General features: G+C 64.2%; 41 protein-coding genes and 6 pseudogenes (1 of these 47 running past the window's edge). 16 read left to right on the top strand and 31 right to left on the bottom strand.

The features are described 5' to 3' along the window. Positions 1-1,434, bottom strand: the 5' portion of a protein-coding gene (locus tag HHL14_RS09345; protein WP_169497320.1) for an ABC transporter ATP-binding protein. It extends 165 nt beyond the left edge of the window; only the first 1,434 of its 1,599 coding nucleotides appear in the window; it begins with the start codon at positions 1,432-1,434; the stop codon falls past the left edge of the window. 342 nt (positions 1,435-1,776) lie between these two features. Between HHL14_RS09345 and HHL14_RS09340 the strand changes: the two genes are divergently transcribed. Next, positions 1,777-2,709 carry a LysR substrate-binding domain-containing protein gene (locus tag HHL14_RS09340; RefSeq protein ID WP_169497319.1) on the top strand — a complete coding sequence of 311 codons (933 nt, stop codon included), beginning with the start codon at positions 1,777-1,779 and terminating at the stop codon, positions 2,707-2,709. Between the two features lie 113 nt (positions 2,710-2,822). Here HHL14_RS09340 and HHL14_RS09335 read toward each other — a convergent pair whose 3' ends face one another. Next, positions 2,823-4,169, bottom strand: coding sequence for an 8-oxoguanine deaminase (locus tag HHL14_RS09335; protein WP_407945273.1), 1,347 nt, complete (start codon positions 4,167-4,169; stop codon positions 2,823-2,825). A gap of 716 nt (positions 4,170-4,885) precedes the next feature. Between HHL14_RS09335 and uraH the strand changes: the two genes are divergently transcribed. From uraH to HHL14_RS09315, 4 genes are all read left to right on the top strand, one after another. Continuing rightward, positions 4,886-5,239, top strand: a complete 354-nt coding sequence (gene uraH, locus HHL14_RS09330) for a hydroxyisourate hydrolase (RefSeq protein WP_169497317.1) — start codon at positions 4,886-4,888, stop codon at positions 5,237-5,239. Positions 5,240-5,563: 324 nt separating this feature from the next. Further along, on the top strand, positions 5,564-6,757 hold the full coding sequence (locus tag HHL14_RS09325) for a urate hydroxylase PuuD (RefSeq protein WP_169497316.1): 1,194 nt from the start codon (positions 5,564-5,566) through the stop codon (positions 6,755-6,757). A gap of 269 nt (positions 6,758-7,026) precedes the next feature. Next, the gene (locus HHL14_RS09320) at positions 7,027-7,293 is read left to right on the top strand and encodes a helix-turn-helix domain-containing protein (RefSeq protein ID WP_169497315.1); all 267 of its coding nucleotides are present in this window, start codon (positions 7,027-7,029) and stop codon (positions 7,291-7,293) included. Further along, positions 7,290-8,636: a type II toxin-antitoxin system HipA family toxin gene (locus HHL14_RS09315; RefSeq protein WP_169497314.1), complete on the top strand. Its 1,347-nt coding sequence runs from the start codon at positions 7,290-7,292 to the stop codon at positions 8,634-8,636. The genes HHL14_RS09320 and HHL14_RS09315 overlap by 4 nt, the downstream gene beginning before the upstream one ends. A gap of 188 nt (positions 8,637-8,824) precedes the next feature. Here the strand turns inward: HHL14_RS09315 and HHL14_RS09310 are convergent, their stop codons facing one another. The 22 genes and pseudogenes from HHL14_RS09310 to HHL14_RS09215 form a co-directional block, all read right to left on the bottom strand. Further along, on the bottom strand, positions 8,825-9,337 hold the full coding sequence (locus HHL14_RS09310) for an ureidoglycolate lyase (RefSeq protein WP_169497313.1): 513 nt from the start codon (positions 9,335-9,337) through the stop codon (positions 8,825-8,827). Continuing rightward, positions 9,334-10,344 (bottom strand): allantoicase, encoded by a 1,011-nt coding sequence (alc, locus tag HHL14_RS09305; protein WP_169497312.1) that lies wholly within the window; start codon positions 10,342-10,344, stop codon positions 9,334-9,336. Before alc ends, HHL14_RS09310 begins: the two co-directional genes overlap by 4 nt. An 83-nt stretch (positions 10,345-10,427) precedes the next feature. Beyond that, the gene (gene uraD, locus HHL14_RS09300) at positions 10,428-10,949 is read right to left on the bottom strand and encodes a 2-oxo-4-hydroxy-4-carboxy-5-ureidoimidazoline decarboxylase (protein ID WP_169497311.1); all 522 of its coding nucleotides are present in this window, start codon (positions 10,947-10,949) and stop codon (positions 10,428-10,430) included. Beyond that, positions 10,946-11,896, bottom strand: a complete 951-nt coding sequence (puuE, locus tag HHL14_RS09295) for an allantoinase PuuE (protein ID WP_169497310.1) — start codon at positions 11,894-11,896, stop codon at positions 10,946-10,948. Before puuE ends, uraD begins: the two co-directional genes overlap by 4 nt. A gap of 415 nt (positions 11,897-12,311) precedes the next feature. Beyond that, a complete protein-coding gene (locus HHL14_RS09290) occupies positions 12,312-13,100 on the bottom strand; it encodes an aspartate/glutamate racemase family protein (RefSeq protein WP_169497309.1) in 789 nt (262 codons plus the stop codon). A gap of 79 nt (positions 13,101-13,179) precedes the next feature. Continuing rightward, positions 13,180-14,679 (bottom strand): NCS1 family nucleobase:cation symporter-1, encoded by a 1,500-nt coding sequence (locus tag HHL14_RS09285; RefSeq protein ID WP_169497308.1) that lies wholly within the window; start codon positions 14,677-14,679, stop codon positions 13,180-13,182. 411 nt (positions 14,680-15,090) lie between these two features. Continuing rightward, complete coding sequence (locus tag HHL14_RS09280; protein WP_169497307.1) at positions 15,091-15,792, bottom strand: GntR family transcriptional regulator; 702 nt, start codon at positions 15,790-15,792, stop codon at positions 15,091-15,093. A gap of 325 nt (positions 15,793-16,117) precedes the next feature. Continuing rightward, positions 16,118-17,044 (bottom strand): muramoyltetrapeptide carboxypeptidase, encoded by a 927-nt coding sequence (gene ldcA / locus HHL14_RS09275; RefSeq protein WP_169497306.1) that lies wholly within the window; start codon positions 17,042-17,044, stop codon positions 16,118-16,120. A gap of 224 nt (positions 17,045-17,268) precedes the next feature. Beyond that, positions 17,269-17,748, bottom strand: a pseudogene (gene tadA / locus HHL14_RS09270) (tRNA adenosine(34) deaminase TadA); the annotation flags it as partial. A 359-nt stretch (positions 17,749-18,107) separates the two neighbouring features. Beyond that, a complete protein-coding gene (locus tag HHL14_RS09265; RefSeq protein ID WP_169497305.1) occupies positions 18,108-18,518 on the bottom strand; it encodes a DnaJ family domain-containing protein in 411 nt (136 codons plus the stop codon). A 580-nt stretch (positions 18,519-19,098) separates the two neighbouring features. After that, positions 19,099-19,686: a 2'-5' RNA ligase family protein gene (locus HHL14_RS09260; protein WP_169497604.1), complete on the bottom strand. Its 588-nt coding sequence runs from the start codon at positions 19,684-19,686 to the stop codon at positions 19,099-19,101. Between the two features lie 207 nt (positions 19,687-19,893). Beyond that, the gene (locus tag HHL14_RS09255; RefSeq protein ID WP_169497304.1) at positions 19,894-21,234 is read right to left on the bottom strand and encodes a glycosyltransferase family protein; all 1,341 of its coding nucleotides are present in this window, start codon (positions 21,232-21,234) and stop codon (positions 19,894-19,896) included. Positions 21,235-21,325: 91 nt separating this feature from the next. Next, entirely contained in the window at positions 21,326-22,453 is a 1,128-nt protein-coding gene (locus HHL14_RS09250; protein ID WP_169497303.1) for a DUF2827 domain-containing protein, read from the bottom strand. A gap of 79 nt (positions 22,454-22,532) precedes the next feature. Beyond that, the gene (locus HHL14_RS09245; RefSeq protein WP_169497302.1) at positions 22,533-23,111 is read right to left on the bottom strand and encodes a hypothetical protein; all 579 of its coding nucleotides are present in this window, start codon (positions 23,109-23,111) and stop codon (positions 22,533-22,535) included. Positions 23,112-23,161: 50 nt separating this feature from the next. Continuing rightward, positions 23,162-24,316: a DUF2827 domain-containing protein gene (locus HHL14_RS09240; RefSeq protein WP_169497301.1), complete on the bottom strand. Its 1,155-nt coding sequence runs from the start codon at positions 24,314-24,316 to the stop codon at positions 23,162-23,164. Continuing rightward, complete coding sequence (locus tag HHL14_RS09235) at positions 24,313-25,479, bottom strand: DUF2827 domain-containing protein (protein ID WP_169497300.1); 1,167 nt, start codon at positions 25,477-25,479, stop codon at positions 24,313-24,315. The genes HHL14_RS09240 and HHL14_RS09235 overlap by 4 nt, the downstream gene beginning before the upstream one ends. Positions 25,480-25,585: 106 nt before the next feature. Continuing rightward, positions 25,586-27,256, bottom strand: coding sequence for a YadA family autotransporter adhesin (locus tag HHL14_RS34100; protein WP_456238713.1), 1,671 nt, complete (start codon positions 27,254-27,256; stop codon positions 25,586-25,588). Positions 27,257-28,234: 978 nt separating this feature from the next. After that, positions 28,235-33,544: pseudogene (locus HHL14_RS34095) on the bottom strand (beta strand repeat-containing protein); the annotation flags it as partial. A gap of 474 nt (positions 33,545-34,018) precedes the next feature. After that, positions 34,019-34,720: pseudogene (locus tag HHL14_RS34090) on the bottom strand (ESPR domain-containing protein); the annotation flags it as partial. A 961-nt stretch (positions 34,721-35,681) separates the two neighbouring features. Then, on the bottom strand, positions 35,682-37,469 hold the full coding sequence (locus tag HHL14_RS09225) for a tetratricopeptide repeat protein (protein ID WP_169497298.1): 1,788 nt from the start codon (positions 37,467-37,469) through the stop codon (positions 35,682-35,684). Positions 37,470-38,082: 613 nt separating this feature from the next. Beyond that, positions 38,083-38,337: a hypothetical protein gene (locus HHL14_RS09220; protein ID WP_206002263.1), complete on the bottom strand. Its 255-nt coding sequence runs from the start codon at positions 38,335-38,337 to the stop codon at positions 38,083-38,085. A gap of 275 nt (positions 38,338-38,612) precedes the next feature. Further along, a complete protein-coding gene (locus tag HHL14_RS09215) occupies positions 38,613-38,792 on the bottom strand; it encodes a hypothetical protein (protein WP_169497297.1) in 180 nt (59 codons plus the stop codon). 405 nt (positions 38,793-39,197) lie between these two features. Between HHL14_RS09215 and HHL14_RS09210 the strand changes: the two genes are divergently transcribed. The 8 genes from HHL14_RS09210 to HHL14_RS09175 all read left to right on the top strand — a co-directional run bounded on the left by HHL14_RS09210 (position 39,198) and on the right by HHL14_RS09175 (position 47,666). Continuing rightward, positions 39,198-39,569 (top strand): YciI family protein, encoded by a 372-nt coding sequence (locus HHL14_RS09210; RefSeq protein ID WP_169497296.1) that lies wholly within the window; start codon positions 39,198-39,200, stop codon positions 39,567-39,569. A gap of 38 nt (positions 39,570-39,607) precedes the next feature. Further along, positions 39,608-40,903: an RNA polymerase sigma factor gene (locus HHL14_RS09205; RefSeq protein ID WP_169497295.1), complete on the top strand. Its 1,296-nt coding sequence runs from the start codon at positions 39,608-39,610 to the stop codon at positions 40,901-40,903. Positions 40,904-41,008: 105 nt separating this feature from the next. Further along, positions 41,009-41,971, top strand: coding sequence for a Gfo/Idh/MocA family oxidoreductase (locus HHL14_RS09200; RefSeq protein WP_169497294.1), 963 nt, complete (start codon positions 41,009-41,011; stop codon positions 41,969-41,971). 1,010 nt (positions 41,972-42,981) lie between these two features. Further along, entirely contained in the window at positions 42,982-44,157 is a 1,176-nt protein-coding gene (locus HHL14_RS09195; RefSeq protein ID WP_169497293.1) for an ABC transporter substrate-binding protein, read from the top strand. A gap of 177 nt (positions 44,158-44,334) precedes the next feature. Continuing rightward, positions 44,335-45,195 carry a branched-chain amino acid ABC transporter permease gene (locus tag HHL14_RS09190; RefSeq protein WP_169497292.1) on the top strand — a complete coding sequence of 287 codons (861 nt, stop codon included), beginning with the start codon at positions 44,335-44,337 and terminating at the stop codon, positions 45,193-45,195. Beyond that, positions 45,192-46,205 carry a branched-chain amino acid ABC transporter permease gene (locus HHL14_RS09185; protein ID WP_169497291.1) on the top strand — a complete coding sequence of 338 codons (1,014 nt, stop codon included), beginning with the start codon at positions 45,192-45,194 and terminating at the stop codon, positions 46,203-46,205. Before HHL14_RS09190 ends, HHL14_RS09185 begins: the two co-directional genes overlap by 4 nt. After that, on the top strand, positions 46,202-46,966 hold the full coding sequence (locus tag HHL14_RS09180; protein WP_169497290.1) for an ABC transporter ATP-binding protein: 765 nt from the start codon (positions 46,202-46,204) through the stop codon (positions 46,964-46,966). Before HHL14_RS09185 ends, HHL14_RS09180 begins: the two co-directional genes overlap by 4 nt. Further along, the gene (locus HHL14_RS09175; protein ID WP_169497289.1) at positions 46,959-47,666 is read left to right on the top strand and encodes an ABC transporter ATP-binding protein; all 708 of its coding nucleotides are present in this window, start codon (positions 46,959-46,961) and stop codon (positions 47,664-47,666) included. The genes HHL14_RS09180 and HHL14_RS09175 overlap by 8 nt, the downstream gene beginning before the upstream one ends. 23 nt (positions 47,667-47,689) lie before the next feature. Here the strand turns inward: HHL14_RS09175 and HHL14_RS09170 are convergent. The 3 genes and pseudogenes from HHL14_RS09170 to HHL14_RS09160 form a co-directional block, all read right to left on the bottom strand. Next, positions 47,690-47,935, bottom strand: a pseudogene (locus tag HHL14_RS09170) (aldehyde dehydrogenase family protein); the annotation flags it as partial. 53 nt (positions 47,936-47,988) lie between these two features. Continuing rightward, positions 47,989-49,374 carry an MFS transporter gene (locus tag HHL14_RS09165; RefSeq protein ID WP_169497287.1) on the bottom strand — a complete coding sequence of 462 codons (1,386 nt, stop codon included), beginning with the start codon at positions 49,372-49,374 and terminating at the stop codon, positions 47,989-47,991. A 124-nt stretch (positions 49,375-49,498) separates the two neighbouring features. After that, the gene (locus tag HHL14_RS09160; RefSeq protein ID WP_169497286.1) at positions 49,499-50,458 is read right to left on the bottom strand and encodes an MBL fold metallo-hydrolase; all 960 of its coding nucleotides are present in this window, start codon (positions 50,456-50,458) and stop codon (positions 49,499-49,501) included. 158 nt (positions 50,459-50,616) lie between these two features. Here HHL14_RS09160 and HHL14_RS33125 point away from each other — a divergent pair. Continuing rightward, positions 50,617-52,324, top strand: a pseudogene (locus HHL14_RS33125) (IclR family transcriptional regulator). Between the two features lie 107 nt (positions 52,325-52,431). Here HHL14_RS33125 and HHL14_RS09145 read toward each other — a convergent pair. From HHL14_RS09145 to HHL14_RS09130, 4 genes and pseudogenes are all read right to left on the bottom strand, one after another. Beyond that, complete coding sequence (locus tag HHL14_RS09145) at positions 52,432-52,692, bottom strand: DUF2783 domain-containing protein (RefSeq protein ID WP_169497283.1); 261 nt, start codon at positions 52,690-52,692, stop codon at positions 52,432-52,434. An 11-nt stretch (positions 52,693-52,703) separates the two neighbouring features. Next, positions 52,704-54,410: an FAD-dependent oxidoreductase gene (locus tag HHL14_RS09140; RefSeq protein WP_169497282.1), complete on the bottom strand. Its 1,707-nt coding sequence runs from the start codon at positions 54,408-54,410 to the stop codon at positions 52,704-52,706. A gap of 611 nt (positions 54,411-55,021) precedes the next feature. Beyond that, positions 55,022-55,492: a cyanase gene (gene cynS / locus HHL14_RS09135; protein ID WP_169497281.1), complete on the bottom strand. Its 471-nt coding sequence runs from the start codon at positions 55,490-55,492 to the stop codon at positions 55,022-55,024. A gap of 42 nt (positions 55,493-55,534) precedes the next feature. Beyond that, positions 55,535-56,194 (bottom strand): annotated as a pseudogene (locus HHL14_RS09130) (carbonic anhydrase). A gap of 122 nt (positions 56,195-56,316) precedes the next feature. On the opposite strand from HHL14_RS09130, the gene cynR reads away from it, so the two are divergent. Further along, positions 56,317-57,228: a transcriptional regulator CynR gene (cynR, locus tag HHL14_RS09125; RefSeq protein ID WP_169497280.1), complete on the top strand. Its 912-nt coding sequence runs from the start codon at positions 56,317-56,319 to the stop codon at positions 57,226-57,228. 191 nt (positions 57,229-57,419) lie between these two features. After that, positions 57,420-57,650: a hypothetical protein gene (locus HHL14_RS09120; protein WP_169497279.1), complete on the top strand. Its 231-nt coding sequence runs from the start codon at positions 57,420-57,422 to the stop codon at positions 57,648-57,650. Positions 57,651-57,671: the final 21 nt, after the last annotated feature.

The raw sequence follows: 57,671 nt of genomic DNA, 5'->3' as shown, positions 1-57,671 counted from the left end.
CTCTTCCAGCTCCTCCGAGATCACCAGAATCGCGACGCCGCGTGCCGACAGATCGAGCAACTGCTGGCGGATGAACGCGGCCGCGCCGACGTCGACGCCCCACGTGGGCTGCGCGACCACCAGCACCTTCGGCGCCTGCAGGATCTCGCGGCCCATGATGTATTTCTGCAGATTGCCGCCCGACAAACTCTGCGCGAGCGCGTCGGAGCCGCCGCAGCGCACGTCGAATGCGTCGATGCAGCGCTTCGCGAACGCGCGCATCGCGCCCGCCCTGATCCAGCCCGAGCTCACCATGCCCTGCCGATGCGCGGTCAACAGCGCGTTGTCGGCGAGGCTCATCGCCGGCACCGCGCCACGGCCGAGCCGCTCTTCGGGCACGAAGCCGAAACCGAGCGCGCGCCGCGCGCCCGCGCTCAGACGCGCGGCCGGCTTGCCACAGATCGTGATCGCATCGGCGGGCACGCTGCGTTTTTCGGTGCGCTTTTCGCCGGACAACGCAGCCAGCAGTTCCGCCTGGCCGTTGCCCGATACGCCGGCTATGCCGAAGATCTCGCCCGCATGCACGCTGAACGACACGTCGCGCAACGAGGTGCCGAAGGGATCATCGCTCGCCACCGACAACTGCTTCACGTCGAGCAGCACCGCCCCCGGCTTATGCTCGCGGCGCGTGTAGTCGGGCAGCGAATGGCCGACCATCAGTTGCGCGAGCGATGCCTGCGTCTCGTTCTTCGGGCTCACGTGACCGGTCACGCGACCACCGCGCATCACCGTCGCGGTGTCGCACAGTTCCTGGATTTCGTCGAGTTTGTGGCTGATGTAGAGGATGCTGCAGCCTTCGGCCGCGAGCCGGCGCAGCGTCGTGAAGAGCTTGCGCACCGCCTGCGGCGTCAGCACCGAGGTCGGCTCGTCCATGATCAGGAGACGCGGATTCTGCAGCAGGCAGCGCACGATTTCGACGCGTTGCCGCTCGCCGACCGTCAGGCTGTGCACGTGACGTTGCGGGTCGATGTCGAGGCCGTAGTCGGCGGAGACTTCGCGAATGCGTTTGCCGAGCGTCTTCAGATCGAACGGTTCGTCGAGCGCGAGCGCGATGTTTTCGCCGACCGTCAGCGTCTCGAACAGCGAGAAGTGCTGGAACACCATGCCGACGCCGAGCTTGCGCGCGGCCGCCGGACTCGCGATCTCGACCGTCTCGCCCTCCCAGCGGATCTCGCCGGCGTCGGGGCGCACCGCGCCGTAGATGATCTTCATCAGCGTGCTCTTGCCCGCGCCGTTCTCGCCGAGCACCGCGCGGATTTCGCCGGGCGCGACGACCAGCGTGACATCGTCGTTGGCGCGCACGGCCGGGTATTGCTTGGTGATGCCGGTGAGCACGAGCCGGGGCACCGCCTCGCCGGCGATACGCGCGCCGTCGCTATGTGGAGAGTCGCTCATGAGATTCCGTAGTGCGTTCGTGACGCCGCTTGCGGACCGATCATCGCGTGATCGCCGCGTAGTAATTGCCATGCAATGGCCACGTCATGACCGCATGATGGCCACGCAATAGCCGCCGGATGGTTCACCGCTATCGATCCGCCGCCCCGGCGGACGATCCGTCACCACAACCGGATGACGATACCTAATTCGACCCACTCAGTCGAGCCGACAAAATTTCGCAAACCCGCGCCACAGCAAGCGCTGCGGGTATGCCTGGCTTGACGTCGTTTTTCGTCCATATTAAAACCCATATACCCCCACGTTCGTTCGATCAGCCAGCACATATATTTCGGAGAGTCCATGAGCCAGCAACGCGAGGCGATCGACACGTACCTGCTGCGCGTGTTGCACACGCTATTGATGGAGCGCAGCGTCACACGCGCGGCCGTCAAACTGAACCAGTCCCAACCCGCGATCAGCGCGGCGCTGCGCCGTCTGCGCGACATCACCGGCGACCCGCTGCTCGTGCGCGGCAAGTCCGGCATGGTGCCGACCGAGTACGGTCTGCGCCTGCTCGAACCGGTGCAGAACGCGCTGCGTGAAATCGAGCGCATCAAGTTCCAGCAGCACAACTTCGATCCCGCCACGTCGATCCGCTGCTACCGGATCGGCTGTCCCGACTATCTGAACGTGCTGTTCGTGCCGACGGTCGTCGAACGCTTCCGCCAGGCCGCGCCGAACGCGACGCTCGAATTCCATTCGCTCGGTCCCGCGTTCGACTACGAACTCGCGCTCGAGGACGGCAAGCTCGACATCGTCGTCGGCAACTGGCCGGAGCCGCCCGAGCAGTTGCATCTGTCGAACCTGTTCGTCGATCAGATCGTCTGCCTGATGAGCAACACGCATCCGTTCGCCAGGCGCGGCGGGCTCACGCTCGACCAGTACCTGAACGCCCCGCATCTCGCGCCGACGCCGTACTCGGTCGGCCAGCGCGGCGCGATCGACGTGCACCTCGCGCGCGAACGCCTGAAGCGTCAGGTGGTCGTCACGCTGCCGTACTTCAATCTCGCGCCGTACGTGCTGATCAAATCCGATCTGATCTTCACGACGACGCGCCTTTTTGCCGACTACTACGCGAAGTTCCTGCCGCTGACCGTGGTGCCCGCGCCGCTCGATTTTCCGCCGATGCAGTACTACCAGCTGTGGCACGAGCGTGTGCATTACTCCGACGAAGTGCGCTGGCTGCGCGGGCTGGTCGCCGAGGCGACCCGGACGCTGATCGACAAGCCGTAGGGCCACATGCGCGCCGGATGACGGCGCGTGGACCACGCGGTCCGCATGGTTCGCGTGGTCCGCATAGCCCGTTAGTTGCGCCCCTCGCCGCAGCCCAACCTACGCCTCCCGCCCTACGCCGCCTGATAAAGCTCGTGCGCGAGCCGGTTATGCCGCTCGATCACTGGCCCGAGTTCGAGCGTCGCCAGTTGCCCGTCCTTCACGACCACCTTGCCGTCGATCACGCTATAGCTCACCTGCGAAGGCGCGCAGAATACCAGAGCCGCCACCGGATCGTGCAACGCGCCGGCAAAATGCGGCGCGCGCAGATCGAACGCGACGAAATCCGCCGCCATGCCGGGGGCCAGCGCGCCGATGTCGTCGCGATTGAGCACGCGCGCGCCGCCGAGCGTGGCGATTTCGAGCGCGTCACGCGCGGTCATCGCATCGGGGCCGAAACCGACGCGCTGCAACAGCAGCGCCTGACGCACTTCGGCAACCATCTGCGCGCCGTCGTTCGAGGCCGAACCGTCGACGCCCAGCCCGACCGGCACGCCCGCGAGCCGCATGCGTCTGACCGGCGCGATGCCCGACGCGAGCCGCATGTTCGAGCACGGGCAATGCGCGACGCCGGTGCCGGTGCGCGCGAACAGTGCGATGCCCGCGTCGTCGAGTTGCACGCAGTGCGCATGCCATACGTCGCGGCCGACCCAGCCGAGATCGTGCGCGTACTCGGCCGGCGTCATGCCGAACTTCTCGCGGCTGTACGCGACGTCGTTGAGATTCTCCGCCAGATGCGTATGCAGCGACACGCCGTACTGGCGCGCCAGCAGCGCCGATTCGCGCATCAGATCGCGGCTCACCGAAAACGGCGAACACGGTGCCACCACGACGCGCAGCATCGCGTAGCGGCCGTCGTCGTGATACGTCTCGATCAGACGCTGCGTGTCGGTCAGGATGTCCGCTTCGCGCTCGACCACCGAATCGGGCGGCAGCCCACCCTCCTTCTGGCCGACGCTCATGCTGCCGCGCGCCGCATGAAAACGCATGCCGATGCGCTGCGCGGCGGCGATGCTGTCGTCGAGGCGGCTGCCGTTCGGGTAGATATACAGATGGTCGCTCGAGGTCGTGCAGCCGGACAGCAGCAGTTCGGCCATCGCGGTCAGCGTCGAGACTTCGATCATTTCGGGCGTCAGGTTCGCCCACACCTTGTAGAGATTCGTCAGCCAGCCGAACAGCTCGGCGTTCTGCGCGGCGGGAATCGCGCGCGTCAGGCTCTGGTACATGTGGTGATGCGTATTGACGAGGCCCGGTATCACCAGGTGGCCGCGCAGGTCGAGCACCTCGTCGGCGCTGCCCGGCAGTTCGGCCGTCGGTCCGACCGCGACGATGCGGTTGTCCTCGATATACAGGCCGGCGTCGCGCAGTTCGCGGCGCGCGCCGTCCATCGTGACCAGCACGTCCGCGTGTTTGACCAGCATCGTTTTGCCGGGCTGTCGCGTTTGCGGTTTTTCCTGCGATTTTTCCTGCGGTCCTGCTTGCGGTTTTGTTTGCTGCGGTGCTCGCTGTTGCGCTGCTTCGTTCATCGTCATTCGTCTCTCCGCCTGATTGCGCTTACTGGTGCCCGCTGGTACCTGCCGGTACCTTGCTGGCGTGCATGCAAAGCCGTTCGAACGCGATGCGGCGGCACGCACCGTGCCGTCGCGTCCGGTCGAACGCCCCAGGCCCGGTTACCCAGCGTGATTGCGCCGTCTTCGGGAATGCGCCGCATCCGGTTTCGCACGAAGCCGAAGCGAACCGCTTCGGCTTCGGCTTCCATTCCGGCCGCGGCGCACAGCCGTCACCTTCGGTTGCCAAAATCCCGCTGACAACTCGCGCGGCTGCGATACCCGGCTTCACGCCGTCGATATAGTGGCGCTTTTTTGGCGCCGGTACGATCGGCCGATGAGCCGGCGTGCCGCGTCTTGCGCCCGCCAGTCGCGCCGCGCGGCTTTCGATCGGCTGTCCATCATGCGCGAACCCTTATCTTTCCTATCGCTCGCGCGCTGGATGGGCCATCCTTTTTACAATGGCTGCCACGGCGCTCGCTTCAGTTCGCCGACGGGTATGTAGCCACTGACGTGGAGCCTCGATCCGCCGCCAACATCATGGATCGGGCCGCCACCGACACCTCGCATTCACACAAGGACAATTGCGAATGGGCAAGCTCACTACCCACGTGCTCGACACCGCGAACGGCCGTCCCGGCGCGGGCATCAAGGTCGAACTCTTCGCGCTCGCAGGCGACACGCGCCGCACGCTCAAAACCACCACCACCAACCACGACGGCCGCTGCGACGAGCCGCTGCTCGAAGGCGACGCGCTCGTCGCGGGCGAATACGAACTTGTGTTCGGCGCGGGCGACTACTTCGCGTCGATCGGCACCAAAGTGCCCGAGCCGCGTTTCGTCGATCGCGTGGTGCTGCGTTTCGGCATCGCGGATGCCGGCGCGCACTATCACGTGCCGCTGCTGGTGTCGCCGTGGTCGTACAGCACGTATCGGGGCAGCTAACTCATTCGCCGGATACGGAAACGGGTCGCGCGAATGGTGTGGATCGTGTGGAGGCTCGCCGGTCATGCGGAGGAGACAACGGCCACGACCGGCGAACCCGTGCGAAACGCGCTGGATGCTGAATGACGCGGCCTTAAACAGCGCGGAATCGGACACCGACCCGAGATACAAACCGAGACGCCAACCCGAAGCACAAACCCGGCCCCAGGGCCCCGCGATACCGATAAAAACCCGCGCGCTGCGTCCTTTACCCCGCAGTCGACGCGATGACCGGCAAGCTCGAACGTCATCGCGTGCGCAATGAATCAGAAGTGGAGGAGTTTCATGGAAGGCTTTATCACCGACTGGCTGAACCTCGCGATTCGCTGGTTCCACGTCATCGCCGCGATTGCATGGATCGGCGAATCGTTCTATTTCGTCGCGCTCGACAACAGCCTGAAACCACCGACCGATCCGAACCAGCGTCGCCGCGGCGTGTTCGGCGAACTGTGGCACGTGCACGGCGGCGGCTTCTACAACATGCAGAAGTACACGGTCGCACCGCCCGAGATGCCCGACGATCTGCACTGGTCGAAGTGGCCGTCGTACACGACGTGGCTGTCGGGCTTCGGTCTCTTCACCGTGCTGTATCTGTTCTCGCCGAGCACCTATCTGATCGATAAAAACGTGCTCGACATGGGGCCGGTGGTCGCCGTCGCATCGGCGATCGGCTTTCTCGCGGCCGGCTGGATCGTCTACGACTCGCTGTGCCGCATTCTCGGCACCCGCGACAAACTGCTCGGCATCTGCGTCGGCATTTATGTGCTGATCGCCGCGTATCTCGTGTGCCATATCTTCGCGGGCCGCGCCGCGTACCTGATCATGGGCGCGATGCTGGCGACGATCATGTCGGCCAACGTGTTCTTCGTGATCATCCCCGGCCAACGCAAGATGGTCGATGCGATGTTGAAGGGCGACACGCCGAACCCGATCTACGGCAAGCGCGGCAAGCAGCGCTCGGTGCACAACACCTATTTCACCCTACCGGTCGTGTTCGCGATGCTGTCGAATCACTACGCGATGACCTACACGCATCCGTACAACTGGGCGGTGCTGGTCGTCATCATGCTGGCCGGCGCGCTGATCCGGCAGTTCTTCGTGATGCGTCATCGCGGCCAGGTGCTGTGGTATCTGCCGCTCGTCGGCGTCGCACTGATGTGCACCGCGCTCGTGTGGACCATGCCGCGTCCGGTGGTGGCGCAGGCGCAGGCCGCCAACGCGCCGACGCTGAAAGTCGCCGACATCGCGCCGGTGTTGCAGCAACGCTGCGCGGCCTGCCACTCCGCGCATCCGACGATGATGGGCAGCGCGCCCGCCGGCGTGCTGATGGATACGCCCGATGAAATCTCGCAGAACGCTCAGCGTATTTACCAGCAGGCGGTCACGCTGAAGGCGATGCCGCTCGGCAACGTCACGCATATGACCGACGACGAGCGCATGAAGATCGCCGCGTGGTTCGAAGGAGGCGCGGCGAAGTAAGAGCGTAGATGTATGGCACCGGCGCCGAAGGCCGGTGCCGCGATAGCGTGATGAGACGGGCTTGGCGCTTTCGCGCCAAGCCCGTTGTCGTTTGGGATGGCGAGGCGGGAGTTTGGACGGGATTTATGATTTTTGTAGCCCATAAGCCACAAAATCACCAAAAAACCAGATTAATGTGTCCCTTGGGCGACAAAAACAAATAGTATTTTTGTACCTCAAGGGCTACAATTAATTTTAAATTTGCCGATTTTGATGCCCTGGGGCTACAAATGACCAATCTCGCCGACGTCTCGGACATGCTCAAAACTCTCCGGCGCGACAGCAAGCTATCGCAGGAAGAACTGGCGCGCCGCGCGGGCGTCGCCCGCACCACCGTCGCGCGAATGGAAACGCTCGCCAAAAACGATATGAGCGTGTCCGTGCTCGTGCGTCTGCTCGAAGCGGCCGGTTACGACCTCAAATTCGTCGCGCACGGACATGGCCGCACGCTCGAGGACATCCTCGCCGAACAGCGTAGCCCGGACGCGCAGTCATGAAGCTCGACGTTCAGGTCCTCGGCCGGAACGTCGCCACGCTGTTTCGCGAGCGCGACGACTACGTCCTCAAATACAACCGCGACGCGAGCGCGGCCGACTTCGTCAGTCTGACGATGCCGGTGCGCGAAGAGGCCTGGCGCTGGCCGCGCGACCTGCATCCGTTTTTCCGGCAGAACCTGCCCGAGGGCTATCTGCTGAACCTGATCCGCGAACAGTTCGGACCCCTGCTCGACGGCACGGATCTGTCGCTGCTCGCGGTCGTGGGCTCGATGGGGATCGGCCGGGTCACCGTCACGCCCGAAGGGGTCGCGCCGGGCACCGAACTCCAGGCGCTCGACGTCGAAAACATCCTGCACGGCGACAATTCCGCCGAACATTTCGCGCAACTCGTGCGCGAATACGCGCGCGCGGCAATTTCGGGCGTGGTGCCGAAGTTCATCGCACCGCAGGCGCAGGCCGCCGCGGCGCCGGCGCTGCAGCTCGGCAAGCCCACTCTTCGCACGAGCCGTCATATCGTCAAAGGTTCGGACGACAACACGCCGTTTCTCGGCTTCAACGAGTTCTATTCGATGCGCGTGCTGGAGCGGCTCGGCGTGGCGCCCGTCGCGCGCACGCAGATGTCGGACGACGGCCGCGCGCTGCTCGTCGAGCGTTTCGACGTCGACGCGCAAGGCCTGCCGGCATATGGCGTCGAAGATATGTGCGGCCTGCTGGGTTTGCCGCCGCACGAAAAATACAATGCCACGAGCGAGAAAATGCTCAACGCGGCCCGCGCGTATCTGCTCGATCGCGACACGATGCGCGCGCAACTCCAGCAGCTCGGCTGGCATCTGCTGACGAACTACGTCGTACGCAATGCGGACTGCCACACGAAGAACGTCGCGCTGTTCTATACGTCGGTCGACGATGTCTCGTTCACGCCGGTCTACGACATCGTGACGACGCAGGCTTATCCGCGCTTCGCCGCCAATCCGCCGGGGCTTGCCATCGACGGCCGCAAAACCTGGGCGGCGGGTAAAACGTTGGAGCGCTTTTTCAACACGCGCATGGGCATCGCGCCGCGACAATACGCGCAGATGGTCGAAGCGCTATGCGACTCGGCGGTTGCGGTGGGCGGCGAGATGATCGAAGCGGCGCGCAACGAGCCGCAGTGGCGCACGGTCGCGAAACAGATGCTGCATGCGTGGGACGACGGCATGACTTCGCTGCGCTCGCCGAAGAAAAGCCTGCCGTTCACGGGCCTCAAACCGGCGATCGAAGCAGCGGGCTTTTCGGCTGCCGAGCCGCCCGAGCGGACGCGGGAAGTGATCGGGCATTCGCCGCTGCTCGGCCGACGAAGTTAAGCGCGCAAGCGGCGCGGCGAGATCGCTGCGATAACTTTCCCGTGCGCACCACGTAAAAAAGCCCACGGCAGTCGTACTGTCGTGGGCTTTTGCTTTAATCGGAAAGCACTGCGCGGAAAGCACCGCGCGGGAATCACCGCGCGGAAAGCGCCGCCAGCACTACGTCGGCGGCAACAACCTCACACGTATCAAACCGCCACCGCGCTCAACGCATCTTCGGTGAGCCACAGCGACTCCGCCAGATCCAGCTCGTTCAGATTGAGCCCCTCCCCGCCGCGATCGACGACGATAAAGTCGCTCACCTCGCCCAACGCGATCAGCGGATGGTGCCACACGCCCTTCGCATAGTTGACGCCCTGCCAGCCGCTCGTCACGAACGCGCGGATCTTCGTCACGTCGAGCTCGCCCGCCGGCGCGACGACGACCAGATACGGCTTGTCGTTCAGCGGCACGAACGCCTGGCTACCGAGCGGATGACGCTCGAGCATCTTCACTTCGAACGGCAGCGTGCGCGGCTGGCCGCGAAACAGATTCACGAGCGTGCGGCCATCCTGATCGGCGACGTCCACTTTGGCGAGATCGTGATAGCGGATCGTGGTGCCGAGGTTGATCGGAATCTGCTTCGCGCCGTCGAGTTCGATCACGTCGCCGAAGGCGGCGAATGCCTGTTTCGTCAGCGGTTCGATCGCGAGCGTTTTCATTCGAGCGTACCCCACAGACGCAGACGCGACACGCCGCCGTCCGGATAGATGTTGAAGCGCACATGCGTAACGGGCCCGAGCGCCGCGATCTCGCTCTCGAAGAAATGCTGCTTGTCCATCTGCAGCTTCTGTTCGCCGAGCAGCACCGGCCAGAACATCGCCTGCGTGACGAGCGAGCTGTCGGTGCCGCCCTTCACGTACGCGGCCTGGATCGAGCAGCGGTCCGGATAATTGCCCTTGAAGTGCGCGGTATCGACTTCGATCTTGCGGATCACGCCGGGCTGCGCGAGCGCGACGATCGCCCAGTCGTTGCCCGGCTCGCGACGGCGCCGCGTTTCCCAGCCGTCGCCCATGTTCACGCCGCGGCCCGGCATCAGCAGTGTCGAGGCCGCGCCGAAATGCTGATTGTTCGCGCCGACCAGATACGCGCCGTTTTCCATCGCGGCCAGATCGAACTGCTCGGTACGGCTCGCGCCGGCCCAGTCGACCTGCGGCTGACCGTACACCCGCAGACGCGCGATACCGCCGTCCGGATAGATGTTCACGCGCAGATGCGTGTACGCGTTCGCGTCGCCGACTTCGAGGTAGTGATGGCTATTGCCCTGCAAGGTCGTGGACGGCACGATCTCGGTCCATTGGGTCGACTGGTTCGGTTGCCCATCGACGACGCGCGCCGCTTCCACCGATGCCGCCGGCGGGAAGTTGCCGGTGAAGTGGCTGGTGTCGAGGTCGAGCCCCTTGATCACGCCCGGCCGCGCGAGCTTGACGATGCACCAGTCGTAGCCGGTGATGCGCTTGCGGCGCGTTTCCCAGCCGTCCATCCACTTGCCGTTGTTGTCGTACTTGCCAGGAATAAAGACCGCCGGCTCCGGATTCAGCATGCGGTCCTTCGGCGCGAAGAATTCGTCGCTGGCCTCGAGCGCCTGCGCGCCCAGACGCGGGTCCGCCAGGTTCACGTAGCGGCGCGTGAATTCCGGTGCGTTGGGGTCGAGAATCGGAAGTGCCATCGTGGTCGTCCTTGATATCGGTTGGGGCGGATAAACCGCCGGAAAAACGTTGCGGGTCGAGTTCTGACGCTGGACGCTACGCGTCACGCGCCGATCAGATCGTCGAGCCGGAAACGTGCAATGCGATAGATCTGATCGAGGCTCGCGCGCATTTCGTCGGCGCGGCTATTGTTCACGCGCGCCTCGAAGTTCGCGATGATGCCGTGACGGTCGTAGCCGCGCACCGCGAGAATGAACGGAAAGCCGAATTTCTCGCGATACGCGTAGTTCAGCGCATGCAGCCGGTCGAACTCTTCCTGCGTGCATTGCGCGAGACCCGCGCCGCTTTGCTCGCGCGTCGATTCGGCGGTCAGCTCGCCGCGCACCGCGGCCTTGCCGGCCAGCTCCGGGTGCGCATTGATCAGCGCGAGCTGCTTCTCGTCTCCCGAGGTTTCGACGATCTGCGACATCCGGCGATGCAGCGCATCGATGCTCGCAAACGGCCGCTCGCGCGCCGCGATTTCCGCGACCCATGGCGAGTGCTCGAAGATGCCCGACAGCGCCGCGACGAAGGCGTCGGTGGAGATGTCGTTGAGTTGGTCCAGGGTGTATTGCATCGCCTTCATGCCGCAGCCTCGCGGTTGTCTGGTTGGTAAGGATGAGTGTCGTGCCAGTGTCTCGCGATGTCGACGCGCCGCGACACCCACACACGATCGTACTGCTCGATGTGATCGAGAAAACGCTGCAGCGCGCGAAAACGCCCCGGCCGCCCGAGCAGCCGGCAGTGCATGCCGATCGACAGCATCTTCGGTACCTCGTCGCCCTCTTCGTACAGCACGTCGAACGCGTCGCGCAGGTAGGTGAAGAAGTGGTCCGCGGTATTGAAGCCTTGCGGAGTGGCGAAGCGCATGTCGTTGGTGTCGAGCGTGTACGGCACGATCAGTTGCGGCACGCGCTTGCCGCCCGTTACCTCGACGTCCATCCAGAACGGCAGGTCGTCGCCGTAGTAATCGGAGTCGTACAGGAAGCCGCCGTATTCGGCGACGAGGCGATGCGTGTTCGGGCTGTCGCGGCCGGTGTACCAGCCGAGCGGCCGCACGCCGGTCACGCGCTCGATCGCCTCCATACCGAGACGCATATGCTCCGCCTCTTTCTCCGGCGTCATGTCCTGATAGTGAATCCAGCGATAGCCGTGGCACGCGATCTCATGTCCGAGTTCGACGAACGCCTGCGCGACTTCCGGATGCCGTTCGATCGCCATGCCGACGCCGAACACCGTCAGCGGCAGGTCACGCTTTTCGAATTCGCGCAGGATGCGCCACACGCCCGCGCGCGACCCGTATTCGTAGATCGACTCCATGCTCATATGACGCGCCGGATAGGCCGCCGCGCCGACGATCTCCGACAGAAACTGCTCCGAAGCAGGATCGCCGTGCAGCACGCAGTTTTCGCCGCCCTCTTCGTAGTTCAGGACGAATTGCACCGCGATGCGCGCTCGCCCGGGCCAGTTCGCCTGCACCGGGTGGCGGCCGTAGCCGATCAGATCGCGTGGGTAGTTCGGGTCGAATGGCATGGTTTGACGGATGCGTTATGGCAGAACCGGACAGAATCGGATGGGACCGGGAATTCATTTGAAGCTCGCGCGGTCCACGCGTTTTGCACGTTCGCGACGTGGACAGCCACGGCTTGAAACGCGCTGGCGATGGCCGGCGGATTTCGCGCCTGACATCGCCCGGACAGCGGCTTCGGCGCCCGCCGAAGCAACCCCGCCGAGTTGAGCCAGTGTAGCGAAAACACCCCGGTGCGCCCATACAGCGGTACAGATAGTGCGTGTTACGCGGAATGTATGTGCGTGGCCGCGGATTCCGTGTTTACCCGCAATATGGCAACGCCATCCCGCTCGAATGCCGCGCATGGTGTGTCCACGCACGGCGATCCGCGTCGGTTGTCAGGTTGTTGGGCAGTCACTCCGGCTCAGTACTCCCACCTCAGTACCCCTGTTCGGCAACCAGCCCGCCGAGCGGCTCCGCGACCGGCTCGGGGCCGCCGGGGCTGAACGACGCCAGCGCGCCGTCGTAGCGCTTCGCGAGCGGCCGCGCGTAGTCGCCGCGCTTGGCCGTCGCGAGCCGCAGCGCGACCAGCGCCTCGGTCCATTTCACCGCCGCGGTCACGCCCTCGATCACCGGTGCGCCGAGCGCGTCCTCGAGCTCCGCGCACAGTTCGACCATGCCCGCGCAGCCGAGCACGATCGCCTCCGCGCCGTCCTCGTCCAGCGCACGCCGACATTCGTCGAGGATAAGACGGCGCGCGGCCGAGCCCGGCTTGTCGAGTTCGAGCACGGCGACATCGGTTGCCCGCACGTTGCGGCAGAAACGCTTCATGCCGTAGCGCTCGGCCAGATGCCAGGCCATGCCACACGTGCGCGCAAGCGTCGTCACGACCGAGAAGCCCGGCGCGAGCACGCTCGCCGCATGCATCGCCGCCTCGGCGATGCCGATCACCGGACCGCGTGCCAGCTCGCGGGCGGCATACAGCCCCGGATCGCCGAAGCAGGCGATCACGTAGCCGTCGTAGCCGTCCCGCTCGCCCGCCGCGACTTCGGCGAGCAAACCCGGCGTCGCGAGCGCCTCGTCGTAATAGCCTTCGATCGACGGCGGCCCCATCGTCGGATTGACGGCGATCACTTCGGTGCCGGGCGCGGCGACTTCGCGCGCGCAGCGTCCCATCGCGTCGGTCATGCGACGCGTCGTGTTCGGATTGATGAGTTTGATACGCATGGCAACTCCTGTTCGACTGCCGATTGCTGCGGCCAAAGCCGGCAAAGACTGGCGCGCGCCAGCGATAACCCGGTACGACTCAGCGGACCAGCAGCCGATAGAACAACGCCGCAAGCCCCGCGCCGATGAACCACGAAAAGTTCGCGCAGCCGTCGAGCCCCGGCACCATCACGCAGATCACCGCGATCAGCGCGGCCGGCAGCAACGCGGCCACCGCACGATAGTTGACGCCGTTGCGATACCAGTACGTGCCGCTCGGTGCGACCGTGTACAGGTCATCGAGCACGATCTTCTGGCGCTTCACGAGATAAAAGTCGACGATCAGGACACCGTACAAAGGTCCGATGAAACTGCCGAGCACGTCGAGCGTGTAGTGAATCACGGCCGGATTGTTGAACAGGTTCCACGGCGTGATGAACACCGAAGCGACGGCCGCGAGCATGCCGCCCATGCGCCAGCTGATCAGGCGCGGCGCGACGTTCGAGAAATCGAATGCCGGCGACACGAAGTTTGCGACGATGTTGATGCCGATCGTCGCGATCGTGAAGGTCAGCGCGCCGAGAATCACGGCCATCGGATAGTCGATGCGCCCTACCGTTTCGACCGGATCGGTGATCAGTTCGCCGAATACCGGCAGCGTGGCCGCGGTCGTGATGACCGTGACGAGCGAGAACGCGAGGAAGTTGACCGGCAGTCCCCAGAAGTTGCCGCGCTTGACGCTGCGAAAACTCTTGCCGTAGCGCGAGAAGTCACCGAAATTCAGCATCGGTCCCGAGAAGTACGACACCACCAGCGAGATCGCCGTGATCATCACCGGCACCACTTCCATGCCGTGATATTTGACGCCGCCGAGATTGATGCCGATGTTGCGCCACCCCGCGCGATACACCATGTAGCCGGCGAGAATGAACATCACCACATAGACGGCGGGACCGGCGAAGTCGATGAACTTCTTGATCGTCTCCATGCCGTGCCAGAACACCAGCGCCTGCAGCACCCACAGCAGCATGAAGCCGGCCCAGCCGAGCGTCGACAGACCGAACAGTCCATGCCGATGCACGTCCGCATAGGGCAACAACTGCGGCACGAACTTCAGCACGACGATCACGAGCGCGCTCGACGCCAGATAGGTCTGAATGCCGTACCACGCGACCGCGATCAGGCCGCGAATCACCGCGGGAAGATTCGCGCCGAGCACACCGAAGGTCGCCCGGCAAGCGACCGGATACGGGACGCCGTTCAGTTGGCTCGGCTTCGCGATCAGGTTGCACAGCACGTTGACGATCGTGATGCCGACGAGCAGCGACACCAGCACCTGCCAGCTCGTCAGACCGAGCGCAAACAGGCTGCCCGCGAACACGTAGCCGCCGACGCTGTGCACGTCGGACATCCAGAACGCGAAGATGTTGTACGCGGTCCAGTTCTGCGCGCGTAGCGGCGCGAGGTCTTCGTTGTAGAGCCGTTCGCTGTAGCCGGCCGGCATCGACGCATCGGCTGGCGCGGATGGGTCCGGCTGCGCGGTACCGTCCGGATAGGTAGAGAGTGAGTGACTGCCTGACGCTGCACTGAACTGAGCCATGATTCCTCCTTTGGATGGGGACCGTCGATAAACATCGACGGACATTGCATCGGCCATGCCAGTCGCTCGCTTGCCGCCCTGCGTGCGGGCGAAGAAGTCGGCGCCATGCGTTTTGGCCGAGCCGCGGGTGTCTCCGTACTGAGGTACTTGTGCTTGTCGCATCGGCGGCCGCCGCGGACTTCCGGCGATGCGTCACTACTCTGTCACTGCGCGGTCACTGCGCGAAATCCACCGGCTGGCGACGAACGTGCGTGGTCGGGCCGGCTGCACTCGCGGGAGTGCGGCCTTGCCTTGCGTGATATGGTCAGTTCAATTCAGTGCGGCGCGCACCACGAACGGGCGCTCGCCGGCCACCTGCGTCGGCCCGGAGTGGAGCCACTCCGGCTGCCTGCGTGGACGTTTCGCGGGCGTTTATTTCGACGCCAATGCGCCGAATACTTCGTGCAGATCCGCTGCCCCGCGCGCGGGGCGCTCCAGCATCTTCAACTCGACGCTTTGCAGATGACGCGCCATCAGCGCCGTCGCCTCTTTCGCATCGCCAGCGTCGAGCGCGGCGAGAATCGCTTCGTGGTCCTCGAACGAGCACGGGCTGCGTCCGAGCGACTCGTACAACGCGGAAATCAACGTGGAGCGCGCCACCAGTCCATTCAGACAATCGCACAACACCATGTTGCCGGTCAGGCTCGCAAGCTCGGTGTGAAACTCGCCCGACAAGCGGATCCACGCCGGAAAATCCCGCGTTTCGAACGCCTTGCGTTCGCGGCCGATCATGCCGCCGATGTTCTTCAGACGCCGCATGCCGTGTCCGTTACAGATCTTCTCGACGACGGCCAGCTCGATGATGCGGCGCATTTCGAACACCTCGTGCACCTCCTGCAGCGATGGACTCGCGACGAACGCGCCGCGATTCGGCTCGAGATCGACGAGTCGTTCGCCCGCCAGTTGCGACAACGCCTGGCGGATCGGTCCACGCTTCACGCCAAATACTTCGCATAACTGAGCTTCGGTCAGCTTCGCTCCGGGGGCCAGCCGATGCTCGAGGATCGCGGCACGGATACGTTCGGCAATCGCTTCGGGTTTCGAACTGTTCGCGGCAGAATCGGTGTCGGACATGATGTGCGTCTCGGTATGTTGGTCATCATAGGATCGACACAAAAATTGTCAACAATTTTTGTGGAGATTTTTGACACTTTCGGTCTGATGGGTGGGTCAAGAAACTCGCAAATCCTTGCAGCACGGCCATCCGACAGGAATGTTACCTCGATTGAAACCTCTTCGGCCCTTTATTGCAGGCCGGTTTTTGTCAACAAAAACTGAAAACATCGATGGGGGTGTGAGGGAGGGACGGGAAAAGCAAGGGCCGTTAGTTGCGTTTTACAGGTCAAAAAGAAAGCGGGCGAACCGCCCGCTCCTACCCTACCCGTCTGTGCCACCCGAATCACGCCAGACACGGATAACCCGACAACGTCATCCTGAATCCATGTGCGTTGGCGACCAGATGCGCATCGGCGCCGACCGGCAGCGTCAGCATGTTATGGATGTGCCCGAACTGCAGTCCCGTAATGACCGGAATACCGATCAGCGCGCGCACCTGCTCGATCACCGAGTGCAGGTCATAGCCGTTGTCGTAGTCGTACTGTTTGCCGCCCGAGAAATCGCCGAGCACGAGCGCCTGCTGCTGCGCAAGAATGCCGGCCAGATGCAACTGATAGATCATCCGCTCGATCCGGAACGGCTGCTCGTTGACGTCTTCGAGAAACAGGATGCCGCCCTGCACCGGCGGCATATACGGCGTGCCAACCAGCGACGCCAGCACCGCCAGATTGCCGCCCCACAGCATGCCGGAAACGTCGACGCTCTGCGTCTGCGGCGTGTGGCCCGTCACCGTCATGGTCGGCTTCGTCAGCGCCGACCAGAAGTGATGCATCGTGAACTCGCTCGGCTCCTCGGCGCCGAAATCGCTCATCAGCATCGGACCGCCGAAGGTCTTCACGCCGGCGCGCGCGAGCAGCGCCATCTGGATCGCGGTGAAGTCGCTATGGCCGACCAGCGCGATCGGCTGATCGGCGAGGCGCCGCTGCAGTCCTTCGTAATCGAGACCGTGCAGGATCCGCACCGCGCCGTAGCCGCCGCGCACGGCGAGCACCACGTCGGGCAGATCGCGCGACGGATCGGCGAGCCGGTTCAGATCGGCCGCGCGCTCGCCGTCGGTGCCGGCGAAGCGTTGAAAGCGCCGCCACGCTGCCGCCTCGCCGTCGACGCGATGTCCTTGCGCCCGCAGCCGATGCAACGCGCGATGCAACACCTCGGGATCATGCGGATAACCGGACGGCGCGATCAGTTCGATGGTGCGATGAGCGGTCATGGCAGGACCCGTTGGAAGTGGTTGTTTTAGCGCGACGTGGCCGGAGGCGGTTCGTTACCGGGCTGCGCGGTGGGCTGGGTGGTGAAATCGGCGGCGGACTCCGCGGCTGATGTCGCAGCGGATTGCGCGGTATCGGCGGCTTCCGTCGTGGCGCCGGAAGTTGCAGCGGGAGGGGCATTGGAAGTTACGGCCGTCACGGTGCGCCCCGTTCCACGGTCTTCCTGCCCATCCGCCTGCGTCACGCCACGTGCCGCCGCGCGCGCTTCGCGGCTCGCACGTCGCCGCTCCGCAAAAAACGACTTCAGCGCGGCGCCGCATTCGGCTTCGCACACGCCGCCACTCACCGTCGTGTGATGGTTCAACAGCGGATTCGCGAATGCATCGACGACGCTGCCGCACGCGCCGGTCTTCGGATCGCGCGCGCCGAACACCACGCGGGCGATGCGCGCATGCATGATCGCGCCCGCGCACATCAGGCACGGCTCGAGCGTCACATAGAGTTCGCAGCCCGGCAGACGATAGTTGCCGAGCGACAGCGCCGCCGCGCGCAGCGCGACCATTTCCGCATGCGCGGAAGGATCGTGTGCACCGATCGGATGATTGAACCCCTTCGCGATGACCTCATCGCCGCGCACGAGCACCGCGCCGACCGGCACCTCGCCGGCCGCACGCGCTTCTTCGGCGGCGGCCTGAGCGAGCGCCATGAAGCGCAGATCGCGTTCGGAGACCGGGGACGGTTCGGGTAATGCGGGGGAGATGGCGGAGGTAGCCGAGGCCGCTTCGTTGGCATCACCGGTCACAGCAGCACCGGCCGCGCCGGTTACGTCTGCGTTGGACACGCCAGTGTTGGCGGATTCGGCATCGATGGGCGGCACAATCGGAGAACTCGGCACAGCGGCTTCGCCAACGCAAGCGCCAGCACGCCCGGCTTCACCTTGATTCGCCGCCCCAGACCCAGACGCCGATGCCGACACCTCGCCGACGCGAGTCGCCAGATTGGCCTGAGCGCCGTTTTCAGTCTGCGCCGACGCCGCCAACGCAGCGGCACGAACGAGCGGCTCGCTCACCGCGAACCCGCACCGGTTGCGTCGGCACTACCGACGCGCTCCGACACCCGCTCGGCAATCCGGCGGCAGTATTCACGCGGCAGCACCATCGGGCCGCCGCGCAGCGATTCGAGCGCCATATCGAGCGCGAGCATACGTGCCTGAAGCGCCTGGAGACGGCAACGGGTCGCCTGATCGCTCACGGCATTCAGCTCCGTTTGCAGGTCGCGCAAGGCGCGAAGCTGCTCGACAGCGGGCGGCACGAAGCCCGCGTTTTTAAGAATCCGGTTGGCGACGCGCACCTCTTCCGGCACCAGGGCATCATCGTCCAGAGTGAGCGGTGCGCCCGCTCCCGGCAAGTCCTCGAACTCTCCGCGCGCGGCGGCGGCGGCAATACGCTGTTCGACAAGCGCATCAAGCAATTTCATCTGCAATCCACTACGTTGCGGCCCGTGCATTCTATCAGGGAGCGCACGAGCGTTCAGCACCGCGCACCGCCCCGAAAGCGCCGCCCTACTGGCTTTTGCGCATTTGACGGCGTCCCGCCATGGACTAGAGTAAATCATCCGGTTGCGCAGCAAACCTGACGCTTTGCGCACGCCACGCCCGGCAACTTGCAGGCTGTTGTACCGTTACCGAATTTCCTCCATCACCACGCACCCTCATGTCATTCCCAACCAACGACCGATGCCGCGCCCCAAGCGCATCGAATCCTCGTCGGACTTTCGCCGGGCACGCGCTGCAACGACCCGGCTCGCGCGTGTTCGGCGCGGGTCTGCGTGCAACGCTGGCGGCCCTGGCGGCCGCAGCACTGCTCTCCGGCTGCGGGGTGTTCTGCGCCGGCGCGGGCGCAAGTGGCGGCGCCTTTGCCGCCGGCTGCGGAACCAGCGTGCGGTTCTAGCGGCCACGTACCGGTGAGGACACGCTCACCCGAGCACGCTCACCACAGTAACGGGCACACGCTGGCAACGGCAGGAAGGCCGGCGCGGATGCAACGCGGCCTCTCCGTCACGCCGTCCCCACCAAAGGCCAGCGCGCCAGCACGCTATGTTTGGTCCGCCCGACCAGACTATGGATCAGCGCAAACTCCCGCACGTTCCAGCACGCCGACTCGGCAGGCCGACGCTCGGCCCACGGCATCCCATAGGCGAGCGTGACGTGCGGCGTGAAACGCGCGTTAGGCGCAATACCGACGTCCTTTAGCGCCGCCTCCAATGCATCGTGAAGCGCATGCAAGCCGAGCACGCCGTCTTCTCCGACCATGACCGCGGGCCCAGGTCGGGGCTTTTTCGCAAAGCTCGTAACCGCGTCGAACTCAACCGTAAACGGCGCCATGCTGACCGCCGCGGCGGCCCGCGTCGCCGCAGCGACATAGTCTTCCGGCAGGCCGCCTGCAAAATTTCCCAGGTGGCGCAGCGTCACGTGCAAACGGTTTGCCGCAAGCGGCTTGCTGCGCACGCGCGCCTCGGCGCACAAGCGCTGCGCGAACTTCGCGATGCCGGCCGCCGTGTTGCTGTCGGGATAGACCGCGAAAAAGAGCCCGTCCGTAAGCGCAGGCGGCGCCTCGAGCCCGGGCAGCCACAGTTGTTCAGGCATCGTGCCTCGTTCCTTCGCTGGTTTTGCCGATCCGCACACCGCCGCGCGGTCAGCCCTTTCCAACGATGATACTGTATATTCATACAGTATAGAAGCGTATGCTGTAAAAAAGGGGCGCCATCCGGCGGACGGTTTGCCCATTGCGGACAATAAAGCCCGATCGATGCTTCGGCCGCCCGTGCGGCGAACCAACGCGCCGAACCGCCGCTAGGATTCGACTCCGCCCGCCTCATCGTGCGCCATCATTAGCGCGCGCATCTGCGTCCACATGCCGTAGTAATGCACGGCGAAGCTGTCCGGCCGCCGGAAATTCCATGGCGTATTGAGTGTGACCATGTCGAGCAACGCGTCGTGGTCGAGCAGCCCTGCGCGTTCGAGCGCGTGGATGAAATGCAGCTGGTCGCCATTGCTCGCATAGACGGACGACGTATCGTGCAGCTGCACGATCTCGTGCATCAGCTCATCCAGCAGCGCCGCGTTGCGCTCCGTGCGACGAAACCCCATCACGCCCGAATTGAACGACCATTGCCCGACATCGTGCGCGAGCAACGTGTCGCGGCCTGCCATCAGCGGTTCAAGTTTCTGCTGCATATTGCCGATCAGCACGTCCGCATCGAGCCACACGACCCAGTCGTGATGCTGCATATAGCCGTACAACAACCATGGCTTGAACCAGTTGCCGCTGGCATTCAGTCCGACCTCGTGCGGAATCTCGCGATACACGTACAGCGTGTAGCCGTGCAGTTCGCAATAGCGCCGGAAATTGCGCTCGGCGATGCCCGCATAGACACCGATATTCGGCGTGTAGAGCGTCATCAGCGCGATCGGATGGCCGGGGTTGTAAGTGCTGCGCCCGGCGGCAGCGTCGTCGCCCGGCGCGAGTGCCAGAATGCGGCTCGGCATGAAATCCGCAAACAGCGGCGCACCCGAGCGCTGGTGCCGGTTGAGGTGCTCGACCAGCGCGTTTGAGAAGCGCGGACACGCGGCCTTTTCGCGCACCTCGCCAGTCATATTGTCGATACTGACCGCGAACGTCGGCACGCGGGTCCACGCGGGATCGAAGTTGTAGCCGGTCTGCATGACCGGGCAGATGTCGTCGATCGTCTCGAGGAAGTGATGCGTGTCGAAGTCGGCGAACAGTCCGGCCTCCGCTTCGAGCGCCGTACCGCCGAGACGGCAGCGCTTCACCAGTTGCAGCACGCTGTCGCGAACGGCTCGCGTATTGCGCCAGATCTGCACGTCGGTTTGCGGCAGCGGATGCGCGGACGTCGTCACCAGCAGGTAGTCGCGGCCCTGCATCAACACGTCCAACGCGACCGGTTCGACGATCGCCGCATCCTCGCTGAGCAGCAGCACGAGTTCGTCGTCGCCCGCACGCCGCAACGTGCCGAGCAGGACCTCGTATTTGTACAGGCAGCGCAATTGCAGCTGGTCCGTCATCGCGGACGCGTCGATCCATTCGTGGCGATAGCCGCGCGACGTCGCGTAAAACCGATGATTCGCGAGGCTGGCGGGCGCCTCACGACAGAAGAGACTCAGTACGATCACGATGCAAGACCCTGGCAGACGGATGCGCGCGCAAACGCGCGCGCGAGCGGATCGGTCACTCGCGGTGGACTCCGCGACGCTCTCCCGGCGACTATCGCAACGGCCGCGCGATCAGATCGTCGAGCAACGCGGCATAGGTAGCGACCAGTTGGCGATCGTCCGGCAGATAACGGGCAATCGCGGCGCGTTGCTTCTCGCGATACCACGACGCATGCGCGTCATGACTTTCGATCGCCTCGACCACCTTGCGCGCGCCCTCTTCCACGTCGTTGCCCCGATAGTAGTAACCGAGGTCCGTGCACAGATGCGCGTTGTGCACGAGCGGATAGCCCTGCCAGCACACTTCGAGGTAGAAGTAATTGAGCGGGTTTTCGAGCTGATGGGAGATCACGATATCGGTGTTCTCCGCCAGAAACACCGGCGTTTCGTGCCGCCCGAGAAACACGGCCTTGTGATTGCGCACGATGTCGAGCTGGTTCATCAGCGCGATGAATTCCTTGCTTTCACGCGCAATGCCGTCCGCATTGGTGACCTGCAACAACGCGACGCTATCCGGCCGCTGCCGGTAGACGAGCTCCGCGATCAGCGCCGGATAGAGACAGAACTTCACCACGTTGATGTTCGGCTCCATCACGCTCAGACGCTTCGCACCGCTGCGCGGCTGGTAGACGCCCGCGTTCGCGAGGTGCTTCACGCGCTCGTCGAGAAACATCGGACTCCAGACGAACGGCACCGCCCGCGCGGTCTGCCGGCGCAGCACCTCGAAATACGAGCGGCTGATATGGTCGACCTGCGGGATCATCCAGATATCGTCATAGCGCTGGTTGACGAACAGGTTCTCGCCCCAGGTCGGCTTGCGAAACAGCACCGATTCCATCGCATGGATGTACTCGAAGCCGCAGCAATACGACACGAGCCGCACGCCGCGCTGCTTCAGATAGTCGGTTTGCACCGCGTTGACCTGACCGCCGAGTTCGATCAGCACGTCGAGCGCGTCTTTGGCGGCGTCGAACGTGATGGTCGGAAAGCGCGTCTGGTCCCACGGCAGCGCCGGCGTAATCGGCACCGCGGTCGTATTGACGAGCGCCACCGACGCCACGTTCGGACAATGACGCAATGCATCCGCGAGAAACGCCGCGTTCTGTTTGATGCCGTTATTCCAGAGCGTTTCGTTCGGCTGATGCAAGCCAATGGTGATGCCGATACGCAAGCCGTTCATGATCTGATTTTCCCCGCGATTGTTCCGGTTTCACGCCGGGCCCTGCTACAGTCACCCGACTGCATTGACGTGCTGTTGCTTACTGCTGCGCCTTGCGAAACATCACATAGCGGCGAATCACCAGACAGCCCGGCTTCGAATCGATCAGCGACACCGACGAGCCCGGCGTTTTGCCGTCTGTATAGACCATCATATGCGACAGCAGGCGCGTGCCCTGATAACCGGGCAACTGCTTGCGGGCCACCGCCGCGCAATCGGCTGGCTCGACCGAAATGCGCTCGGCCGACACCGAGCACGAACCATCCGCCTCGGGCACACCGGTCAGCGACATCGCCGCATTGCCGTTCGCCGACTCCAGTCCGATCAGCGAAAAAATCGCGCTATTGCCGCCGCGCGCGCGATCCCAGTCGAACAGCACGTCGTTATTGGTGGTGCCTTTCACGCCCAGCGACGACAACTCGTTGAGCGCCGGCGCGCATTGTCGCGCGCCGATCGCACTGGCTGCCTGCATCAGCGAATTGCGCGGCCCCTGGTCGGCCTGCGGCACCAGCACGCCCTGTGCGAACGCCGCCGGGAAAGACGCCGCAAGCGTCGACAGAAGCGCGCCCGCGGCCAGCAGTTTGCCGACGGTCGTTGCGCGTGGACTGAACCTGTTCATGACTGATTTCGCCGCCTGTGTCGATAAGAGTCGAGCAACGCCGGCCGGCCTTAGCTGGGATCGAAAAGCCTGGCGATGGCGTCGGTATAAAGGGCGACGTTAGCGTCGCTTTCCGGGTCGAGTTGCGCGATGAGTGCATTCGCGGTGCGCCGGTACGCATCGAAATTGGCGTCGTGCTCGGCATACGCGCGCTGCAGTGCCTGACCGCCCTCCTCGCAATCGAACCCATGATAGCGATACCCGCAGTCGCCGATCAGATGCGAATTGTGGATCAACGGATAGCCGCCGTACAGCGCTTCGTAGTAGACGTAATTCTGCGCGTTTTCCCACTGATGGCTCACGACCACGTCGACGTCCGACGCGACCACCTGACAGAACGGAAAGCGCCCCTCGAACGACGCGAGCCCATGCCGCACGATATCGAGGCTGCGCGCGAAGCCGTGGAAGCCCACGTGCTCCTTCAGATGAAACGTGTTGTAGGCGAACACGTGTTCGAGCATGTCCGGATTGTCGCGATGCGCGGCCTCGCAGGCGAGCAACGGCACGTAGCTCGTTTTCACCATGCAGATGTTCGGCTCGAACACGCCCGCGCGCCAACGCCGGCGACCCGGCTGGTAGCCGAAGCGCTTGCCCTCCGGCAGCTTCGCCGCTTCGCGCTCCAGTACCAGCGGACTCCACAGATGAGGCATCAGCCGCACCGGGCAGCGGAACAGGCTTTCGAAATACGGCTGACAGGTCACCTCGTACTCGGGCAGCGTCCAGATCTCATGATAAGGCGCGCCGGTAATCAGCAGTCCGTGGGATTTGTCGAACACCATCCGCTCGATGTCGATCACGTAGTCGTTGCCGACCCGCATCGACACGACCTTGCCGCCGCGCTCGCGAAACGCGATAACCCATTCGCGCGACAGCTGCGCGCTCATTTCGATCATCACATCGAGCGTGTTCGCCGCTTCGTTCATGTCGATCAGCGGCACCGGCGAATCGGCGAGAAACTTCTTCGCGTCGGCGGGTTCGCCGCCACCGCCGCCCGCCACGAGGCAGGTCGACTCGACGAGCGGCGAGCGCATCAGCAGCATCACCAGGAAAATACAGTTCTGGTAGATGCCGTTTTCCCACAGCGACTGCTCGCCCTTGCGCACAAAAATCGACACGCCGACCCGCAGCTTGCGGGCACCGGACAATGGGCTTGATGCGGAGTTCATGAATGGCTCGGGCGGTTGGCGATAAAGGTCGTGCCGCGGCACAGATGCAGCAGCCGCTCGGCGTGCGCATCGAGATTGCGCTGGCTGAACGGATCGACCGCGTCGAACACGCGTTGCGAGCGCGCGCGATAGTCGTCGAGCTGCGCCGCGTGCTGCTGGAGCGCCTGCCGCAATTGCGCCGCGCCCTGGCGGATTTCAAAGGCCGGGTAATAGTAGCCGGCGTCTTTCAGCCACGCGGAGTTGTGGATCAGCGGATAGTCGCCGTACAGCGCATCGAGGTAGCTGTAGTTCTGCTCGTTCTGCCACTGGTGCGAGACGACCGTGTCCGCATGCTGCACCATGAAGCCGACGATATCGTGGCGCCCATGAAACGTCGCCTTGTGCTCGCGCACGAGGTTCAGCGAGTTCGCGAGATACAGCATGGTCGGATGATCTTTCATGTGCAGCGTGTTCAGCACATGCATCATGCGCACCGAGTTCGGATCGGCGCGATAGGCTTCCTCGCAGATCAGCATCGGCACACTCGATGTCTTCACGACCGAGATGTTCGGCTCGAAGATCGCGACGCGCAAACCGCGCGCGGCGTCAGTGCCGGCCCCACTTCCCTCGCTTGCCTTGAAACCATAGTGCAGCCCGGTGATGTCCGCGACTTCCCGAATGCGCTGCTCGATGAATTGCGGATGCCAGATGAACGGCACCTCGTGGACGTCGCAACGATGCAGCATGCGCAGCATCGGCGCGAACGCCGCGTCTTTCGGCAGATACCAGACTTCGTCGCAGCGATCCGGGCGCGACGCATGGGTGGGCTTATCGAATACGGCCGGTTCGGCCAGCGCGACAAACGGCTGCCCGCAGCAATAGAACACCACCTTCTTGCCGCGCTTGCGCATCAGATCGAGCCATTGCACGTCGAGCGCGCCGCCCATTTCGAAGATGACGTCGACCTGATCGGTCGCGTCGGCGCGGGTCATCACGCGCAGCGCCTTCGCGTTCGTGTCGACCTGCGGCGGCATCGCCGCCTGGTCGCCCGCATCGATCAGGACAACGGATTGCACGAACGGCAGGCGTTGAAACAGCTCGGCCAGAAAGATGACGTTCTGCCCAAGACCGTTCTGCCAGATGTTCTGGCCGGCATGAGTAAGGACGGAGATCCCGATGCGCATGTTCAGTTCATAAGTTGTAAAGACAGGCTCCCGCGTTGCCGCAAGAGCCTGCCTTTGTCCTGCACCGCGAGGCAAACCGCGCCGCGTCTGCCTCGCCGCGTGCCGCTTACCAGGAATACCCGACGCCGGCGTTGATCAGCAGCTTGCTGCCGTTCGTCGCGCTCACGCCCATCTTGACGATGGTGTTCTCGGTGACGCGGGCGCTGCCGCCCACGGCCAGCGCGGTATAGCCGCCGTAGTTACCGACACCGGCGCCCAGCTGGAACGTCTTGCCCTGTTCCACCTGCGGCAGCCCGGCCAGCGCACCGGCCATCGCGATACCCGAGTAGGCGTTGCGTGCAACATTGTCGATATTCTGCTGTACGCCCTGCAACTGCGCAACGTTTGCAGCATCGGTGGGGTTCACGCCTGGCGCCACGTTGCTAATGGTCCGCTCGTTGCCGACCGAGCCCACCGACACCGTGTTGGCCTGGCTCGCGACCGAACCCGCGCCGATCGCGACCGAGTTCGTCGCCGACACCACCGCGTTCGCCCCGATCGCCGTCGCGTTGTTCGCCGTGGCCTGCGACCCCGAGCCGAGCGCCACCGCATTGGTGCCGCTCGCCTGCGAGTTGCCGCCGATCGACACCGATTCGGTGCCCGACGCGACCGCCGCACTGCCGGTCGAATTCACCGCGACGTACTTCGAGCTGACCTCTTCCGACAGCATCGCCGGTGTCATCTGGGTGACCAGCGCGCCAAACTGGCTTTCGAGCTGATACAGCTGGCTGCCGTTGATCGCGTCGGTGCTGGTCGAGCTGACCGTGCCGGCCGCGACGTTGGTCAGCGCGACGGCCGAGGTGGCGCCGGTGCCGCCGAGCGTCACGCTGGTGTGGTTCGCGTTGTCGTACTGCACCGCGTTCGACGCCACCGATGCGACCGACTGCAACTGGCTCACGTTGACCGCGTCGGTCGGGTTGGTACCCGCCGCGACGCCGGTCAGCTTGCGTGCGCCGTCGGTGCCGGTGAAGTCGACGACCGTGCCGCCGGTGCTCGCACCGACCGTAATCGCGCCATTGCCCGGCGCGCCGCCGACCTGCTGCACCAGACCCACAGTGCCGTTGGCGATGCCGGTCGACAGCATGCTGACGTTGCTGTTGGTCGTCGCGATGCTGGTCGACAGCGAGTTGACGTTGCTGTTCGTGGTCGCGATGCTCGTCGACAGCGAGCCGAGGCCCGTCGAGGTCGACGTCGACAGCGAATTCAACGTGCTGTTGGTCGTGACCAGACCGGTCGACAGCGAGCTGAGGCCCGAGACCGTCGAGGTGGACAGCGAAGTCAGTTGCCCGAAGTTCACCGCGTCGGTCGGGTTGACGCCCGCCGCGACGTTGGTCAGCGTCACCGGCGCAGTCGCGCCGGCACCGCCGAGCGTGACGCTGGTGTGCTGCGGGTTGTCGTACTGCACCGAATTGGCGAGCCCGGTCGACAGCGACGCAACATTGCTGAACGTCGTGCTGAGGCCGGTGGACAGCGAACCGATGCCGGTCGACAGCGACGTGAGGCTGGTCGAAGTCGACGTCGAGAGGCTGTCGATCGTGCTGTTCGTCGTGCTCAGGCCGGTGGACAGCGAGCTGACGCCGGTCGACAGGGAGTCGATGCCGGTGGACAGCGAACTGATGCCGGTCGAGGTCGACGTGGACAGCGAGGCCAGCCCCGTCGAGGTGGACGTCGAGAGACTGTCTACCGTGCTGTTGGTCGTGCTCAGACCGGTCGACAGCGAATTGACGCTGGTCGACAACGAGCTGGCTGTCGTCGACGTCGAGGTCGACAGTGAGGCCAGGCCGGTCGAGGTCGACGTCGAGAGGCTGTCTACCGTGCTGTTGGTCGTGCTCAGGCCGGTGGACAACGAGCTGACGCCGGTCGACAGCGAGCTCAGGCCGGTCGAGGTCGAGCTCGAGAGGCTATCTACGGTGCTGTTGGTCGTGCTCAGACCCGTGGACAGCGAGCTCAGGCCAGTCGAGGTCGACGTGGACAGGCTGGTCATCGTGCTGTTCGTCGTGCTCAGGCCGGTGGACAGCGAGACGACGCCGGTCGACAGCGAGCTGGCTGTGGTCGAGGTTGAGGTCGACAGTGAAGCCAGACCCGTCGAGGTGGACGTCGAGAGGCTGTCCACCGTGCTGTTCGTCGTGCTCAGGCCGGTCGACAACGAGCTGACACCCGTCGACAGCGAACCCACTGCCGTCGACGTGGACGTCGAGAGGCTGTCTACCGTGCTGTTGGTCGTGCTCAGGCCGGTCGACAACGAGCTGACGCCGGTCGACAGCGAACCCACCGCCGTCGACGTGGACGTCGAGAGGCTGTCTACCGTGCTGTTGGTCGTGCTCAGGCCCGTCGACAGCGAATTGACGCTGGTCGACAGCGAGCTGGCCGTCGTTGACGTCGAGGTCGACAGCGAGGCCAGACCCGTCGACGTGGACGTCGAAAGACTATCCACCGTGCTGTTCGTCGTGCTCAGACCGGTCGACAGCGAGCTGGCCGTCGTTGACGTCGAGGTCGACAGCGAAGCCAGACCGGTCGACGTAGACGTCGAAAGGCTATCTACCGTGCTGTTCGTCGTACTCAGGCCAGTCGACAACGAGCTCACACCCGTCGAGAGCGAACCCACCGCCGTCGACGTGGACGTCGAGAGGCTGTCTACCGTGCTGTTCGTCGTGCTCAGACCGGTCGACAGCGAATTGACGCTGGTCGACAGCGAGCTGGCCGTCGTTGACGTCGAGGTCGACAGCGAAGCCAGACCGGTCGACGTGGAGGTCGAGAGGCTATCCACCGTGCTGTTGGTCGTGCTCAGGCCAGTCGACAACGAGCTCACACCCGTCGAGAGCGAACCCACTGCCGTCGACGTGGACGTCGAGAGGCTGTCCACTGTGCTGTTCGTCGTGCTCAGACCGGTCGACAGCGAATTGACGCTGGTCGACAGCGAGCTGGCCGTCGTCGATGTCGAGGTCGACAGCGAAGCCAGACCGGTCGACGTGGAGGTCGAGAGGCTATCCACCGTGCTGTTGGTCGTGCTCAGGCCAGTCGACAGCGAGTTCACGCCCGTCGACAGCGAACCCACTGCCGTCGACGTGGAGGTCGAGAGGCTGTCCACTGTGCTGTTCGTCGTGCTCAGGCCGGTCGACAACGAGCTGACGCCCGTCGACAGCGAGCTGGCCGTCGTCGACGTCGAAGTCGACAGCGACGCCAGCCCCGTCGACGTGGACGTCGAGAGGCTATCCACCGTGCTGTTGGTCGTGCTCAGGCCAGTCGACAGCGAATTGACGCTGGTCGACAGCGAGCTGGCCGTCGTCGACGTCGAGGTCGACAGCGAGGCCAGACCCGTCGACGTGGAGGTCGAGAGGCTGTCCACCGTGCTGTTGGTCGTGCTCAGGCCAGTCGACAGCGAGTTCACGCCCGTCGAGAGCGAACCCACTGCCGTCGACGTGGACGTCGAGAGGCTATCCACCGTGCTGTTGGTCGTGCTCAGGCCGGTCGACAGCGAATTGACGCTGGTCGACAGCGAGCTGGCCGTCGTCGACGTCGAAGTCGACAGCGACGCCAGACCCGTCGACGTGGACGTCGAAAGACTATCCACCGTGCTGTTCGTCGTGCTCAGGCCAGTCGACAGCGAGTTCACGCCCGTCGACAGCGAACCCACTGCCGTCGACGTGGAGGTCGAGAGGCTGTCCACCGTGCTGTTGGTCGTGCTCAGGCCGGTCGACAACGAGCTGACGCCCGTCGACAGCGAGCTAGCCGTCGTCGACGTCGAAGTCGACAGCGACGCCAGACCCGTCGACGTGGACGTCGAGAGGCTATCCACCGTGCTGTTGGTCGTGCTCAGGCCGGTCGACAGCGAATTGACGCTGGTCGACAGCGAGCTGGCCGTCGTCGATGTCGAGGTCGACAGCGAAGCCAGACCGGTCGACGTGGAGGTCGAGAGGCTATCCACCGTGCTGTTGGTCGTGCTCAGGCCAGTCGACAGCGAGTTCACGCCCGTCGAGAGCGAACCCACTGCCGTCGACGTGGACGTCGAGAGGCTGTCTACCGTGCTGTTCGTCGTGCTCAGGCCAGTCGACAACGAGCTCACACCCGTCGAGAGCGAACCCACTGCCGTCGACGTGGACGTCGAGAGGCTGTCCACCGTGCTGTTGGTCGTACTCAGACCGGTCGACAGCGAGCTGACACCCGTCGACAGCGAGCTGGCCGTCGTTGACGTCGAGGTCGACAGCGACGCCAGACCGGTCGACGTAGACGTCGAAAGGCTATCTACCGTGCTGTTCGTCGTACTCAGGCCGGTCGACAGCGAATTGACGCTGGTCGACAGCGAGCTGGCCGTCGTTGACGTCGAAGTCGACAGCGACGCCAGACCGGTCGACGTGGACGTCGAAAGACTATCCACCGTGCTGTTGGTCGTGCTCAGGCCAGTCGACAGCGAGTTCACGCCCGTCGACAGCGAACCCACTGCCGTCGACGTGGAGGTCGAGAGGCTGTCCACCGTGCTGTTCGTCGTGCTCAGGCCGGTCGACAACGAGCTGACTCCCGTCGACAGCGAGCTGGCCGTCGTCGACGTCGAAGTCGACAGCGACACCAGCCCCGTCGACGTGGAGGTCGAGAGGCTATCCACCGTGCTGTTCGTCGTGCTCAGGCCGGTCGACAACGAGCTGACTCCCGTCGACAGCGAGCTGGCCGTCGTCGAGGTCGAGGTCGACAGCGAAGCGAGACCCGTCGACGTGGACGTCGAAAGGCTATCCACTGTGCTGTTCGTCGTGCTCAAACCAGTCGACAGCGAGCTCACGCCCGTCGACAGCGAGCTGGCCGTCGTCGAGGTCGAAGTCGACAGCGACGCCAGACCCGTCGACGTGGACGTCGAAAGGCTATCCACCGTGCTGTTCGTCGTGCTCAGGCCGGTCGACAACGAGCTGACGCCCGTCGACAGCGAGCTGGCCGTCGTCGATGTCGAGGTCGACAGCGAAGCCAGACCGGTCGACGTGGAGGTCGAGAGGCTATCCACCGTGCTATTCGTCGTGCTCAGGCCAGTCGACAACGAGCTCACACCCGTCGAGAGCGAACCCACTGCCGTCGACGTGGACGTCGAGAGGCTGTCTACCGTGCTGTTCGTCGTGCTCAGGCCGGTCGACAGCGAATTGACGCTGGTCGACAGCGAGCTGGCCGTCGTCGACGTCGAAGTCGACAGCGAGGCCAGACCCGTCGACGTGGACGTCGAAAGACTATCCACCGTGCTGTTCGTCGTGCTCAGGCCGGTCGACAGCGAGCTGACGCCCGTCGACAGCGAGCTGGCCGTCGTCGACGTCGAAGTCGACAGCGAGGCCAGACCCGTCGACGTGGACGTCGAAAGACTATCCACCGTGCTGTTCGTCGTGCTCAGACCGGTCGACAGCGAGCTGACACCCGTCGACAGCGAGCTGGCCGTCGTCGACGTCGAAGTCGACAGCGAGGCGAGACCCGTCGACGTGGACGTCGAAAGGCTATCCACTGTGCTGTTCGTCGTGCTCAAACCAGTCGACAACGAGCCCACACCCGTCGACAGCGAGCTGGCCGTCGTCGATGTCGAAGTCGACAGCGAAGCCAGACCGGTCGACGTGGACGTCGAAAGGCTATCCACCGTGCTGTTCGTCGTGCTCAAACCAGTCGACAACGAGCCCACACCCGTCGACAGCGAGCTGGCCGTCGTCGAGGTCGAAGTCGACAGCGACGCCAGACCCGTCGACGTGGACGTCGAAAGGCTATCCACTGTGCTGTTCGTCGTGCTCAAACCAGTCGACAACGAGCTCACACCCGTCGACAGCGAGCTGGCCGTCGTCGACGTCGAAGTCGACAGCGAAGCCAGACCCGTCGACGTGGACGTCGAAAGGCTATCCACCGTGCTGTTCGTCGTGCTCAAACCAGTCGACAACGAGCCCACACCCGTCGAGAGCGAGCTGGCCGTCGTCGAGGTCGAGGTCGACAGCGACACCAGACCCGTCGACGTGGACGTCGAAAGGCTATCCACCGTGCTGTTCGTCGTGCTCAAACCAGTCGACAACGAGCCCACACCCGTCGACAGCGAGCTGGCCGTCGTCGATGTCGAGGTCGACAGCGAAGCCAGACCCGTCGACGTGGACGTCGAAAGGCTATCCACCGTGCTGTTGGTCGTGCTCAAGCTCGTCGACAGCGAACTGATGCTGGTCGACGTTGAAGTGGAGATCGAACCCACGCCCGTCGAGTAGGACGACGACAGCGACGTCAGCTGACTGACGTTCACCGCATCCGTCGGGTTCACGCCCGGCGCGACGTTCGTGAGCGTCACCGGCGTGGTCGCACCGACGCCGCCCAGCGTGACGCTGGTGTGCTGCGGATTGTCGTATTGCACGGAGTTGGCGATGCCCGTCGACGCCGAACTGGACAGGCTGCTCACCGTGTTGTTCGTCGTGCTCAATCCGGTCGACAGGGAACCCACGCTGGTCGACAACGAACCGAGGCCAGTCGACAGCGAACCCACCGCCGTCGACGTCGAGCTCGACAGGCTGTTCACCGTGCTATTCGTCGTGCTCAAACCAGTCGACAACGAGCCCACACCCGTCGACAGCGAACCCACCGCCGTCGACGTCGAGCTCGACAGGCTGCCCACCGTGCTATTCGTCGTGCTCAAACCAGTCGACAGCGAACTCACGCCCGTCGACAGCGAGCTGGCCGTCGTCGACGTCGAGCTCGACAGCGAAGCCAGGCCCGTCGACGTGGACGTCGAAAGGCTGTTCACGTTGCTATTCGTCGTGCTCAAACCAGTCGACAGCGAACTCACGCCCGTCGACAACGAACCCACCGCCGTCGACGTCGAGCTCGACAGGCTGCTCACATTGCTATTCGTCGTGCTCAATCCGGTCGACAACGAGCTCACGCCCGTCGACAGCGAGCTGGCCGTCGTCGACGTCGAGCTCGACAGCGAAGCCAGGCCCGTCGACGTCGACGTCGAAAGGCTGTTCACATTGCTGTTGGTCGTGCTCAAACCAGTCGACAACGAGTTCACACCCGTCGACAACGAACCCACCGCCGTCGACGTCGAGCTCGACAGGCTGCTCACATTGCTATTCGTCGTGCTCAATCCGGTCGACAACGAGCTCACGCCCGTCGACAGCGAGCTGGCCGTCGTCGACGTCGAGCTCGACAGCGAAGCCAGGCCCGTCGACGTGGACGTCGAAAGACTGTTCACGTTGCTATTCGTCGTGCTCAAACCGGTCGACAGCGAGCTCACACCCGTCGACAGACTGCCCACTGTGCTATTCGTCGTGCTCAGACCCGTCGACAACGAGTTCACCCCCGTCGACAACGAACCCTCCGCTGTCGACGTCGAGCTCGACAGGCTGCTCACCTTGCTATTCGTCGTGCTCAAACCGGTCGACAACGAGCTCACACCCGTCGACAACGAACCCACTGCCGTCGACGTCGAGCTCGACAGGCTGCTCACCGTGCTATTCGTCGTGCTCAAACCAGTCGACAACGAGCTCACGCCCGTCGACAGCGATCCCACTGCCGTCGACGTCGAGCTCGACAGGCTGCTCACCGTGCTATTCGTCGTGCTCAATCCGGTCGACAGCGAGCTCACACCGGTCGACAACGAACCCACCGCCGTCGACGTCGAGCTCGACAGGCTGCTCACCGTGCTATTCGTCGTGCTCAATCCGGTCGACAGCGAGCTCACACCGGTCGACAACGAACCCACCGCCGTCGACGTCGAGCTCGACAGACTCGCGATACTCGAGCCGACCGTACTCGCAACCGTATACAACTGGCTGCCATTGATCGCATCGGTACTGGAAGCGCTGATCTGTCCGGCTGCGACGTTCTGGATCCGACGCTCGGCGCCGGGCTTGCCGACGCTCACCACACCGGCCGACGAGCTCGTGCCTGCAAACGTGCCGTACGTCGTCGTGCCGATCGTCGCGTTGCTGACCGTTCCCGTACCGCCGGTCACCGCCGACAGCGTCGACGTCGTCGTCGCGTTCTGGCCCAGGGCAACCGATCCGGCAACACTCGCATTGGCCGCATCGCCCATGGCAACACCGTAGGCGGCCGTCGTCGCTGCCCCACGGCCAATCGCGATACCCGAGGTTGCCGCGCTTGCCACGGAAGACTGTCCACCGATTGCAATCGCGTCGGACGCAGCCGCGGCAGCGCCAACCGTCGTGTTGCCGCCGATTGCCGTGGCGCCCGCACCCGACGCAATCGGGCCGACATAAGTCCCCGACTGCCCCCCCGTCCCGATGGCTGTGGAATCGACCCCGGACGCCGTCGCGAAATTGCCGATAGAAGTCGCTGCCGCATTGGACGCAGTCGCGGCATTCCCGAAGGCCACCGAGTTAGCCCCCGATGCCGACGAGAAGTTGCCGAACGCGCTCGCATAGTTCGCTACCGCACGCGACGTATTGCCGAACGCGGACGCATCCTGGCCATTGGCCTTCGCACCAAAACCCACGGCGGTCGCTGAGAAGGCAGTTCCACCCTGCGCCGACGCGCCTTCCCCGACAGCGACGTCCCCGGCTGCGCTTGCCGCCGCGCCGGTGCCCACCGCAATGGAGTTATCACCGCTTGCAGTCGCGCCCGCGCCCGCGCCAATTGCAATCGCATTGCTGCCGCTCGTGCCCGCCAGCGTCGCCGTACTGCCGATGCGCATCGCGCCCGTCGACGAGCCGCCGCCCAGACCGAGATTGCCGCTGTTCACATACAACTCGCCGCCAAGCGACAGCGAGTTCGACCCGACACCGCTCGACGGTCCGTAAAAGAGCGCCCGGTTGGTTTGGGTTGCCTTGTCGGTGCTGACGCACATCGTCGAGGCCGCTCCGCCGAGGTTCGTGACCGTCGGCACCGGTGTCGCAGCGCCCAGGCCGCCGAGCGACATCGAGTTCGCTCCGAGCGGCGTCGGATTGCTGCCGCCGTAGTTGCCCATCACCGATACACCAGCGGCGTCGAAAGTCCAGGTACAGGCGGCGTCGGTGCCGTCATTGATGAAAATCCCGTAGCCCGCATAGGCAGGCGACGCATACCCGCCCACTGCCGCAAGCGCGACAAGCGCACTCATGACACGAAGACGCAGGCCGACGCTCGGTCCGGCGCGCTCGCCCTTCGCGGCGACTGCCGAACGATTGGGCTTGCCGCGCGCGGAGTCGAGCTCGGATGCGGCAACCCACGCGCCGAGCGCTTCGTTCCAGATGGAGCGGTATGTCTTATTCATCACACATCTCTATTAAAGTGCGCGCTTAATCGATCCGAAGGTCTCTTTCAGAATAATTCCCGATCCATCATATGAACCGGAATCGAACGCGCTTGATCGGATGAACGAATTCTATGGTCGGTAGTTTTTTCAAACTGCCAAACAATGCAAATTTGAGATAACTAATTTGTCAAATATCGTCAAATTCTCAATGCGATAAGTCATTGAAAAATATAATGTTTTTCCTATTGAAACCGACATTTAATGAAATTTAACGATTTTCGGTCGGTAATTTGAAGTTTCGCTTAACTATTCACGCCTTTTTGCCGGCTTTCAAATTCATTAGACCAACCAAAAAAAATACCCCCGCCGGTCATCTCGCCACTCGGTTGCCAATAAAATTTTCGAGTCCCCGCTCTAAAAAACTGGACGCCTGTTTGAATAAGGTGATTGAAACGGAACGCCAAGGTCGTGAGCGCGCATTTCATCGCGTTTAATTAGGAATTCCCCTAGAAAGAAAACGGCTAAAGCGCGAAAATGCGCGCCGCGCAGGCGAACCGATTTGATGGTCAGCACATCGTCATCGCGGCAGACACCGCACTCACGCGTGCCGGCACGCGGCACACGTCATCGGCTTGGGATCGGGTAGGCTTGCCTGGATTCTTATGAATAGCCCGCGATAAGAAACCCCTGAGCGCAGACCCATTGCGCGCAAGATCCAGGATGGTCTGCCGGTGCCCTCCAGGAGGCTGCTCCTCCGGCAATCCGCGTACCGGGCGAGCTTCTCGCCAACGCGATCGCGCGAAAATAGTTGCAGGAGCGCGGCGATTCGCCGTGGTATCCCGGCGTCGCGCGTCTATACCGGCAGCCGCAGCCCGACGACTGAACGCCGATCATCGACAGGATAGCTAACGATCTTGCTGGATGGCTGCGCCGCCGCAGCGCGACTCGACCCGACCCGACGCGCCCCATGCACGCGCGACTAAGGCAGCAGCCCGAGCAGATCGGCGCGCACCTGCGCCAGCACCGGCGACCAGTCCTCGTACTGCTGTTGCCGGTAAAGCGTCAACGACGGATACCATGCACTGTCGCGACGCGCCAGCATCCATGCCCAGTGCGGATTGATGTCGAGCAGCAACCACGTGCGCACGCCAAGCGCACCGCATAGATGCGCGAGCGATGTGCAGACCGTAATCACGACATCGAGATTGCCGATCAGCGCGGCCGTGTCGTCGAACGAGTGGAGTTCCCCAGTGTAATCCGTCAACGACAGACCGGCCGAGGCCATCTCGCGGACCTCGGCCACACCATCGATTTGCAGGCTGTAGAACGCGACCTCCGGCAGGTCGGCAAAGGTCTGCGCATATGACGCGGGCGGCACCGAGCGCAGCGGATTGCGCTGATGCGTGCGACTGCCGCTCCACACGAGCCCGACCTTGAGTCGTCGGTCCCTCGACAGGCGGTTGCGCCACGTCGCCAGCTTCGCCGGATCGGGTTCGAGGTAGCGCCGCGGCGCCGGCAACGTGTCGAGCGTGCAGCCCAGCGCCAACGGCAGACTGCCCACCGACAGATGAAAATCGAACCGCGGCCACGGCTGCATGTCCTCGGGCAGCACCCGCACGCCATACGGTGTAAGCATGCGCTCGAACAACGCCAGCAGCGGCGCAAAACAGCAGTACGTCAAATCGCCGCCCTCGCTGCGCACTCGCGCGGCGATCTGCTGCACGAAGCGCACGTACTGGATCGCATCGCCGAAGCCCTGCTCGCCCCACACAAGCAGCGTCTTGCCGGCCAGATTCTCGCCGCGCCATTTTCTGTCGTCGCCGGGTTGCGACGCTCGCTCCAACTCAGGCGAACCGGCCCAGCGCGCCTCGTGATTCAACCAGCCATGGGGATAGTCGCCGAACAGCAATTGCAGCATCGCGATCGACCATTGCACCTTGGCATCGTTGGGCGCCATCTGCGCGGCCCGCGTGACGACTTGCAACGCTTCGTCGTGGCGCTGCAGCTCCTTCAGCGTATTGCTCAGCGCAAGCAGCGCCGACCCAGAACCCGGCGACAGCGTGCAGGCCCTTTGCGCGGCGAGCAGCGCGTTCTCCGGTTGCCGTCGCCGCAACCACGCGGTCGCCGCATTGATCCACGGCAACGCGGAGTTCGGCTCGCGACGAATCGCGTCCTCACAAAAGCGCAGCGCGGCTTTGTGATCGCCGAGCGAAATATGCAACGCGGACAGATTGTTGCTCAGCATCGGATAATCCGGGTCGAGCGCACGGACGCGTTGATAGGCGTCCAGCGCGGCCGTCAACGCACCGCGTTGCTGACTGATCAGTGCGAGCAGAAACCAGGCTTGCGGCGAGGCCGGCTCCCGCTCGCACCAGCCGCTCGCGACTTCGGCAGCATAGTCGGCGCGTCCGAGTCGCGTCAGCAGTTCGCACCACTCCTCGAACCAGCCGGTTTCGTCGGGCGCGTGGCGATGGGCCTGCTCGTACCATGCAAGGGCCTGCTCGAACCGGCCGTCGCGACGCGCGAGGCGGGCCAGCTCGACCAGCGTCGGCGCGAACTCCGGAGCGATCGCAACGGCGCATTCGAGTGCCGCGGCCGCCTCCGGATAACGGCCCAGCACGCGCAGCACGATGGCATGCGCGGTCAACGCGCCGGCATCGGCGGGCTGACGTTTCATCCAGTCGGCAATCTCGTGGGACGCGGCGATCAGATCGCCTCGCGCGAGGCGACGCTGGAGGCGCGAGAACGGTGTATCGGATGCTGTCATCGCAGGCAGGAAAGAGGTTGGACGAGGCTATGGCCCGTGCGCCGGTGGCGGCAGCGTAAAGGCGTCGGCCCGAATCACAGCATTCTGCACGATGCCGCCGGTCTGCTATGGGACTGTTGCGGGTCTGTCCGGTCGGCCGTCGCCTTGTCGCCTCCCATTCGACGCTTCGAGCACTCGCGCCACAGTTGCGCAAACCGCTAACGATGTGGTCTACGGCCTGCGCTTACGGCATAGTGATTTGCGTCCGGCTCGAAGCGGCGTCTGGCCACTGACGCGGCGTATGACCCGTGAGACGCCACTGCCCGTCACCTTCGAGTTAAAAGCCGAGCATCTCGAAGCGCGTACGGCCGTGGGCCAGCGGAGGCCCCGCCGTCGAGCCGATTCCAGCCCGGAATTCTCGCGCAGGTCGGCATAGGCGTCGCGATCGACGGCTTCGACTCGCTAGCGATGGCCTCCGTTGCGCCGCCCATCATCAAGGCCGAGGCATCGGCCACGCCGAACTCGGCACCGGCCAGTTCGGCATGCCGATCGTCGCGCTCGCGCGAGCGCCACGCGAATGGCTCTGGTCGAGCAGAGACCTCAAGTCGCACACCCGACGTCCGCATCACGCACGTCAGGCATGCCCGGTCACGAATTTTTTCGTCGCGTGATAGCCGTGCCGGGTCGCGTCGGCCACCGCGTGCCCCGCCGATTTCACGCCATGACCGACCGCGTGCGTGGCATCGCGCACCGCATGGCCGGTGTTCCGACCGGCGGTCTTCACGTCGTTCTTGAAGGTATGGGCGCCGCTCGCCACGCTCGCGTGAGCGAGCGGACTCAGTGCGGTCAGTACAAGCAGCACGAGCGAAACGCGCGTCCTTTTTATCATGTTGATTCTCCCTGGATCAGCGATGCCGTTCCCGTCACGCTCACGGTTCGTGGGACGGCCTGCGCGAAGAAGGCTTCGGGGCTCCATGCACCGTTAGCGGAATGGCAAAGCCGAAGACGGGAACGATAAGGGCGGATGAATAGGCGGCGACCGGAATCGCCGCGCGTCGATGAGGCTGAAGCGGGCTCAATCTGGCTCAATCCCGCTCAAGCACAAAGCTCCGCCACGACGCGCACGTCGAACGCACCAGGCAGGCCCGCGATGGCCCGCGCGATTTATCGACGCCAGCCGCGTCCGTAACCGCCACCGAAGCCGACTCCGACATCGACGACCGGCGCCGCGTAATACGTCGGCGCATAACCGTAGGCCGGCGCGGGCGCATAGCCATACGGCGGCGCGACGATACATCCGGACAGACTGGCCGCAAGAGCGGCGACACACAAAATTTTGATCATGCTTTTTCTCCGTGTGTCGATTGTAGAAGGCGGCCATATTCCGATCCGCAACGAAGTGTGTCCGAAAGTAACTGGTCGGGGGCGGCGCGTGGGCAGTTCCGCCGATCCCGCGCATCCCGCTGGTTCGCCCCGCCTGCGCCGTCGGCGCGCGCCGCGCTTTCCTCGCCGTGCTCTCCCCGCCCTGCACTCCGCTCAATGCACTACCATGAGTGCGTCGACTCGCGGCTCATGAGGTTCGTGCAGCTCATCCGGTTCGTATAACGCCCAGTTCACGCAACGCCAAGCCATCCCCAACCACGCCGCCCGAAATTTTTTTCGATACCCTGTCCATCGACACGCGGCCCGCGCGTCATTGAAGTGGCGGACCGATATCGTTCACCGCCTCACCCCATGACGGAGGCTCACATGCAATACCTGTTGATGATCTATTCGGAAGAAACCCGCTGGAACCAGATGACCGACAGCGAGCGGCAACAAGGCGTCGCCGCGTATCACGCGTACACCGAGGCGTTGCAGAAAGCGGGCGCGCTGGTCGGTGCCAACCGGCTGCAGCATAGCGGCACCGCGACCACGGTGCGACTCGTCGACGGCAAGCCGCAGGTGCTCGACGGACCGTTTTCCGACTCGAAGGAGCAGCTTGCCGGCTACTACCTGATCGAGGTGCCCAACCTCGACGCGGCGATCGCGTGGGCATCTCGTTGTCCTGGAGCGGCGCACGGCCAGATGGAAGTCCGCCCGGTATGGAGCGCGCCCTACGAAGCGCGTTCCGCCGGATAAGCCGCCTAGCCGCATAGCCAGATAGCCGGCCAAGCCCGATGACGCAGCCCGCCGCCGCGCCCGACGCCGATCGCGCCAACACCGACGCCAACGCCGCCGACCGCGCCGCACATGCCGTCACGGAGGCGGTCGCGCGCCGCAGCTACGGCAAGCTCGTCGCGCTGCTGGCGATGCGCACGCGCGACGTCGCCGCGGCCGAAGACGCGCTCGCCGATGCGTTCGCGACCGCGCTGGCCGACTGGCCGGCGCGCGGCTGCCCCGCGAACCCGGAAGCGTGGCTGCTGACGGTGGCGCGCCGCCGTGCGATCGACGGCGCGCGTCATCGGCAAACCGGCGACGAGGTCGCGAACCAGCTCGCGATTCTCGTCGATGAAATCGACGAACACGACGCCGGCGCGCTGCCCGATCAGCGGCTTGCGCTGCTGTTCGCCTGCACGCACCCGGCGCTCGAACCCGCGATCCGCACGCCGCTGATGCTGCAGGTCGTGCTCGGACTCGACGCGAAGACGATCGCGTCGGCGTTCCGGATGTCGCCCGCCGCGATCGGCAAGCGCCTCGTGCGCGCCAAGCACAAGATCCGCGCGGCGGCCATTCCGTTCAGCGTGCCCGAGCGCGAAGCGTGGCCCGAGCGGCTCGCCGCCGTGCTCGAAGCGGTCTATGCGGCGTATGCGGAAGGTTGGACCGATCCGCTCGGCGACGATGTCGAGCGACGCGATCTGACCGGCGAAGCGCTGTTTCTCGCGCAACTGCTGACCGAGCTGCTGCCTGACGAACCGGAGACGCTGGGCCTGCTCGCGCTGATGCTGTATGCGCACGCGCGCCGCGCGGCCCGCCGCGATGCGGCCGGCGACTACGTGCCGCTGTCGGCGCAGAACCCGGCGAGTTGGGATCTGCCGATGATCGATGCCGCCGACGCGCTGCTGCGGCGCGCGAGCGCGTTCAACGCGATCGGTCGCTTCCAGCTGGAGGCCGCGCTGCAGTCGGCGCATGTGCATCGCTGCCGCACGCGTCGCGTGAACTGGGACGAGATCGTGCAGCTCTACGATGCGCTGTTCGCGCTCGCGGCGTCGCCGGTGGTCGCGATGAACCGCGCGCTCGCGCTGGCCGAACGCGACGGCCCACGCGCGGCGCTCGATGCGCTCGCGCCGTATGCGGACGATCCGCGCCTCGCCGACTATCAGCCGTACTGGGCCGCGCGCGCCGATCTGCTCGCACGCGCGGGCGCCACGGCCGAGGCGCTCGACGCATACGATCTCGCGATCGGCCTCGAACGCGATCCGGCCGCGCGGCGGTTCCTGCAGCGTCGGCGGATGGAGGTGGCGGCACAGAAATAGCGCGGGGATCGCACGATGCTGCGCGGCGGTCGCGGCCTTGGTAATCTTGTGCGCCATAGACTCTGCGCTGACTTCCTTCACCGAAAAACCGAGAACGCTTCGCTCATGAAAAGCCTCCCCAAAGTCCGGATCGCGCTCGTCGGAGCCGGCGCATTCGGCCTCAAGCATCTGGATGGACTGCGCCAGATCGACCGTGCCGAAGTCACGTCGCTGGTGAGTCACGACCTGGACGAAGCCCGCGCCATCGCGCAACGCTACGGCATCCGCCACGCGAGCGACGATCTGAACGACGCGCTGGGCCGCGACGACGTCGATGCGGTGATCCTCTGCACACCCACACCGATTCACGCCAACCAGGCATTGGCCTGTCTGAGAGCCGGCAAGCACGTGCAGGTGGAAATCCCGCTGGCCGATTCGCTGCGGGATGCGCGGGAGGTCGCGAGCCTGCAACGCGACAGTGGCCTCGTCGCGATGTGCGGACACACGCGCCGCTTCAATCCGAGCCATCAATGGGTGCGCCAACGCATCGCGCGCGGCGAATTTCAGTTGCAGCAGATGGACGTGCAAACCTACTTCCTGCGTCGTAGCAACATCAATGCGCTCGGCCAGCCGCGCAGCTGGACCGATCACCTGCTCTGGCATCACGCCGCGCACACGGTCGATCTGTTCGCGTATCAATGCGCGAGCCCGATCGTGAAGGCCAACGCGATCGCCGGGCCGATCCATCCGACGCTCGGCATCGCGATGGATATGTCGATCCAGCTGAAGGCCGCGAACGGCGCGATCTGCACGCTGAGTCTGTCGTTCAATAACGATGGGCCGCTCGGCACGTTCTTCCGCTACATCGGCGACAGCGGCACCTACGTCGCGCGTTACGACGATCTGTTCGACGGCCGCGATGCAGCGATCGACGTGTCGAAGGTGGACGTGTCGATGAACGGCATCGAGTTGCAGGACCGCGAGTTCGTCGCCGCCATCCTCGAAGGGCGCGAGCCTAACGCGAGCGTCGCCCAGGTGTTGCCCTGCTATGAGGTGCTGCATGCGCTGGAGGCGCAGTTGCGCGAGTGAGGGGCGCGGCGTGCGTCGCGCGGTATGCGGCGGATCGCCAGACCGCATGGCCGCCGGATTGCCGGATCGCCTGATTAGCAGGCCATCTCTCACGGCCGGGCGACGCAGCCTGCATCCGATCTGACGGGGTTGCGATTCCTTTCCGGGGGAATCGAATCTGTTTATCGGGTCGACCGCGACCCACGTCACCGGGAACCCCGCTTCGCGCCTCGCGATACGCTCGCGAGCCTTGCGCGACGCGGCTCCAGCAGCCTGCATCGGCAGCGCCCAAGCGCACGCGCGGCCCTCCTTTCCCCGCGAGAAAAATTACGTATGTGGTTAACCCGCTCTTTCAAGCCGTGCCGCGCGTGCTTATCGTGCGGGGTGCGCGCGGCTGGCTGCGCAGTTCGTACACAGAACGGCACCTGACGCGCCGCGGCGGCGACCAGCGAGTCCCATCGGCATACCGGGAGCGGTACCGAAGAAAAGCGAACCGCAGCCTGCGCGCCGCCGGAGCAACCGCAAGCGGGCGCGCCGCCATGGCCATCATCGAGAGGCCTCCGTAGAGAGGACGACAAGTACAGAGGGGACAACAGATGTTCGGATGCGAGATGACTAGCGAGCCGTTCACCGCCCGAGCCGGCCACACGCCGGTCTGCGGTCGCGCATGCGGAGCGGGTCACGAGCGGCGCCTCGCCGGCCAGCCGCGCGTGCGGCCCGAGCGGATCGCCCGCCCCTGACCTATCGACAGCGCGACGACTCCCACGATGGCCCCGTCCGACCCTCACGCGCTCGCCGCGAGAACAGCCGACACGATCTATCACCGCGCGTGGACTGGACATAGCCCGGCTCGTCGCGCGTGCGCAGCAACCTATCGACCCGCCGTGCCCCCGGCTTCGGGTTCACGCATCGAATCGCGCACCAGAAACCGCACCATTACGCCGGCCCCCACCGACACCACGCGAGAACAATGAACCCCGGGGTCCGATTTTCAATCGTTGTGACGTGATATTTATTAGCCAGGAGACCTGATGGAAATCAACAAGCGCACTTTGCTGAAGGCCGCGGCCGCACTGATGCTGGCGGGTTCGAGCGTGCTCGCCCATGCGGACGATGTCGTCAAGATCGGCCTGATCGTACCGATGAGCGGTCCGTTCGCGTCCACCGGCCGGCAGATCGACGCGGCGGTCAAGCTGTATATGGCTCAGCATGGCGACACCGTCGCCGGCAAGAAAATCCAGATCATTCTGAAGGACGACACCAACGTCCCGGACACCACCAAGCGTCTCGCGCAGGAGCTGATCGTCAAGGATCACGTCGCCGTGCTGGCCGGCTTCGGCCTGACGCCGCTCGCGCTCGCCGCCGCGCCGCTCGCGACCCAGGCCAAGGTGCCGATGATCGTGATGGCCGCGGCCACCGCGATGATCACCGAGCAGTCGCCGTATATCGTGCGCACCGGCTTCACGCTGCCGCAAAACACGCTGGGCATCGCCCGCTGGGCACCGAAGAACGGCATCAAGAAGGTCGTGACGCTGGTCGCCGACTACGGTCCCGGCATCGACGCGCAGAACTCGTTCAAGAAAGTGTTCGAATCCGAAGGCGGCAACGTCGTCGAGCAACTGCGCGTGCCGGTCGCCAATCCCGATTTCTCGCCGTTCCTGCAAAAGGTCGCCGACCTGAAGCCGGACGCGCTGTTCATCTTCGTGCCGTCGGGCGCGGGCGCCGTGTTCATGAAGCAGTTCGCCGAGCGCGGCCTCGCCAAACAGGGCATCAAGCTGATCGGCACCGGCGACGTGGTCGACGATGACATCCTCAACAGCATGGGCGACGTCGCGCTCGGCACGGTGACGTCGATGCACTACACGGCCGCGCTCGACAACCCCGAGAACCGCGCATACGTATCGGCGTTCGAGAAAGCCAACCCGAACCTGCGCCCGAACTTCCATAGCGTCGGCGGCTATGACGGCATGCAGGTGATCTACGCGGCGCTGCAGGCCACCAAGGGCGACACCAACGGCGACAAACTGCTCGCCGCGATGAAGGGCCAGAAATGGAACAGCCCGCGCGGCCCGGTGCAACTCGATCCGCAGACGCGCGAAATGATCCAGAACGTCTACATCACCCGCACGGAACGCGTGAACGGCCAGCTGTTCAACGTGCCGTTCGACAAGATCGAGGCCGTCAAGGATCCGGCCAAGATCAAGTAAGCGGCGCGTCAGGACGTCAACCAGGCTGCCAATCAGGACGCAAATCAGGACGCAAATCAGGCCGTTGCTGCAAGGCAAGCCGCATCCGGGCTTGCCGGCTTTTTCGATGGACCCGCCGCGCCACCCGCCTCGCGAGCGACGCGGCGTTTCGGTGTCCAACACCGGTATACGACACTTATGCTAACCATTCTCTTCGACGGTATTGCCTACGGCATGCTGCTGTTCGTGCTGGCGAGCGGCCTCGCGATCACGCTGGGGTTGATGAACTTCGTCAACCTCGCGCACGGCGCGTTCGCGATGGTGGGCGGCTACGCCACCGTCCTCGCGATGTCGCGTCTGGGCGTGCCCTTCTTCGGGGCGTTGCCGATTGCGTTCATCGTCAGCGCGGTGCTGGGCGGCATTCTCGAACGCACGCTGTACAAGCGCGTGTATGGGCAGTCCGAACTCAACCAGGTGCTGTTCACGATCGGCCTGACCTTCATGGCGATCGCGACGGTCGACTACTTCATGGGCTCGACCCAGCAGTTCCTGAATCTGCCGCAATGGCTGCAGGGACGCACGGTGATCGCCGGCATCGGGATCGGCTATTACCGCCTGTTCGTGATCCTCGTGTGCGTGGTGCTCGTGATCGCGCTTCAGCTGATCCTCAACAGAACGCGCTTCGGCAGCCGTCTGCGCGCATCGGTCGACGATCCGCGCGCGGCGAGCGGCCTCGGCATCAACATCAACTTCGTGTTCCTGACTACCTTCGCATTCGGCTCGGGCCTCGCCGGCCTCGGCGGCGCACTCGGCGCGAACATGCTGGGCCTCGATCCGATCTTTCCGCTCAAATTCATGATCTATTTCCTCGTGGTGGTCGCGGTCGGCGGCACCACCTCCCTGACCGGTCCGCTACTCGCATCGCTGCTGCTCGGCATCGCCGACGTCGCGGGCAAGTACTACATCCCCGATCTGGGGGCCTTCATCATCTACGGCGTGATGATCGTCACGCTGATGTGGCGGCCGCAGGGTCTTTTCGCACGGGCGGGGGGCAAATGAAGCCGGCAACGTCCAGCCAAACGGGTACGCCGGCACTGGCGCCCGAAGTCCGCAACCTCGGCCGACGCTGGTCGCGCTGGCGTCCCGCGGAAATCGTCTTCTGGATCGTGGCGCTGGGCGCATGCGTCGCCCCGCTCGATAACTTCCTGCTGCTCAACGAGATGGCGATCCTCGCGCTGTTCGCGGTCTCGCTCGATCTGATTCTCGGCTACACCGGCATCGTCTCGCTCGGTCATGCGGCGTTTTTCGGGCTCGGCGCATATACGGCGGCGCTGCTCGCCAAGTACTTCGCGATGGACCCGCTGCTCGGCATGCTGGTCTCGTGCGGGGTCGCGGCGTTCACCGGCCTCGTCACCAGCGTGCTGGTGATGCGCGGCTCCGACCTCACGCGTCTGATGGTGACGCTCGGCGTCGCGTCGATCCTGCATGAACTCGCCAACAAGATGAGCTGGCTCACCGGCGGCGCCGACGGCCTGACCGGCGTGCCGATGGTGCCGCTCTTCGGGCACATCGAGTTCGATATGTTCGGCAAGGCGGCCTATACCTATTCGATCGTCACGCTGTTCGTGCTGTTCGTGCTGGCGCGCGCGGTGGTGAAGTCGCCGTTCGGGATGTCGCTGCAGGTGATCCGTCAGAATCCGCTGCGCGCGGCGGCGATGGGCGTGCCGGTCAACCTGCGCCGCACCGCCGTGTACACGCTGAGCGCGGCATACGCGGGCGTGGCCGGCGCGCTGCTCGCGCAGACCACCGGCTTCGCGTCGCTCGACGTGCTCGATTTCCACCGCTCGGCCGACGTGCTGCTGATGCTGATGATCGGCGGTGCGGGCTATCTGTACGGCGGCATCATCGGCGCGCTCGTATTCCGCTTCATGCAGGACCGGCTCGCGGACATCACGCCGCAATACTGGCAATTCTGGATCGGGCTGCTGCTGGTGGTCATCGTGATCGTCGGTCATGAGCGGCTGGTGCGTCCGTGGACGTGGTTCCGTCGCAGCGGAGGCAACGCATGACGATCGCCCTGCAGACCTTCAACCTCGTCAAACGCTTCGGCGGCCTCGTCGCCACCAACGACGTATCGATCGCGGTCGAGAAAGGCGCGCGCCAGGCGCTGATCGGACCGAACGGCGCCGGCAAGACCACGCTGATCAACCAGTTGACCGGCGTGCTGACGGCAAGCTCCGGCCGCATCGAACTCGAAGGTCGCGACATCACGTCGCTGTCGGTACATCAGCGGGCTCGCGCGGGCCTCGTGCGCACGTTCCAGATCAACCAGCTGTTCAAACACATGACGCCGGCCGAGTCGCTCGCCGTCGCCATCTCCGAGCGCGACGGTCTCGGCGCGCGCTTCTGGCGCGCGCTGGGTCATCGCGGCGAAGTGATGGACGAAGTCGCGGCGCTGCTCGAACAGTGCAAGCTCGCCGACGCGATGCATCGCGAGACCCACGTGCTGCCCTACGGCAAACAGCGCCTGCTCGAAATCGCGCTGGCGCTGGCGGCGAAGCCGCGCGTGCTGCTACTCGACGAACCGGTGGCCGGCGTGCCGGACGGCGAGCGTCGCGAGATTCTCCATACGGTGGCCGCGTTGCCCGACGACGTGACCATCGTTCTGATCGAACACGACATGGACCTGGTGTTCAGTTTCGCCAACCGCATTTCGGTGCTGGTCAGCGGCGCGCTGCTGACCGAAGGCTCATGCGCCGAGATCGCCCGCGACCCGCGCGTGAAGGCCGTATATCTGGGCGAAGAGTTGGTTGGGAGCGAGCATGTCTGAACTGTTGAAACTGGAAGGCGTCGTCGCGGGCTATGGCGAGGCCAAGGTGCTGATGGGCATCGATCTGTCGCTAGAGCAGGCTCAGGCGCTCGCGCTGCTGGGCCGCAACGGCACCGGCAAGACCACGCTGATCAATACCATCGTCGGTCATACGCGGCGCTTTGCCGGGCGCATCTGGCTCGACGGCAAGGACGTCACCGCGCTCAAGCCGCATCAGCGCGCGTTGGCCGGCATCGGCTGGGTGCCGCAGGAGCGCAATATCTTCAAGTCGCTGACAGTCGAGGAAAACCTGACCGCGATCGCGGTGCCAGGTCCGTGGGATCTGGCGCGCATCTACCGGATGTTTCCGCGTTTGCAGGAGCGCCGCGCGAACATGGGCAATCAGCTGTCCGGCGGCGAGCAACAGATGCTGGCGATCGGCCGCGCGCTGATGCTCAATCCGAAAGTACTGCTGCTCGACGAACCGCTCGAAGGCCTCGCGCCGATCATCGTGCAGGAGCTGATGCGGATTCTGTCGGACATCATTCGCGACGAAGGGCTGTCGGTGATTCTGGTCGAACAGAATGCCCGCAAGGCGCTGAGCATTACGCACCACGCGGTGGTGCTGGAGCGCGGCTCGGTCATTCATGCGAGCACGGCGGCCGAACTGCTCGCGCAGGACGAGAAGATCGATACGTTGCTGGCGGTGTCGCAGCATTGAGCGCGTAGCGGGGGTTCGACTCACACGCCGGCGAGCATCACGGCGGGATTCTTGCCACCCAGCTCCAGCGAGAAGCGCGTCATGTTCTGCACCGACGCCGCGCCGATCAGCTTGCCGGTCGGCGTCGAGCCGGTGAACGAAATCTTCGCGACGTCGCGATGGGCGCCAGGCGCCGCCCCGCCTTCTCCGCCGCCGGTCACGACGTTGAAGACGCCCGGCGGCACGCCCTCCTCGATCGCGCGAGCGATATTGATCGATTTGCCCTTCATGAACGAGCCACCAGGCGCTCAAGAGCAACGGCATCCACAGCCGTCGTCGCGAATCATCTGTGCGACTGGACCGTGTCCTTACCGACGCCCATCATCAACGCGATGCCGCTCACCACGAGCAATGCCGCAAGCAGATAGAACGCGAGATCCATGCTGCCGGTGGTCGTGCGGATCTGCCCGATCACCCAAGGGCTGACGATGCCACTCGTTATGCCGATACTGCTGATCAATGCAATACCCGCCGCCGCCGTGTTGACCGGCAGATAGCTCGGCGGCACGGCCCAGAAGATCGGCAGCGCGGCGAAGATCAGCACGGCAGCAACCGACAGGATCGCGAGCATCGCAGCAAAGCTGCTCAGATGCAGCGTCAGCGCGGCCAGCGCAAGACCGCCCACGATCGTGCAGAACGCAAAGTGCTTGCGACGCTCGCCCATCCGATCGGAACGGCGCGCAATCAGAATCAGCCCGACCGCGCCGATCGCATTGGGAATCACGGTAAAGAGACTCACCTGCATCACGTCCTTGATGCCGAAGTCACGGATCATCAACGGCATCCAGAAGTTCAGCGTCAGCGACGCACAGGTCAGCGAGAAATAGATGAAGGCAAACAGATACACACGCGGATCGGCGAGTGCCGCGGCGATGCCACGCGCGCTATGCGCACTGTGTGCCGTACCGCCCGGTGCGCGCATGTTGCTCGTGCGTTGTTGCGAATCGACCGGCACCATGCGCTCCTGCGCGCACAACGCGATCAGGCGGGTCTTTTCCGATTCGTCGAGCCACGGCGCATCCTGAGGCCGGTCGACCAGATAGAAGAACGCGACGACGCCGAGCAGTACCGCCGGAATGCCCTCCAGCGCGAACATCCACTGCCAGCCGTAGAGTCCCATCACACCGCTCATGTCGCGCATGATCCAGCCGGACACGAGACCACCGAGCACGCCCGCCACCGCGACGCCCGCGAAGAAAATCGACATGACCGCCGCGCGCCGATTGACCGGAAACCAGTACGTCAGATACAGCACGATGCCGGGAAAGAAACCTGCTTCGAATACGCCGAGCATGAAGCGCAGCACGTAAAAATGCGCGGGCGTCGACACGAACATCATGCACACGGAAGCGATGCCCCACAGCAGCATGATCCGCGTAAAGGTCCTGCGTGCGCCGAACTTCGCCAGCAGCAGATTGCTCGGCACTTCGCACAACACGTAGCCGATATAGAAAACCGCTGCGCCAAGGCCGTACATCGCGTCGCTGAAGCCCAGGTCGTGCTTCATCTGTAACTGCGCGAAGCCAATGTTGATGCGGTCGAGAAACGACACGACATAACACAGGAACAGGAACGGGATAATGCGCCAGGCGACCTTCGTGAAGATCTGCTGGTCGTCGGCCGTCGCATTCGATGCGCTCGACAAGCCGAACTCGAAGCTCTTTTCCATCGTCTGTCTCCATGGCGCCGCCTGTTCACGGCGGATCGCTCGTATTCCGGCGTCTTGCGCGCCTTCATCGTTGATTCATGCACAAAGGTCCCGCACGGGACCTTTGCTGCTACCGGGCTAGCGTTCAATCCTGCAACGCGCTCCACATCTCCTTGTCGCGCTGCGCGGTCCAGATACGCGGATGCGTGAGGCCGCTCGCTTCGTCGAATGCGCGCGACACGTCGAACGGCAGGCAATGCTCGTAGATGAATACGTGGCCGAACTTCGGGTCCATGCTCTTGCGGGTCAGCGCCATCGCGCCCTTCAGGTCGAGCTTTTCGGCGACCGCGTCATGGCCGGCCTGCAACAACGTCGTGACGAAATCCTTCGTGTAGTCGAGGCCCTTGTCCACTTCCGCTGGCGACAGCAGCGCGGGACCGCGCCCCGGTACCAGCTTCCCGGCGCCCAAGGCGCGCAGCGCTTCGAGCGTCGCGGGCCACTGTTCGAGCTGCGCGTCGCCGCAATAGCAGGCCGCGTCGTATTCGACGAGGTCGCCCGAGAACAACACCTTCTGCGACGGCAGCCACACGACCGTATCGCCCTTCGTATGGCCCGAGCCCAGATGCGCGATCTTCACTTCGAGCTTGCCGAGCCACAGCGTGATCTCCTTCTCGAACACGAGCGTCGGCCACGTCAGCCCCGGCACCGTCTCGACGCCGGCAAACAGACGCGGAAAGCGCTCGATCTCCGACTTCATATCCTGCTCGCCGCGCTCGACGATCATCTCGTAGGTGCCGCGACTCGCGATGATCTGCTGCGCGCCCTCGGCAAAATACGCGGACGCGCCAAGCACGCGCACCGCGTGGTAATGCGACAGCACCACGTATTTGATCGGCTTGTCGGTCACGCTGCGAATCTTCGCGATCAGGTCCTGCGCCATCGCGGGCGTCGCGGTGGTGTCGACGATCAGCACGCCGTCGTCGCCGACGATCACGCCCGAGTTCGGATCGCCTTCGGCGGTGTACGCATACGCGTTCTCGGACAACTGCGTCCACGTGATCTTCTTTTCTTCGAGGTCTGCCTGCGATGCGAATGCTTTAGCCATGTTGTCTGTCTCCGTAAATCGGCGGGGGATGACGCATGGTCGCGTCGTCGCCAATATTTGTCAATAACAAATTTGCTTGCTATATATAAAACACGGGAAAACCCCTGTGCCCGGGCGCGATGGCACAATGCGCTACGATCGAGCGCGATGGCGCGAGCCTGCAGGAGTGGACCTCTCAATTGAAAGAAGCAACCGAAAAAACGCAACGCGGCATTCAGAGCGTCGAAGTCGCGGGGCGCGTGCTCGACGCGCTCGCGCGACGGCGCGAGCCGGCCGCGCTGAGCGAACTGGCGGCCGCGGCCGAGCTGTCGACCGCGCAGGCGCACACCTATCTGGTCAGCCTGACGAAGCTCGGCCTCGTCAAACGCGACGCGCTCACCGGCTACTACGAACCAGGGCCGCTCTCGCTGCGCCTCGGCATGATGGATGTCGAGCAACAACCCGCTTACCGGATCGCCGCGCCGCACGCGACGCAACTCGCGCAACGCATCGGCTTCAGCGTCGCGGTATGCGTGGCCGGCGCGCAGGGACCGACGATCGTGCGCTATGAGCGCGGCGGTTATCCGCTGCATGTGAACCTGCACGTTGGCACCGTGATGTCGCTGCGCACCACCGCCACCGGCCGCGTATTCAGCGCGTTTCTGCGCGCCGCCGAGCTTGCCGCGATGATGGAGCGCCAGGGGCTGACGCCGCCGCACGTGGGTGCCGAAGAGGCGTCGTTGGATCCGAACGAGCCCGCGCAATGGCAGGCCGGCGTCGACGATGCGCGCCGCCGCGGCATCGCGCGTAGCGTCGACGTGCCGAGCCCCGGCATCAGCAGCATGAGCGTGCCGGTGCTCGATGCGCAGCGCGAGCTGTTGCTCGCGCTGACCGTGATCGGGCCGTCGGGCACGATGGATGTCGGCTGGAACGGTGCGATCGCGCGCGAGCTACGCGAGGTCGCTCAACACATCGCGCAAGCCCTGCCTCACCGGAGCCCGACCCATGCAAGCTGATTCCGCGGCAAATTCGAACCGCAGTGGCGCGAACCAGAGCGGCGATAGTGGCGCCATCGTGGAAGCCAAGGCGCAACGCGGCATCAACGCGCTCGACAGCACCGGCGAGCTGTTGATGGCGCTCGCGGCGGCCGGCCAGCCGCTGAGTCTGCGCGACCTCGCGGCGGCGGCCGGCATGCCGCCCGCGAAAGCGTTTCCGCATCTGGTGAGTCTGCTGAAGATCGGCCTGCTCTCGCGTAAGGACGATGGCTGTTTCGCGACCGGACCGCTCAGTTTCGAACTGGGCCTGATCGCGCTGCAACGGCTGTCGCCGACGCGCGACGCCGAGCCGGAAATCGCGTCGCTGGCGGTATCGACCGGGATGTCGGTCGCGGCCGCGACGCTCGGGCCGCTGGGTCCGACGGTGATCCGGCTCGAAGAATCGGCGCGACCGCAGCACGTGAGCCTGCGCGTCGGCACGGTGATGTCCTTCGTCAACACGGCGATCGGCCGTGTGTTCGCCGCGCAGATGCCGGAAGACGAACTCGAAGGCTGGCTCGCGCAGGAGCCAATCCGGCTCGCGGGCGCGAGCGCGGGCACCGCGGCGAAACCGGCGCTCTCACGCGACTACCGCGCGCGCCTCGCACGCATCCGCGAGACCGGCATCGACGATGCATTCGATACGCCGGTGCCCGGCATCGGCACGCTGGCCGCGCCGGTGTTCGATCACACCAACAGCATCCGGCTCGTAATCGCGGTGATCGGCCCGTCGAGCGGATTCGATCGCAGTCCGGAAGGCGCGATCGGGCGCGCGTTGCTGGCGGCGACGCAGCGGCTGTCGTGGCGTTTCGGGCTGTTCGGAGCGGGCTCGGGCGGTGCGGCTCGCGGGTAACTTGAGGCTGTTCTGAGCGAGCGCTGCGCGCGGACGTGCCGGCTGCGTCCCGGGCCAACGTAACGGAGCCGGCTTCGTGCGTGGCGCGGGATCGGTCGTCGCGCCTGTCAGGCCGTGTGTGAGTTTCTCGGGTCTTGCTGGTCTCGCGGATCTTGCTGACGCGGCACCGTGCCCGCGAAACCCGCGCGCGCTTTCGCCAACGCCTCCGCCAGCACCGTCATATCGCCGATGTGATTCGCCAGCAGCAGCACGAGCCGCGCGTTCAGCGCGTGGCTGTCGGCATCGACGAGTCCGTTGTGCGTGTCGATCAGATGCTCGTAGAATGCGTCGACGTCCGCGATGTTGGGTTCGAGATTCAGATGGCTCATGGTGTTGTGGCTCAAGCGTTCAGGGTGACGTTGCAGGTAGCGCGATCGACTGCCGCGGCGACGGATGCGAGATCCAGCTCACGCCAGCGCGCGCACACGTGCTGATCGGGACGCAGCAGATAGAAGGTGCCGGGGCGCGCATCGAAACGCTGCTGAACGATACCGTCGACGTCCTCGACGATCGTCACGCCGGGCAACGTCGGCACGTTCGCCCCTGGCGGGACGACCACCAACGCGCGCACCGGGATCGGCAGACGCGCGAGCGCGGCGAAGTGCGCAGCGAAGCCCGCGGCAAATTCGTCGACGTTCTGATCGGGGCCGCAAAAATGGATGCCCGTGAACTGGCCACCCGCGGTCTGCTTGAGCAGCCACGCCGATTTGCCGTCGATCGCAACCGGCGCATCGGCGCACACGGCGCCCGGCACCATCGCGCACGAGAACGTATCGGCGGTTCGATCGGGCGTGTTCAACGTAGAGGTGGCCAGCACCGCGGGCATCGACAGTCTGCCGCTGTTCACGATACGTCGCGCAAACGCGCAGTCTTTCGCGAGCTTCAGCGTCGCGTCGCGGAACAGCCGCGACACCGCGCTCTTCGGCGTGATGAAGTCGGTGGCGCGGGTCGAATTCAGGATGTTTTCGTCGGCCGCGTATTCGCGTTCGCTCGCATACGTGTCGAGCAATTCGGGCGGTGCGTCGCCGTTCGCGACGAGGCGCAGCTTCCAGACCAGGTTATCGGCATCCTGCACGCCGCTGTTCGCGCCGCGCGCGCCGAACGGCGACACGCCATGCGCCGAATCGCCGGCGAACAACACGCGGCCGTGGCGAAACGAATCCATCCGCAGACACGAAAACGTATACACGCTGACCCATTCGAGTTCGAATTCGACGTCCTCGCCGAGCAGCGCCTTCACGCGCGGAATCACGCGCTCGGGGGCCTTTTCGGCGATCGGGTCAGCGTCCCAGCCGAGCTGGAAATCGATGCGCCAGACGTTGTCCGGCTGACGATGCAACAGCACCGACTGATTGCGATGGAACGGCGGATCGAACCAGAACCAGCGCTCGGTCGGGAACGGCGCCTTCATCTTCACGTCGGCGATCAGGAAGCGATCCTTGAATGTGCGGCCGCGACTGTCGAGGCCGAGCATGTTGCGCATCGCGCTGCGCGAACCGTCGGCCGCAACCACGTATTGCGCGCGCAGCGGATAGGTGCCGTCGGGCGTGTCGATCAGCAGTTCGACGTGATCGTCGTATTGCGTGAGCCCGGCGACGCTGCTCTTCCAGCGCATCTGGAGGTTGTCGAGTTGCAGCGCGCGTTCGGCGAGATAACCCTCGACGTAGTACTGCTGCAGGTTGATGAACGCCGGCCGCGCGTGCCCCGTTTCGGGCAACAGGTCGAACGTGTAGATCAGCTCGTCCTGCAGAAACACCTTGCCGACGTTCCAGCTGACGCCCTTCTCGACCATCCGGTCGCCGCAACCCAGCCGGTCGAAGATTTCCAGTGTCCGTTTGGCGAAGCAGATCGCGCGTGAGCCGCTCGACAGCGTGTCGTCGTTGTCCACCAGCACCACGTTCACGCCCTGCTGCGCGAGATCGATCGCCGCCGACAGGCCGACCGGCCCCGCCCCCACCACCACGACCGGCAGCAAGGCGGCCGCGGGGGCATCGTGCTCGGCGGCTCGAACATAGTCGAAGCGCAGTTTCTGGTAGTCGATCGACATGACGTCTCCTGAATTGAAATTAATTTATAGCAAGTCATATTGCTATTTACGAATTAAGAGAATTCTAGGACGGCGAGACCGGTGAGAAACACCTGTGTTTACCCTGGCTTCGTCACGGAATGACGCGAGCGGGTGGAACGGGGTTGGCGGGGGGTTTGATGAGCGGGATTGGCCGGAGTTGCCGGGCGCGATCGAGCGAGCGGATTGGCCGAGGGGTTAGGTTACGTCTGCGCACATCGCGCGGAGTGTTGGCTAGCCGTTCAGTTGACAGTCTTCCACGATGTCGCAAAGGCACTGCGAATCGCGGCACAGCACGCCGTCAGGCCTGCCAGGGAGTACTACGTGATTCGCTGACAATTTAGGGATGCATTCTCCTGCGGTACGCGATATGGGTTCGTGATAGTTATATCGTCGGCTCCGACCCCGTACCGCGATAGCAGATGGCGATTGGCTGCAAAGTGGGAACCCGGCGCTCCCACCCCACCCTGCAGTTCGCGCTCTCGCCGCGGGACCGGGCGTAGCTGACCGACCAATGCCGTCATGGTTTCGGTTGCCCGATACGTATTCTGGTGGGGCCCTTCATGTAAGAACGGCTCCCCTCACCAGCCACCTCAGAACGGCCTGGTCGGCAGATATTTTCCGTCGAGCGTGATCACCGCGCGCGAGCCGCCTTCCGGATCGTCGACTTTCTTGATGTCGAGTTTGAAATTGATTGCGCTGATGATACCGTCGCCGAACTTCTCATGAACCAGCGCCTTCAGCGTCGAACCGTAGATCTGCACTATTTCGTAAAACCGATAAATCGTTGGATCGGTCGGCACACCGCCCGGGATGCTGCCGCGCAGAGGGATGGTTTGCAACAGCCGGACTGCGTCTTCGCCGAGATCCAGCCTGTCGGCCACCATCTTCGCGGCGTCGGCTGGCAATGGATGCTGGCCGAGCAGCGCAGCAGTGACGAATGCCAGGCTGAGGCCCGTACCTTCGTTGATCTGCTCGAAGGACAGGTTCTTGCGGACCTTCGCGTCAACAATGGCGTCGGTCAACGCTTCACGGGGGGCCTGGCTATATTGAGATTGCGTCATGATGATGCTCCTTCAGATGAAATAACGTTGAAAAGCCGTTGTTCAGGCAGCGACAGTGAATCGAGCGGGGGTTGCACAAACGCGCGGATGGTCAGCAAGAGAAACGAAGCGGTTGGTCGTGCCATCGAGCGTATCGATCGAGCCGGTTTCGATGTCGTACACCCAGCCGTGCAGAACCAGGCGTCCCTGTTCGAGCGCAAGCCGCACGGAAGGATGAGTCCTGATGTTCGCGAGCTGGGCGATCACGTTTTCGCGCACCATCGATTCGACCCGGTCGCGTTCGCTCTCGTGTTGACGTGCCTCATTGACGACCTTTGCGGAATCCGCGTAATGCAGCCAGTTGCGCACTGCCGGCATGTGGTCCATGCATTTGCAGGTCGCAATGGCCGTCATCGCACCTCAATCGGAGTGGCCGCAGATCACCACATCCGTGACGCCGAGGGCGGCGACCGCGTATTCGACCGTGGCGGTCACGCCGCCCGGTTCTGGGCCGTACGACGGCACAATGTTGCCTGCGTTGCGAATGACGAACAGGTCGCCCGGCTCACGCTGCGTGACGAGTTCCGGCACGAGCCGACTGTCCGAGCACGAGATGAACAACGTATGCGGGTGCTGGCTCGTGGCCAACCGCTTGAATAGCTTTGAACGTTGCGGAAACACATCGCGTTGAAACTTCAGAAAGCCGTCAATGACTTCTCGCATATTTCACTCCATCTGGGTGTTGCCTGAGAACCGATGGACGAAGAATGCGCTGATCAAACTATATTTTCCAAGACCGATTTATTATTCTCTCTATAGGCAACACCAATAGTTTTAGAGGGCCTATGCTGCTCCGGCACATTCGTTACTTTCTGGCGGTCGCGGAATACCGCAATTTCACGCGGGCGGCCGAGGCGCTGCACGTATCGCAGCCGACGCTGTCGCAACAGATCAGGCAGTTCGAGGACACGCTGCAGGTGCAACTGCTCGACCGGTCAGGTCGGACGATCCAATTGACTGACGCCGGCGTGGTCTATGCGCGCTACGCGCAGCGCGCGCTGCACGACCTCGAGGCTGGAACGCGGGCGATCCACGACGTGCAGGAATTGAACCGCGGCTCACTGCGCCTGGGGATGACGCCGACGTTCATCGCGTATCTGATCGGTCCATTGCTGGAGAAGTACAACCGCCTCTATCCGAACATTACGCTGAACATCCGCGAAATGTCGCAGGAACGGATGGAGGCGTTGTTGAGCGAAGATGCGCTCGACGTCGGTATCGCGTTCAACGATACGCACACCACCGACATCGAAACCAACGTGCTTTTCGTCGAAGCCTTGGCGATGATGGTCGGCAAGTCACATCCGTATGCGCAGAAGCACACCACGTTGACACCGCACGAGTTTGAGCGCGAAGCACTCGTGCTGCTCAACGAAGAGTTTGCGACGCGTCACTACATCGATCGATATTGCAGACAACATGGCATTGCTCCGCGCATTGCGATGGAGGTCAATTCGATCAGCGCGGTCATCGCGATCGTGCAGCGCAGCGCGCTCGCCACGTTGCTACCGGCCGCCATTGCGCGTGAACACACCGAACTGTGTCTGGTGGACCTGGAGCCGGCCCTGCCGCGGCGAACCGCTGCGTTGCTGCTGCGCCAAGGCGCTTACCGAAGCGCGGCAGCACAGGCATTCATCACGCTGGCGCTTGAGGAAAGCAAGGCTGAGCCGGACGGCCGCGAGCAGAGTGGCGAATGAGCTATAGGAGGTTGATCGGCGACGCTCGCCGCGCACGCCCCGAGCGACTGGCGTACGAAAGAATCCCTTTATTCACGGCGCCCCAAGCTGCACGCTCTACGCCCGGCGGGAATATCGTGGTGATCCTTTGTGTGGCGATGCGTGCGATGGGCGTCGGCTCATTACTGCGGCGAGCTTAAAAGGATATTTGGATGGATAAGCTAAAGGAATCTGACTACTTCCACGACTGGAATATCAATGCCCTCGCCGTTCGAGACAGACACAAACTTATTGTGATGCTGGAATATGATGGGAAGCATGCAACTGCCACCTTTAGGGAAGGTCTGCACAACCCGCTTCCTGCGCATCGCGCAGTTTGCTGCCCGCGTTGTAGTGGCGGCGAAGACGCCGGGACCTCGATCACCGTTCTGTTCGAACCGTAGGAAGGTGCGTTTGCCGAAATT

It is taken from the genome of Paraburkholderia antibiotica (assembly GCF_012927125.1).
GTDB classification, from domain to species: domain Bacteria; phylum Pseudomonadota; class Gammaproteobacteria; order Burkholderiales; family Burkholderiaceae; genus Paraburkholderia; species Paraburkholderia antibiotica.
This window is presented reverse-complemented; position numbering and strand designations above follow the sequence as displayed.

Coding starts and splice junctions, on each gene's coding strand:
- uraD (WP_169497311.1), bottom strand. CDS start 10,949: ATGAAGGCGATGCAATACACCCTGGACCAACTCAACGACATCTCCACC.
- uraH (WP_169497317.1), top strand. CDS start 4,886: ATGGGCAAGCTCACTACCCACGTGCTCGACACCGCGAACGGCCGTCCC.
- HHL14_RS09225 (WP_169497298.1), bottom strand. CDS start 37,469: ATGACAGCATCCGATACACCGTTCTCGCGCCTCCAGCGTCGCCTCGCG.
- HHL14_RS09165 (WP_169497287.1), bottom strand. CDS start 49,374: ATGGAAAAGAGCTTCGAGTTCGGCTTGTCGAGCGCATCGAATGCGACG.
- HHL14_RS09240 (WP_169497301.1), bottom strand. CDS start 24,316: ATGAACTCCGCATCAAGCCCATTGTCCGGTGCCCGCAAGCTGCGGGTC.
- HHL14_RS09235 (WP_169497300.1), bottom strand. CDS start 25,479: ATGCGCATCGGGATCTCCGTCCTTACTCATGCCGGCCAGAACATCTGG.
- ldcA (WP_169497306.1), bottom strand. CDS start 17,044: ATGACCGCTCATCGCACCATCGAACTGATCGCGCCGTCCGGTTATCCG.
- HHL14_RS09220 (WP_206002263.1), bottom strand. CDS start 38,337: ATGATAAAAAGGACGCGCGTTTCGCTCGTGCTGCTTGTACTGACCGCA.
- HHL14_RS09250 (WP_169497303.1), bottom strand. CDS start 22,453: ATGAACGGCTTGCGTATCGGCATCACCATTGGCTTGCATCAGCCGAAC.
- HHL14_RS09215 (WP_169497297.1), bottom strand. CDS start 38,792: ATGATCAAAATTTTGTGTGTCGCCGCTCTTGCGGCCAGTCTGTCCGGA.
- HHL14_RS09245 (WP_169497302.1), bottom strand. CDS start 23,111: ATGAACAGGTTCAGTCCACGCGCAACGACCGTCGGCAAACTGCTGGCC.
- HHL14_RS09185 (WP_169497291.1), top strand. CDS start 45,192: ATGAAGCCGGCAACGTCCAGCCAAACGGGTACGCCGGCACTGGCGCCC.
- HHL14_RS09140 (WP_169497282.1), bottom strand. CDS start 54,410: ATGTCGATCGACTACCAGAAACTGCGCTTCGACTATGTTCGAGCCGCC.
- cynS (WP_169497281.1), bottom strand. CDS start 55,492: ATGACGCAATCTCAATATAGCCAGGCCCCCCGTGAAGCGTTGACCGAC.
- alc (WP_169497312.1), bottom strand. CDS start 10,344: ATGGCACTTCCGATTCTCGACCCCAACGCACCGGAATTCACGCGCCGC.
- HHL14_RS09190 (WP_169497292.1), top strand. CDS start 44,335: ATGCTAACCATTCTCTTCGACGGTATTGCCTACGGCATGCTGCTGTTC.
- puuE (WP_169497310.1), bottom strand. CDS start 11,896: ATGCCATTCGACCCGAACTACCCACGCGATCTGATCGGCTACGGCCGC.
- HHL14_RS09175 (WP_169497289.1), top strand. CDS start 46,959: ATGTCTGAACTGTTGAAACTGGAAGGCGTCGTCGCGGGCTATGGCGAG.
- HHL14_RS09260 (WP_169497604.1), bottom strand. CDS start 19,686: ATGCCTGAACAACTGTGGCTGCCCGGGCTCGAGGCGCCGCCTGCGCTT.
- HHL14_RS09335 (WP_407945273.1), bottom strand. CDS start 4,169: ATGCTGGTCAAACACGCGGACGTGCTGGTCACGATGGACGGCGCGCGC.
- HHL14_RS09315 (WP_169497314.1), top strand. CDS start 7,290: ATGAAGCTCGACGTTCAGGTCCTCGGCCGGAACGTCGCCACGCTGTTT.
- HHL14_RS09265 (WP_169497305.1), bottom strand. CDS start 18,518: ATGAAATTGCTTGATGCGCTTGTCGAACAGCGTATTGCCGCCGCCGCC.
- HHL14_RS09325 (WP_169497316.1), top strand. CDS start 5,564: ATGGAAGGCTTTATCACCGACTGGCTGAACCTCGCGATTCGCTGGTTC.
- HHL14_RS09205 (WP_169497295.1), top strand. CDS start 39,608: ATGACGCAGCCCGCCGCCGCGCCCGACGCCGATCGCGCCAACACCGAC.
- HHL14_RS09120 (WP_169497279.1), top strand. CDS start 57,420: ATGGATAAGCTAAAGGAATCTGACTACTTCCACGACTGGAATATCAAT.
- HHL14_RS09160 (WP_169497286.1), bottom strand. CDS start 50,458: ATGGCTAAAGCATTCGCATCGCAGGCAGACCTCGAAGAAAAGAAGATC.
- HHL14_RS09195 (WP_169497293.1), top strand. CDS start 42,982: ATGGAAATCAACAAGCGCACTTTGCTGAAGGCCGCGGCCGCACTGATG.
- HHL14_RS09310 (WP_169497313.1), bottom strand. CDS start 9,337: ATGAAAACGCTCGCGATCGAACCGCTGACGAAACAGGCATTCGCCGCC.
- HHL14_RS09340 (WP_169497319.1), top strand. CDS start 1,777: ATGAGCCAGCAACGCGAGGCGATCGACACGTACCTGCTGCGCGTGTTG.
- cynR (WP_169497280.1), top strand. CDS start 56,317: ATGCTGCTCCGGCACATTCGTTACTTTCTGGCGGTCGCGGAATACCGC.
- HHL14_RS09145 (WP_169497283.1), bottom strand. CDS start 52,692: ATGAGCCATCTGAATCTCGAACCCAACATCGCGGACGTCGACGCATTC.
- HHL14_RS09280 (WP_169497307.1), bottom strand. CDS start 15,792: ATGTCCGACACCGATTCTGCCGCGAACAGTTCGAAACCCGAAGCGATT.
- HHL14_RS09290 (WP_169497309.1), bottom strand. CDS start 13,100: ATGCGTATCAAACTCATCAATCCGAACACGACGCGTCGCATGACCGAC.
- HHL14_RS09200 (WP_169497294.1), top strand. CDS start 41,009: ATGAAAAGCCTCCCCAAAGTCCGGATCGCGCTCGTCGGAGCCGGCGCA.
- HHL14_RS09210 (WP_169497296.1), top strand. CDS start 39,198: ATGCAATACCTGTTGATGATCTATTCGGAAGAAACCCGCTGGAACCAG.
- HHL14_RS09320 (WP_169497315.1), top strand. CDS start 7,027: ATGACCAATCTCGCCGACGTCTCGGACATGCTCAAAACTCTCCGGCGC.
- HHL14_RS09180 (WP_169497290.1), top strand. CDS start 46,202: ATGACGATCGCCCTGCAGACCTTCAACCTCGTCAAACGCTTCGGCGGC.
- HHL14_RS09285 (WP_169497308.1), bottom strand. CDS start 14,679: ATGGCTCAGTTCAGTGCAGCGTCAGGCAGTCACTCACTCTCTACCTAT.